This window comes from Acinetobacter sp. YH01004, assembly GCF_013420455.1.
In the GTDB taxonomy this organism is placed as follows: domain Bacteria; phylum Pseudomonadota; class Gammaproteobacteria; order Pseudomonadales; family Moraxellaceae; genus Acinetobacter; species Acinetobacter towneri.
The window spans coordinates 1-57,671 of record NZ_VOXZ01000016.1; the positions used below are offsets into that span (position 1 = coordinate 1).

Sequence of the window (57,671 nt, forward strand, 5' to 3'; positions counted from 1 at the left end):
TCAGTTAAAATCATTTTGAAGCTTTAATCTAAACTTCCAAATCTGGCTCATCAATTTTCTGACTTAAATTTCGCTCAAATAAACTTCGAGTAATTTAAACCAATCAATCAATGAAATATGTTCGATCGATCAATCAGTAAAAATCCACACAAGTTGTTCTTCATAATCTCTTAATGATCTTCTCGATGCTTCGTCAGCATCAAGCTAGGTCGGCTATATTACGCTTTATTTCCATAAAGTCAACATGCAATGTTGATTTTATTTTCAAACCCATCTACTCAAAACAAACTCAATTAATCTTAAATCAATCAACCAAGCTATTGTTTTTCAACAAGTTTTTATCAACATCGCCGCCGATGGATGTGCATTATAGGCCAAATATTTTGCCATGCAAGGCTTTTTGTAAAAGAAATATATCGAGTGTTTATTTTATAAACCCCAAAACAGATAAGCCACTGTTTTGTCTCATAAATTTATTTTAATAAAAATCTGTGCAATTCTTCAAAATACAATCACAAGATTTAATCTATTGTTTTATATGAAATTATTCTAATAAAAAAGTAAAAAGCAGAGCCTAAGCCCTGCTTTTGGTTTAAATAAAGTTCAAATTAGAACTTCATACTGATACGCGCCCAATAGTTACGGCCAATATTGTTAAATTGCTCATTCGCAGCAAAACCCAAACCCGCATTACCCATTTTGTTTAGATGCTCGGTATAAGTTTTATCCAGTACGTTATCAATACCCACAGACACATCAACACTTTTATTGAGGTTATAGCTGCCGTTTAAAGACAATACGCCAAAGCCACTGCTTTCTTTCACATCATAGCCCACGATATTACCTTCACGTTCGCTAATACGACTTTGACCATCAACAACACGTAATAATGCACCTAAAGTATATTTATCCTGAACATAGCGCAGGTTTAAACGCCCTTCCAAAGGTGAAATTTGTGGCAACGGCGTATTGTCCGTAGTGTTTTCACCCCACGCATACATGGCACTCACATCAGCCTGTAAAGCATCGGTAAATTGATAAGCAATACCAACTTCTGCACCTGCAATCGTTGCATCCACATTGCGAGTATGCGCCTCTAAAGGATTTTCTTTACTCTGAGGCTTGTTTTCATCTCTCAGTTTGTAATTCGTCAAAATATAATCATTAATTAAACCTGCATAAGCCGATGCCCAAGAGCTGAATGCACCATGTTCATGTTGATAGCCAAAGTCCAATTGAAGGGTTTTTTCAGTATCAATGTGATTAAACGTATTTTTATTTCCGTTACCCGACAGAGGACTAAACAATTCCCAATAATCAGGCATACGCTCTACATAGCCCAAACCGACATAAGTTTTAGCATCATGGTGCGGATGTTGATTTTCCAAACGAATAAAGCCACTTGGCAAAGTTTCTTTACGTTGTTGAGCTGTTTGCACTGCGTCTACTTCAATTTGATCAATACGCACACCTGTGACTAACTTGTTTTGATCGTTGAATTGATAACCAAGCTCACCAAAACCTCCTATAGATTGAAACTCCATATCCACAGTACGAGGCAAATTTTTATAGCTGTTCATTCTGCCTTTACGACCACTATGCTCATTATTTTGAGTATCAACACCTGTCACAAAGTCAACTTTATCCCACTCATGTGTCACCGCCATACGTGCATTCAACATTTTACGTGCCACATTATTTGCCATAGGATGCATCATCCCCCCTGCAGGATTGAACGCACGCAGACTAAAGTTATCCATCACGTGATCGTTAAAACTATAATTCACCTGTGCTTCAATTTTCTTAATCACATCGGTAATATTTTTCTTTTCTACACGTAAACCTAAACTTTCACGGTCAAATTCAGCACCATCCATTGTACGGCCCGCATAAACCACTTCAGCATCACCACGACCACCTGTCAGTTCTAGCCAAGTGTTTTCATCGGGTGTCCAACCTAAAGCGACATCAGCATTCCAACGCTCCCAATCCGAAGGAACAGTTGTACCATTGCCATCTTTATAGCTGTCTGCTACAGAACGGTTGGCGTTTAAACGGATGTATTTCTGCTCATCACCCGCAGCCGCTTCAACATTATGATCTAAACGGCCAAATGACCCCATCAAGACACTGGCTTGGCCACGATAGTTTTGACCTTCACCAAATTGCTCAGGCTTACGCTCAAACAATACCGTTGCTGCCGAACCTGTGTTGGCATATTGCACCGTTTGCGGGCCTTTAATGACGGTAATTTCATCAAAACTTTCTGGTGAAATATAAGAGGTTGGTGAATCCATACGACTCGGGCATGCACCTAAGTTTTCAGAACCATCGGTTAAAATTTTAATACGTGAACCAAACATGCCGCGGAAGGTCACATCGCCATTGGTACCCGCACCACTGTTGACAGCACTAAAGCCAACTATGCTTTGCAAATAGTCTGCACCATCTGTGGCTGGAATCGGCTGAATGGGTTGTTTTGGATTAGCACGAACCACCAAACCATTGGCATCATTGCCCTGTTGTGCGGTTGCAACAATAGGCGCAAGACTATGCGTATTCGCAGACAGCATACTTTGATCGGCAAACGCACTTGCTGAATAGCAGGCAACACAAACTGCAGCCGCAATGGGCTGTAATAAAAATTTAGGCTGAGCCATTTTATTTCTCACTTCAAAACATAAATACAGTTAGGGTCAAAGCAGACCCGAAAAACATTGAATTTATGCAAAGTGAGGTGGAGCACGCCCCTGCGGAAGTAAAAAGAGTTGCTGAAGTGCAAACCAAACGTGTTGAAAACGTTTTTGGAAAGCCAAAAGACGTACCTGAATGCGATCAAGCACCTCTTTAAGCTCTAATTCAGGTGGCAAGACCAAGTTGCCATAGACCGTACAATACTGACATTGATGTGAAGCATCGTGATGATGATGTTCATGCTGTACGGTCAGTTGCTGATCATCGGTCTGTGATGTAGATGAATGTGCAGTATGCGAAGAATTTGTATGCACTGCGTGGGCTTGTGGCAACAAAAGTGCTCGCGTGATGGTTTCACAGACTGGCGCAACTTGATATTGCTCAGGCAGCAAAGGCTGTAAAAATACAGCAATCTGTAAAAAAACTGCGATAAATGAAAGCAGTAAGCCACTACGCAACAACAAAAACATCTATCCTGAATTTGTGTGGCGCAAGTATAACAAAGCCCAATCGAAATTGGGCTGATTTTTATGCTTTGGTCTAAACATGGACAACTAGATTGTGGTTTGTTTTAACGCTTCACAGCAACTTTTTCTTTCTGACGCTGGCGCACTACTTTTTCCACTTTTTCACGGGCACGCTGTCTTTTGAGTGGTGATAAATAATCGACAAATAATTTACCATTTAAGTGATCCATTTCATGTTGGATACAAACAGCGAGAAGTTGATCTGCTTCTAGCTCAAAGGTTTGACCCTCAAGGTTAATCGCTTCAATTTTTACACGTGACGGACGCTCAACTTTGTCGTATATTTGAGGCACTGACAAACACCCTTCTTCATACGGTTGGGTCTCTTCAGTCAATGGGGTAACTTTGGGGTTAATGAAGACCATGGGTTGATCTTTATTTTCAGATAAATCCATGACAATCAGCTGAATATGATGATCTACCTGTGTCGCTGCTAGACCAATTCCTGGTGCGGCATACATAGTTTCAAACATATCTGCAGCAAGCTGACGAATTTCGTCGGTCACTTCTTCAACTGGTTTGGCAATGGTACGCAAACGGGGATCCGGGAAACTTAAAATAGGTAATAAGGCCATGGGACGTCCTCACTTATATGCCATTGATCAAAAAACCGAATGAAGGAATGCTTCATCAAAAAAATGTGTGTAAGATCGTTATTATAACGCAACTACATACATAATTTTAGGAATTATGATAATGAAAAAGGTTTTGACAGACACATCCTCTTTTCGTGTCTTGGGGTTTAAAAAGCAAGTTTTAGCGCTCGCTGTATGTCTCACTGTGGGACTTGGGGCAATGAGTGTGGCTGAAGCAGCACCTGCACGAAATATTAATCCGCCTGCTTTAAAAGCCAATGCACCGAATGTGTATGTGGTGAAAAAAGGCGATACTTTGTGGGATATTTCTAAAAAATTCCTGAATAATCCACTACGCTGGCCTGAAATTTGGGCAAGTAACCGTCACGTAAAAAATCCACACTGGATTTTCCCAGGTGACCGTTTGTTGATGTGTACCTACGAAGGTCGCCCTATTATTGGTAAAGATGAAGGCGATGGCTGTGAAGGCATTATTCGTCGTTATGCAGGCAAGAGCACCAATTTACAGCCGCAAATTCGCGTGGAGTCTTTAAATAATACCATTCCTGTGATTCCACTTGACTACATCAAACACTGGTTAGAGCGCAGCAGCATTATTGCCGCAGATGCGTTACAAGGCACACCATATATTTTAGGTACTTCTGATCAACGTGTTTTAGCTGCTAAAGGTCAAAGTGTGTATGCACGTGGTGCAGGTCTGGAAGTAGGTCAACGCTACGGTGTATATCGTGAAGGCGAACCGTACATGCTGACCGATGCCAATGGTCAAAAATTCAATGCAGGCATTGAACTCACTCAAGTTGCTGCAGGTATTGCAGTACGTGGTGAAAATGACATCACCACACTTGAATTGACCGATACCTACAATGCCGAAGTGCGTCGTGGTGATCGCGTCTTACCAATTTATGACCCAATGCTGCCAACCTTGTTCTACCCAACGCATGCTGAAAATGTCAGCACAGGTGGTCAGGTGCTACGTGTGATGGGTTCGATTGGTACTGCAGCAAAACACAGTGTTGTGGCAATTGATCGCGGTACATTACATGGCGTGCAATCTGGTCATGTGTTTAGCGTAGCGCAAAAAGGCGAAGTGGTCACCGACCCGAAAACCAAAGAACGTGTTCAGCTTCCAGGCGAACGTATTGGCAATATCATGGTCTTCAAGAGCTTTGACCACATTAGCTATGCCTATGTTTTAGACAGTGAATTACCAATTAAAGTCGGTGCGAGCTTACAAGCACCACGAATGGACGACTAAAACGGTTTAAGATGGTGATGTTGAATTCATTCAGCCCACAGCAAATCAACTACATTTTGTTGTGGTATTTGGTTCAACATTCACTGTCTAGTTTTTCCAAACTCGTACAACATTATGGTTCCGTGGCTGCCGCAGTGCAGCCCGAACACCTCCTCACATGGTCAGATGTGCGCATTCATGCCAACCATCTACAACGCGCCAAAGAATATCTCAGCCCAACAGGGCAACTCGCCTTTGAACAATGTCTGAATCAACTGCAACAGCAGTGCGATTTTATTCTAACTTTGGACGATGCGGACTATCCCAATCAGTTACGACCCTATTCCAACAAGCCACCCATTTTATTTGGGCAAGGCAATGCACAGGCTTTGTTGCAAGCGCAAATTGCGATTGTCGGCAGTCGCAAAGCCAGCCCGCATGGTCGGCAAGTGGCTTATGATTTTGCTTATTATTTAAGTGAACAAGGGTTCTTTATCAATAGTGGTTTGGCACAAGGTATTGATGAAGCCGCACATCAAGGTGCTTTGCAACATCAACGTACCATTGCAGTCATGGGCACAGGTTTGGACAACACTTATCCAAGTGCACATCACAGCCTGCGCCAAAAAATTGTAGAATCTGGTGGTGCTGTGATTACGGAGTTTTTACCACAGACTAAGCCCTTACAGCAACATTTTCCACGACGTAACCGTATTGTCAGTGGACTAAGTTTAGGCGTGATTGTTGCTGAAGCCAGTTTAAATAGTGGCTCGCTGATTACCGCGAAACTGGCAGCAGAGCAAGGCAAATTAATTTTTGCCATTCCAGGACATATTTACAGTGAATTTCATCAAGGTTGCCACCAATTGATTCGTGAAGGTGCAATTTTAGTGGATCATCCTGAACAAGTGATTGAAGATTTAGCCCTACCCACCCAATGGCAATATCAACAAAACCAAATAGCATCAAGCCAAAATCAGACTACAGCAGCTTCAACAAAAGCAAAATTATCTACACCACCGACTGAAGCAATACTTCAAACCACCACAACAAAAACAGCAGATACAAGTACACCGCATATTCCCGAGCATTTATTGGCACTGTATCAACAACTGGATTGGGTCGGACAAAGCATCGATCACTTGGCACAGCAACTGAATTTAGATATTGCCACACTCACCAGCGCATTAATGGAACTGGAACTCATGGGCTTCTGTTTACAACAATCAGGTTTATATCTGCGTTGTCGTCCACTCAAATAAGGTTCACAATAAGCGCCTATTTCACGTTTCTGTTTAGGTAAAACTCCCATGATTACAACTTCTGTCACCGAAGCCGCTGCATGTCTACAACAAGGACAGGTACTGGCCTATCCTACAGAGGCGGTTTGGGGATTGGGATGTGATCCATATAATCAACAGGCATTTTTGGAAATTTTGCGTCTGAAACAGCGTCCGATTGAAAAAGGTGTGATTTTACTGGCAGGACATCTGTCACAAGTAGAGCATTTGCTGCAGGATTTAAACCCCGAAATGCGAGATCGCGTAATTGCGTCATGGACGAATACTTATCCCACAGATCGAGCAACCACCTGGCTATTACCCAGCACAGCCGCAATTCCAGAGTGGATTACAGGTCAACACCCCAAAGTAGCGGTGCGCGTAACCAATCATCCTTTATGTATGGCGTTATGCCATGCCTTTGATGGCTTTATTGTATCGACCAGTGCCAATCCTGCGGGACTTGCCCCTGCACGCTCTTTGCAAGAGACAACGCAATATTTCCATCAACAATTGCACTACTTAAATGGTGATTTGGGTTTAAGCCAGCAACCTAGCCGTATTTTAGATGCAGAGAGTGGGGCAGTGATTCGCGCCTAGCTTTAGACAAATTTTAGTTGACATCCTCCCCGACCTAAAGGACGGAGATTCCTACTGCTAGACGCTCATGTCCGAGCGCAAGAATATTCAGTGCGGAATTTACATCCCGATCATGGAGCGTACCGCACTCCACACACTGCCACTCTCTTATTCCAAGTCCTGCTCTACCTTCCGGACTACTGGAGCGTGAGCCACAGCACGAACAAATTTGGGTGGTATAGGCTTCATTGACTTCTTCATAACATACCCCTGCGTTCTCGCATTTATACTTGAGCATGGTTCTTAGTGTTGTCCAACTGGCATCTAGCACTGATTTAGCCAATCTGGTTTGTGCTAATGCTTTGGCATTCACATTGCCAACGAAGATGGCTGCATGTTCATTCACCAGTTTTCGGCTGAATTGATGCAGCATGTTTTGTCTTACATTTTTAATCTTGGCATGGATGGCTTTGACACGTTTCTTATTTTTTGCACGTTGAGCAATACCAAGTTTTTGTTCATATTGCCGATAGATTTGAGGTGCTTTAAGTTTTACGCCATCTGAACAAGTCGCTAAATCTTTTAAACCTAAATCTATGCCAATTGAGGTTTTAGCGTTGTTTTTTTCTATTTTGACTGCATCAACTACAAGACAAACATACCAACGTCCACGACTATCTTCTACGAATGTGCCTGTTTTGATATTGTATTGACTTAATCCGTAACTATCCCATAGTTTAAATTGATGCTTGCCATATTCAACATAGCCATCAGCATATTTGATTGCAACCTTTTTAAACGGTATCCAACCCAGTGAACGTCTAGCTGATTGTTTATTACTGACACGCCATTTTAGTTTTGCTTTTTTGAACTGCTTGTGTCTTGTGACCAATTCTTCTGTCACTGCCTGAATAGTTTGACTGTGCAAGTTGCATTCTTTCGATGTGCCTTTCGTGTATTTTGCAAGGTCGTATGCTGAAAAGAATTGTTGTTTACGTTGTAGATGCTTAAAACACAAATCATTGACATAATTCCAGACAAAATTTACTTCGGATGCTAACTGATTTAGCACCTTGCAATGTTTGTCTTTTATGCGTAATTTGAGTGTCTTCATCCAATTATTTTAACAGTATTTTTCTTAATAGTGACTATAGTACAAGTATTTAAAACGACATTTCGTGTCGTTCATATGGTTTACTCCAGTCGCTTATATCCTCGTGCTGAACCACGAGGTTTTACGCTCCAGTGGATAAAAAAAAGCTCAACCATATAGGGATGGTTGAGCATAAAAAGGATGTGTATAAAAGCACATCCAGAGGGTTTGAAAATCTTGCTGCAAATGATATTTCACTGATTATTGAATACAGTGGATCGTTTTCAGTACGTGAATTATGGAGTAATTTAGTCGACTATACAAATAGATTTTTCCTATTAATCCAAGACAAATATTCAATGAAAGATTCATCTTTTTTTCTTAACAATTTAAATTATCTTACTATTTTTACAATTATTTTAGAAAAATTAAAAAAACTGTCATAATTCATAACACTCAATACTGTATAAATTTTGAATAAAAGGCATTTTAAATACACCTTTATGTGATCAAAAAAAACACCAATTAAACTCAACTTTTTGCTTGAATGTGTACGCGTGCTTTCATTTGTGCCAACACAATACCCGTTAAAATAATCAATCCACCGATACTGTGATAACTCCCCCACACTTCTGCCAACCAAAAATATGCAATGATAGCCGTGAAAACAGGCATCAAATTCATAAAAATACTGGTGCGATTTGGCCCTAAATATTGAACGGCCAACATCCATACCAAAGGTGCAATAATTGAAGGAAATATACCTGCATACAGCACACTTAAACCATTTTGGCTATTTAAATGATCCAAGCCGAACCACAAAATAAATGGCAGATGGTAAAGTAAGGCGAATATAATTTGCACATAAAGACTCAGCATGAGCGGCAATTTTAAATTCCATTTCTTTAAAAACACCCCATAAAAGGCGTAAAAAAATACCGCCAAAACCATGAGCATATCGCCCGCATGTCCTGTCAGCTGACTGAGTTGACGCAAATCTCCTTGTGCAATCACATACAACAAACCCGAAAATGAAATAATGCAGCCCAAAACCGCAAATCGTGTCGGAATGTCTTTTAAGATCAGCAATGAAACCAAAACCGTAAACATGGGAATAAACGCATTAATAATGCCCATATTGGTTGCAGTGGTGTAATTGGCTGCGGTATAGCTTAGACCTTGATACAGCACCAAACCAAAAGCACTAAGCACTGCCAACTGTTTCAAATGTGGACGAATCAACTCACGCTGCTGCCAAACTTTGGGCAATATCCACGGGGTTAAAATCAGAAAAGCAATCAACCAGCGATAAAAACTGATACTGACGGGTGAAATATACTCCGCCACATACCTCGTTACTGCAATATTTAAAGACCAAATCAATACCGCAATCAATGGCAATAAAATTGCCCAAAATACGCCTTTATCTGACCGTATCATGTATTCATCATCCTTGTTGTACCAAACAGCATACCTGCTGTGAAACCCTTTTCTATAACTGACTTGTGATGCAAAGTGCTAAAAACCCAGTGTCTATTTATGGCACTTTTCGCTCGATTTATCCATCAATAAAATAAAATGCAGATACGAATTACATTTTTCTGCGCAATATCACGGCTATGCGGGATTCCATCAGTGTCGTAAATTTCTTTGCTATAAAACTTGCTGTACCCAAAAATTACAGTTACAACAGTAGCGGTAAAATACAGATTCTAGGAAGCAACTATGCGCACTTCAGTTTATGACATTGCAGTAAAAACCAATCAGGGTACGGAAACCACATTAAATCAATATGCAGGAAAAGTGTTGTTGATCGTGAACGTGGCATCAAAATGTGGCTTAACCCCGCAATACGAAGGCTTACAGCAACTCTACGCAGCAAAACAGGCACAAGGCTTAGAAATTTTAGCCTTTCCATCGAATGATTTCTTGGCACAAGAACCGGGCAGCGATACAGAAATTCAGGAATTTTGCTCACTGAATTATCAGGTGAGTTTTCCATTGTTTGCTAAAATTCCAGTCGTGGGTGCAGAAAAACATCCTCTCTACACGGCTTTAACGCAAGCAATTCCTGAACGTATTGGTGAAGGCCCATGGTGGAAAGATTTGGTTGATTACGGCTTAACCCCAAATGAACCACCTGAAGTATTGTGGAACTTTGAAAAGTTTTTGGTGAATAAACAAGGTGAAGTGGTGGCGCGTTTTGCCCCAGATTTAACCGCAGATGACCCGCGCATTGTAGAAGCGATTGAGGCTGAATTGGCTAAATAATTTTTTATTCAGCAAGTTAAAGAGTTCTTTCATAAATTCTCTTTAAATCAATAATTCAGCTCCCTCATCCTCTTGCGGAATATATTCCTCATCCTGAGCCATATATGGCGCAAGAGAAGGGACTATCAATATCAATTCGACGCATTACTTATGATCATTTTTCTTTTATGAAAGAAGTGTAATTCATAGGAGTTTCTTTAAAACTCCTATTTTTTTTGATTTAGACAAAAAAATTAAGATTTGTTATTGCTTTGCAACAATCTGTTTTTTATTCATATTTTCGTTTTATATTCATTCTCAATGAGTACCAAAAATCACATGAATATGAAAAATGTATCTTCGAAGACACTACTTCCGTTTGCACTATTGAGTTCTGCCTTGCTACTCAGCGCCTGTGATCAAATGAACACGCCGCAAACGCAAACAACTAATCAAGATGATTCCAACGCATCATCCAACAGCAATACAAACCCAACCAACGCTCCATTAAGCAGTGGCAATATGTTCTATATTGTGCGCGATGTGGCTGATCTACAGCTCAAAGCAGGTCAATATGTCGAACAACTAAATCAAACCAAGTCTGAATTGCAAACCGCTGTAGATGCGCAAGATCCACAACAATTACAAATTGCAGCGACTCAATTACAACAGCAGTTACAAGGCTTCAATCAAACACTAAGCAGCCTAGACTTAAAAACACAGGAAATTGATACCATCCGTCAAAACTTATTGGCTGCCAATCAGCAAGTTTTGGCTTCACCATTTTTAAATGGACAAGTCGATTTAAGCAAAGTGGACTTTAAGAAACTGGAACAGCAAATGGGGAGTATTCAAGCTGAAATGCTAAAACTGGCGGGGATGATTTTACAAGGTGAGTCAAATCAGCCTACTGAAACTACCAATACAGCATCTTAAGCAAAGATAAGGCTTCAATTCCAAACAGCATAAAAAAAGCCACTCTTTCGAGTGGCTTTTTTCAATCTTAAACCGACAATTAAAGTGCGCGGTTTTTGATTTTGCGGATGGTTTCCAACTGTGCAGCAGTTTCTGCCAAAGCAGCCAAAGCAGCAGCAGAGTCCAAATCGCTCTTTTGATTTGCCAACAATTGTTCAGCGTGTTTACGCGCTTCAATAATTGCCGCTTCATCTAAGTTTTCTGCACGAACTGCAGTATCTGCAAGAATCGTAACAACATGCGGTTGAACTTCTAGAACGCCACCAGATACATAGATTAATTCTTCTGTACCATTTTCCAGCAGAACGCGGATTGCACCCGGCTGAAGCAAAGTTACCAGTGGTGCGTGACCCGGCATAATACCGAGTTCACCGCCAGCACCTTTTGCAATTAGCATAGTCACAGTGCCCGAGTACAAAGACTCTTTTACACTTACAACATCACATTGCATAGTCGCCATGAGAATCTCCTAAATTAGAGCTGCTAATTAAAGTTTCTCGGCTTTAGCAATCACTTCGTCAATACCACCAACCATATAGAACGCTTGTTCTGGGATATGATCGTATTCACCAGCTAGAAGACCTTTAAAGCCACGAATTGTATCTTTAAGCGGTACAAGTTTACCAGGCGCGCCAGTAAATACTTCAGCTACGTGGAACGGTTGAGAGAAGAAACGTTGGATCTTACGTGCACGGTATACAGTAAGTTTGTCTTCTTCTGACAATTCGTCCATACCAAGAATTGCGATAATGTCTTTCAATTCTTTATAACGTTGAAGAACGTTTTGAACTGAACGAGCAATTTCGTAATGCTCAGTACCAACAACTAATGGATCTAACTGACGTGAAGTTGAGTCTAGTGGATCGATCGCAGGGTAAATACCTTGAGATGCAATATCACGGCTCAATACTACAGTTGCGTCTAAGTGCGCGAACGTTGTAGCAGGTGATGGGTCAGTCAAGTCATCGGCAGGTACGTATACAGCTTGAATAGATGTAATCGAACCAGACTTAGTTGAAGTAATACGTTCTTGAAGAACACCCATCTCTTCTGCAAGTGTAGGCTGATAACCTACTGCAGATGGCATACGACCTAGAAGTGCTGATACTTCAGTACCTGCTAGTGTATAACGGTAGATGTTGTCTACGAACAATAATACGTCACGACCTTTACCGTTCTCATCTTTTTGATCACGGAAGTACTCAGCCATAGTCAAACCAGTTAACGCTACGCGTAAACGGTTACCAGGTGGCTCGTTCATCTGACCGTAGACCATTGCTACTTTGTCAAGAACGTTAGAGTCTTTCATTTCGTGATAGAAGTCGTTACCTTCACGAGTACGCTCACCAACACCAGCGAATACAGATAAACCTGAGTGCGCTTTAGCGATGTTGTTGATCAACTCCATCATATTTACGGTTTTACCAACACCCGCACCACCGAACAGACCAACTTTACCACCTTTCGCGAACGGGCAAAGTAAGTCAATGACTTTAATACCAGTTTCTAAAAGGTCAGTAGAAGCCGCTTGTTCTGCATAAGAAGGCGCTTGACGGTGAATTGGTAAACGCTCTTCAGTTGCAACTGGACCAGCTTCGTCGATAGGGCGACCAAGAACGTCCATGATACGACCAAGTGTCGCTGTACCTACTGGTACAGAGATTGGCGCGTTAGTGTTAGTTACGTTCAAACCACGCTTAAGGCCTTCAGTAGAACCCATTGCAATAGTACGAACTACGCCATCACCAAGTTGTTGCTGAACTTCTAATGTAGTTTCAGTACCGTCAACTTGGAGAGCGTCATAGATCTTAGGAACGCTGTTGCGTTCAAACTCGACGTCGATAACCGCGCCGATGATCTGAATGATACGACCGCCACTCATTGCTGTCTCCTCAATTCAAACTAATAATGTTAAACGGCAGCGGCACCACCAACGATTTCAGAAATTTCCTGAGTAATCGCGGCTTGACGCAGCTTGTTATAAATAAGTTGTAGGCTCTTGATCAGTTCACCTGCGTTATCTGTTGCAGCTTTCATTGCAACCATACGCGCAGACTGTTCACATGCGATGTTTTCAATCACACCTTGATAAACCATAGACTCGATGTAACGAACCAATAAACCATTTAACAGCTCTTCAGCTTCTGGTTCATAGATATAATCCCAACCGTATTGACGGTTAAGAGTCTTGTTTTCTTCAGCAGATGCTAAAGGAACAAGTTGTTCGATTTTCTGATCTTGAGTCATGGCATTGACAAAGCCGTTTGACACGAGGTAAATGCGATCTAACTCGCCTTTATCGTACGCATCTAACATCACTTGCACAGAGCCAGATAACTGTTCAAGACTTGGCGCGTCACCTACGTTTGTAGTTGCACCAAGCACTTTACCGCCGTAGTTTTTAAAAAACGAAACCGCTTTTTGACCAATTAAAGCAAACTGAACTTCAATTGACTGCTCTTGTTGTTGCTGTACATGCTTTACAACTTTCTTGAACAAGTTAATGTTCAAGCCACCTGCCAAACCACGATCTGAAGACACGATGATATAACCAACGCGTTTTACAGGGCGTTCAATCATATAACGGTGTTTGTATTCAGGGTTCGCCTGTACCAAATGAGCAATTACACGGTGCATATTTTCGGCATACGGACGGCCTTGAGCCATGCGCTCTTGCGCACGACGCATCTTAGAAGCAGCAACCATTTGCATCGCGCGAGTAATCTTTTGCGTGCTCTTGATACTAGCAACTTTGGCGCGAATTTCTTTTAAATTTGCCATACGCTTAACCTAGTATTCGAAAGCCCTTTCAGGCTTCCGAAGGTTGATTCCGTGAACCAAACCCCTAACTAGCCAATGCTAAATTAGTAAGTTTGAGTCGCTTTAAAGCTTTCAATACCTGCTTTGATTGCAGCTTCGATGTCTTTGTTGAAATCACCAGTTTCATCGATTTGTTGCATTAACGCAGCATGTTCTGAACGGAAGTAAGAAATTAACGCAGCATCAAAGTCTACGATTTTCTTCACTTCTACGTCAGCCATGTAGCCTTCGTTAGATGCATAAACTGAAACAGCTTGGTCAGCAATTGAGTATGGCGCATATTGTTTCTGCTTCATTAACTCAGTTACACGTTGACCATGTTCAAGTTGCTTACGAGTTGCTTCGTCAAGGTCAGAAGCGAACTGAGCAAACGCTGCCAATTCACGGTATTGCGCCAAAGCGGTACGGATACCACCAGACAATTTTTTGATGATCTTAGTTTGAGCAGAACCACCAACACGCGATACAGAAATACCCGCGTTCACAGCAGGACGGATACCCGCGTTGAATAATGATGTTTCTAAGAAGATCTGACCATCTGTAATCGAAATTACGTTGGTTGGTACGAATGCAGATACGTCACCTGCTTGAGTTTCAATAATCGGCAATGCAGTTAAAGAACCAGTTTGACCTTTAACTTCACCGTTAGTGAATTTCTCAACGTAGTCAGCAGATACACGAGAAGCACGCTCAAGTAGACGCGAGTGTAGATAGAACACGTCACCTGGATACGCTTCACGACCTGGTGGACGACGTAAAAGCAATGAAATTTGACGATACGCAACAGCTTGCTTAGACAAGTCATCATAAATGATTAACGCGTCTTCACCACGGTCACGGTAGTATTCACCCATTGTACAACCAGAGTACGGAGCTAAATACAGCATTGCTGCTGGATCAGATGCACCTGCTGCGACAACAGTGGTATACGCCATAGCGCCAGTTTCTTCTAGCTTACGTACTACGTTTGCGATAGTCGATTGTTTTTGACCAATTGCTACGTATACACACTTAATGCCAGAGTTTTTCTGAGCGATGATCGCATCGATCGCCATTGCTGTTTTACCAGTTTGACGGTCACCAATGATCAACTCACGTTGACCACGGCCTACAGGGATCATGGTATCAACTGATTTATAACCAGTTTGAACAGGTTGATCCACTGATTGACGCCAAATTACGCCTGGTGCTACTTTTTCTACAGCATCAGTTAATTTTGCATCAATAGGGCCTTTACCATCAATTGGGTTACCCAAAGCATCTACCACACGGCCTAAAAGTTCTGGACCAACCGGAACTTCTAATACACGACCTGTGCAACGTGCTTTTTGACCTTCTTGAAGGCTTAAGTAGTTACCTAAAACAACGACGCCCACTGAATCCTGTTCTAGGTTCAGTGCCATACCAAATAAGCCGCCGTCGAATTCGATCATTTCACCGTACATTGCATCAGCAAGGCCGTGAATGCGCACAATACCGTCGGATACCATAACAATGGTACCTTCGTTTTTAGCGGTCGCGCTGGTGTCCAGATCGCCGATACGCTGTTTAATGAGCGCACTGATCTCGGATGGATTCAGTTGTTGCATTGCGCTATACCTCAATCTTTTATTAGTTCAGTCTTCGCAATTAAGCTAAAAGACGTGTCCGCATTTTTTCAAGCTTGTTAAGCGCAGAATCATCTATCACTTGGTCGCCTGCACGAATAACCACACCCGCAATTAACGCTGGGTTCACTTCTACAGAAACATTTACTGCCGCAGCGAAACGTTTTTCTAACGCTTGAGCAAGAATTTGTTCTTGTACAGAAGTCAATGGGAATGCTGATTCAATCACAACATCCACAGTATTGTTATTCTGTGATTTGAGCTGTTCGTATTCTGCTTGAATTTCAGGAAGCAAAGCCAAACGGTTGTTTTCAGCAAGCAATGTCAAAAAGTTTGACACTGCTGCAGTTTGGTCTTCACCTAAAACTTTGGCAAAAATACTCACCTGCTCAGCAGGCGTAAGCTCAGGGCGATTTAAGTAAGCTGAAAATGCTTCGTCTTGCACCGCAGCACTGAGCAAGTTAAGTGCTGTTGACCAATTGTCAGTTGCACCTTGCTCAGAAGCGTAAGCAAATGCTGCTTTAGCGTATGGGCGTGCCAACGTCAAGAGTTCAGCCATAATCTGCCTCTCTCTTAAAGTTTAGCAGCCAGCTGAGTCAGCATGGCATTGTGAGCTTCTGCGTCAACTTGCTGGCTAAGAATTTTCTCTGCACCAGTTACTGCAAGCGCAGCTACTTGTTGACGTAATTCTTCGCGAGCAGAATTGATTTCTGTATCAACAGCTTCTTTCGCTTGTTGACGAATACGCTCACCTTCAGCAGATGCTTGGGTACGCGCTTCTTCTACCAATTGTGCTGCACGACGATTCGCTTGTTCGATCAATTGAGCCGCTTGTGCTTTAGCTGCATCTAATTCAGCTTTCACTTGAGCTTGCGCATCGGCAAGATCAGCTTTGGCTTTCTCAGCTGCATTTAAGCCGTCAGCAATACGACGCTGACGCTCACTAATCGCATTGATTAGTGGTGGCCATACAAACTTCATGCAGAATGCGACGAAAATCGCAAATGCAATCGCTTGGCCAAACAATGTGAGGTTGATATTCATTGCAAATTCCTCAAATAGTGAATTTCGGAATTAAGCTGATTAACCTACAAATGGATTAGCGAAGATGAAGAACAAGCCAATACCAACACCGATCATAGGCACAGCATCAAGAAGACCTGCGATTAAGAACATACGAGTTTGAAGTTGTGGAGCCAATTCTGGTTGACGAGCAACAGCTTCAAGGAAGCGACCGCCTAAAAGACCAAAACCAATCGCAGTACCTAAAGCACCGAAAGCGATCAAGATAGCAGATGCAATTGCAACTAGACCTAAAGTGAGTTCCATGATAATTCCTCAGAGGTTAGGTTTTATACCAAATTAAGTTAAAAAATTGTGTGCCCAACCGCCCGATGACAGTTAGGCCATACCATTAATGCTTTTCGCTTGCCATGCTCATGTACACGATAGTCAACATCATGAAAATGAATGCTTGTAGCGTAATAATCAAAATGTGGAAAATCGCCCAAGGCACAGACAATGCCCACTGGATCCAGAACGGTAATAACGCGATAAGAATGAAGATTAACTCACCCGCATACATGTTACCGAACAGTCGTAGAGCCAATGAAACTGGTCGCGCCAAGAAAGTAGTTAATTCCAACAATAAGTTGAATGGAATTAAAAGCACTTTAGCAACTGGATTACTTGGGTTGAATGGGTTAAGTGCCAACTCACCAACGAAGCCGCCAACACCTTTCTCACGAATACTATAGAAAATAATTAAGAAGAATACAGAAATAGACATACCTAAGGTAATGTTTGGATCTGTAGTCGGAACAATTTTAAAGTAAACCTGATGAGGGTCCACACCCAGCATAGATGCAATCGCCTGTTGAGCTACATAAGGAATAAAGTCAACAGGGATTAAATCCATCAAGTTCATGAGGAAAATCCACACGAAAATGGTTAATGCTAAGGGTGCAATTAATCGAGACTTCCCATGGAAGGTATCACGTACACTTGAATCCACAAACTCGATAATCACTTCAATTACTGACTGGAATTTACCAGGCACGCCTGAATTTGCAGCTTTCGCAACAATCCAGAACAATAAACAGAAGATCAGACCAAGTCCGATAGACCAACCCATTGAATCCAAGTGAATAGCAGTGAACCCCATCTGTTGAGCTTCTTCAGCAGACTCAGCCAACTTCCATGAACCGTCTGGCATTTTGCCATAGGTCATATTGGTCAAGTGATGCTTGATATACTCGGTCGAAGTAAGGGCATGTTCTTCAGCAGCCATAAATCACACCTGGTCAATGTAAAAAAACTAATAGAACAAACGAACATCGCGTGCTGCTTGATATCTCGCCTATTCCTGAAAAACTTTTCAATTTTTGCTGCGTTTAGACTCGTTTTTGTAATCGTGACACCCAAAATGGCGCAACCCACGACATGCTTTGAACGAGCATAAAACCACAAAACAATGCCACCGGGGATAACGGCTGTACATTGCTTAAAATTAAAATGAATCCTACGATCACGATTGCAAACTTACCGAGCATTCCTCTATACATGTTCGAAAGAACCTGTCTGGACGCTCGTGCACCTGCTGCTCGAAACGACTGCCATGAAAAATAACAACTTGCCAACCAACAAACACTAGCACCAAGTGCAGCGCTTAAGGCAGCCGTTGAGTCTTTCAAGACCCACGCTATCAGGGCTGAAACTGGAATCATGAATGCTTGTAAGAAGACCAAAGCTTTAGCTAATCGTCGGTCAATCAAGCGACTAGTTCGGCTCATTTTTTTATCCACTCACAGCATTAATGCTTGACAAGTTCAACTGATGATCGTTTTTTATCGCAGGCATTATAGAGTTAGCCCCCTGAACATGCAATCGTTTCCCGACCTTAGTCGTGTTTTTTTGCATGTTTGTCTCGGAATTGTCATATTTCAATTTTGCTTAAAAAACGCATCATTTTCGTGCATTTAATACACAAGCCTTGGTTTGCTTGGCTAATTGCTGCCACGCTTGCACAAAATCATCTGCACCGCGCATGCTTTCATCGACCTTTTGAAACACAATTGGATTCAATTTCATATACTGATTTTTACTGGCATGTCCTTCTGCAAGTAGGCACATTTTTGGATTTGGTCGGTGATCGTTCAAATATTTAATTTGTGCGACTGTTGGCGCAATATGCGGATCATTGGTCATCGACCCAGAAAATTCTAAATTTAAGGCACGTTCTAAATATTGATAGGCATCGTGATAAGCCCAATATGGCTGTACTGCAGTTTGAGTCTGAAACCGACTTGCACTTTTGAATAAACTCTGTGCGAAGGCACGTGCGTTGTTCCAATAAGCATCGCGATGTTCAGGCATTTGCTGAGAACGTAACGCGGCAATAAAGAAGCCGATACGCACCGCATTGTTTGGGTCTAGCCAGACATGGCTGTCTACTGTATTTTTTAATGCTGCACCACGTTCTGAACGCTGCGGCAAAGTTTTCATAATGCCCGTATCTAATAAAGCAATCGCTTTAGGATTTTGATGTAATACACGTTCTAGCGGTGCTTCATGCGCCTTACCTAGCCAAATAATTAAATCCGCATCTTGGATGATTTTTCGATGTGCAGGCGTGAGCGATACATCATGCCCTGTTTGATCTGCCAGTAATAACGTGGGTGTTTCGATATTTTGCGTGACTTTTTGGGCAATCAAATAGATAGGATGGGTAGACACCACCAAAGCCTGCGCCATGCTGACAGTACTGCATAACGCTAAAAGACAGAAACTAAATAAACGAAACATTGCGGCATATCACGAAAAATCGACAAATGTTATAATATAACAAATTTATAAAAATACCTACGTATAATCGAAACTAATAACGCTTCATGCTAAGATTTACTGTCGTTTTTCTTTTAAAGTTCAACTGGGGTGGCTATGAGCTTATGTTCGCACGAGCATCACAATGCATTACATGGCGTTCACGACCATCACAATGTCGATCAACGTCTTGCCGAAGCTGAAAGTTTATGTGCGGCAACAGGTGCTCGTTTAACACCGCTACGTAAAGAAGTGTTGGAACTCATTCTCAAGGCATCTGCACCAATGGGTGCTTATGATTTATTGGCGAAAATTAAAAGTGAGTCTGATCGTCCTGCAGCACCGCCAACGGTGTACCGTACTTTGGATTTTTTACTGGAAAAAGGACTAATTCACCGTTTGACTTCAATCAATGCCTATATTCCTTGCTGTCATCCACGTGAAGGACACCAAGCGGCTTTTTTGATCTGTACTGAATGTAAAGTCGTTAAAGAAGCTTCAGCGCAAGGTTTATTAGAGCAATTAGATCAGTTGGCAGCCTCTGACCGCTTTAGCCCGCATCACAGCATTATTGAGATTTCTGGAAAATGTCAGCAGTGCAACAGCAAATAACCACTGCACCGCTCATCGCCTTGCACAATATTCAGGTGCGAATAGATGAGCGCGATATTTTAAAAAATGTCGATTTTGAATTGCATGCACATGAAATTGTCACGCTAATTGGCCCCAATGGCGCAGGAAAATCGACTCTAATTAAAGTCTTGCTTGGCATTGTCAAACCAAATGCAGGCAAGCTCGTAAATGCTCGCAAATTGACCTTTTCTTATGTGCCGCAAAAGTTTAATCCTTCACACAGCTTGCCTTTAAGAGTGAAAGATTTACTGGCTTTAGAAAAATGCCCAGACGCAATTAAAGCAGAAATTATCCGCGATACTGGCATTGCCAAACTGCAAGATTCAAAAGTACAACAACTGTCTGGTGGTGAGCGGCAACGGGTGCTATTGGCACGCGCCTTATTACGTCAACCTGATGTTTTAGTACTGGATGAGCCGATGCAAGGACTAGATATTCAGTCCGAAGCTGAACTGTATGACTATGTGCGCAACTTACCCAGCAAATATGGCTGTGCGGTATTGATGGTGTCGCATGATTTGCAATGGGTCATGCAAGGCACGCATCGTGTGGTATGTTTAAATAAACACATTTGCTGTAGCGGCTTGCCCGAAAATGTACAGCAACATCCTGAATACCAAGCTATTTTTGGAACCAATCGGGTGTTTTATCAACATCACCATGAACACTGCGCACATGGTGATCATGCCGAGCCTTGTCAGCATGATTCACGTCCTCATATTCACCCTGAACCGGAAGCTTAACCCATGATGGATTGGCTACAATTGCTGTTACCTGCATGGATCATGGGCAGTTTATTGGTATTTTTGACCGCCCCACTTGGCTGTTTAATGCTGTGGCGACGTATGTCCTTTTTTGCCGATACGATGGCGCATGGCACCTTATTAGGTGTGGCGATTGCAGGCGCGTTGAGTTTACCTCTGTGGATGGGTGTGACCTTCTTGGCATTATTATTGGTGGGTGTTTTATGGATTTTACATGATCCACGGTTGCCGAATGATGCATTATTGGCGCTCTGCTCTGCAACATTGCTCTGTTCAGGTTTGCTTTTTATTCAGCATATTCCAAGTTTGCGTCCTGAATTGCTGAGCTATTTATTTGGCGATTTACTCACGATTTCATGGGCAGATTTACCTGTATTTGCCCTAGTGATTATTGTTGCTTTAGCGGTGCTGTATAAATTTTGGCAGGCACAAATTCAAATTGCAATTGACCCTGATATTGCGGTCAGTGAAGGCGTGAATGCCCAATGGCAACGCCTGATTTTTATGTTGTTGTTGGCATTATTTACCGTATTGGCTTTACGTGCAGTCGGTTCTTTATTGATGGGCGCATTGTTGGTGATTCCCGCTTTAACCGCACGTTTATTGGCTCACTCGCCTAAACAAATGGTGATTTGGGCATTTATTGTGGCGCAAATTGCAGTCAGCGTAGGTTTATGGTCAAGTGCGGGCTTAAATATTTCGACAGGTTTAAGTATTGTGATGACTATGGCGATCATTTTTGCGGTGATTTTTAGCGTTCAAAAAGTCAGAAAGATAGCTTAGTTTTTCGTTAATGAATATCTATATTTTTGTATTGCAGCAATGAGCATTACGACCAAAAATGGCAGTATATACGCTATCCACAGTGCTATATCACTATGAATCACTTGCTGTAAAAGACTCAATTGCTGCTGACTTTCTGAAACAGCATTCCAATCTATCTTTTGTAGATAAAACATTGCATGAATGGCAATCAACAACACAGCCGTAATATTAATCAACACCACACTTTGCCACACCGTATGTTTAAAATAAGTTTGCAAGGCGGCAAATACAAAAGAAAAAATCAAATTGATACTCAAATGTGCCATCAAAGCAATTGGCCAAAACACGCTATCTACTGAAAACTGAATTGCTAATCCAATTGCAATTAAAGTTGAAAAACTTAAAAGCAACATGCTGATCCACCAATGTTGCCAATAAAGTGCTCGCGGAATACATTTTATTTTCAACGTATGTCTCAATCTATTTTTATAATTACAGCGTACACTTTTGTGTAATTGAAGACATTACTGATGCACCAAACTCAACAAAAACGCAGCACCTGCAAACAATGCAGCAAAAGTACGATTCATAAATTTTTGCTGCTTCGGTGATCTTAACAAACGCAAAACTTTTGCAGCCAAGCCCGTATAGCCCGCCATCACAATCAAATCAATACTAATCATGGTCAGTGCCATAATTGCATATTGCGTCCATTGCGGTTTAGATAAATCTAAAAATTGCGGTAAAACTGCCAATAAAAACACAATTGCTTTGGGATTGCTCATATTAACCAGAAAGCCGTACATCACCAATTTTCCAGCAGATTTGCGCGTCAACTCATGCTGAATTTCAATCGACTGTGCAGGCGCTACCCATTGCAAATACGCCAGATATAACAAATATGCCACACCAAACCATTTCACAATTAGAAATGCCCAAGGTGTTGTCGCAAATAATACCCCTGCCCCTGCGGCTACAATCGCGATTTGCAATAATAAAGCGAGTTGTAGACCAATCGCATTCCAATACCCATGTCGAAAACCATAATTCAAACCACTCGACATCGAGGCAATCGCACCCGCGCCAGGTGAAACACTAATCACCCAACAGGCCAACATAAACGCAATCCAAACTTGATAAGACATATATCGCCGCTTTTCACAAGACAGTGCATTATATGATATTTCACTTAATCTCATGACTAAAAACGTTGAATAAAATCGGGTTCAGGCTATTAAGCCTGCATGCAATCAGGCACAATAAAGTCAACTTTATAGAAAACAACAAATTTTCAGGAGCTATACATGACTGCCCAATCTGTAATTTTGCCACTACCTTCAGATCATGCTCGCTTTCTTGTACTTCGTTTAAAAGACTTAAGCATTACTGAGTTAAAAGAAAAATTGGCTGACTTGTTTAGCACACGGGATCGTTTGATTACCCAACATCCACATGCCCAAATTAAAACTGGCGTTGCTTTTGGCCCTGAACTTTGGGCACAGCTCTATCAGCAATCTCCAGAGGGTTTTAAACAATTACAACCAATTCAAGGTGCGTACCCAATGCCTGTCGTGCCTGCCGATGTGATCATTCACCTCGCCAGTACACGTGCGGATATTTGCTTTGCACTCAGTCAGGCATTCTTTGAGGGGATTCAAGACAAAATTGAGGTCTTGGATGAACGGGTCTGTTTCCGTTATTTTGATGGACGCGACATGACGGGCTTTATTGATGGTACCGAAAATCCACAATTTCCAGATGATCGTGCCGAAGTTGCACTTTTAGGCGAAGATGCAGGCGTGTTTGCCGATGGTTCATTTATTTTTGCACAGCGCTATTGCCACGATTTAGAAAAATGGAAAAAGCTCAAAGTCGATGCCCAAGAACACGTGATTGGACGTACCAAGCTAGAATCGATTGAATTAGATGAAGATGTACAACCTGAAAATTCGCACGTTTCACGTACTGTCGTTGAAGATGATGCAGGCGATGAGATGGAAATTTTGCGTCACTCGCTGCCTTATGGCGATGGTCAGGGCGATCAGGGTTTATTCTTTATTGCTTATACCAAAGATTTGAGCATTATTGATGCCATGTTAGAACGTATGTTTGGTACTTCAGGTGATGGCATCCATGACCGTTTATTGCACTTTGTGACTGCCATGGATGGCGCATATTACTTTGCCCCAAGTGAGGAGCTGCTAGAAGAAGTTTTGGAAGGTTGATCAAAGCTATCATGAAGTTGCTACAAAGCGACTTCATGAGGATTATCCTATACATCAAATAACATCGGACAGCATAATATATGCCTTTACCACTCCATTTTTTTTACTAATATAATCAATACTTAGGAAAAAATTATCTTTGTTTTTTGCAATATGGTTTATTTTGACTCGATCCCCTTGGATGAGATAAGACTTTTTCCGAATAAAATAACGATCAAACAAGAATGCTTTAGGAGAAGTTATCATCAGATTTTGAATCTCTCTTCCTAAGTCATCTTTAAGCACATAAACTTTATAACCATTTAAAAAATAAGTACTTATATTTATGTTTGGAGCCAAAGATTTCCATTCCTCTTGTCTTGAATAGCTTCCAGACTTTAATGTATAGATTCTTTTGTAGCTGATTGCTCCATCTTTGAACCTTTCAATAATCTGATTATTTATAAATTCAGGATCATACAAAGGACTTAAATAAAATTCTTTTGCCTTCAGGGAAGAAATTTCAAATATTCGATACTGCCCACTTGGATTACAGTCTTCAGTATAATTGACCACTACATATTTTTTTAAAGGAATACCAAAATACTCTACTGAAAAAGCATCTTTATCAAAACAATAGTCTTTTTTATTAAATAATAAGAAATTTTCTCCGTTTTCATTATAATAAATACTATTTTTTTCTTTAATCAATATTTCTTCTGCCGATACATAACAAGTAAAAAGCAATAAAAAAAATAGATAAAATTTATTTAAACCCATCTCTTTTCTCAACCTCTTTTAATATTTTTATAAATAATTTTTTTCTTTCAGCCATACCATTATTTCCACCGTTTATTCTCCTACTAACAGATTCAACAACTTTTAAATGATAGTTATCACTATAAGTGCCATTTAAATCTTTATATCCTTTGTGAATTAAACTATCAGCATTTTTAAATACATTAAAAGCCCAGACTGAGCTATCTACAGCATGAAATAAATCATCACAGAGTAATTCCGGATTATTAACCACGTCAATTCCAGAATAGCTTTTATATTTTTTATACGCACTTTTCCAAGTTAGCTGAATTAAGCCTCGCCCTTTGTATTTAGGGCCATCTCCTAAAGATGTGTTTCCTTCAGCCAAAATTTGTTTTCTTCTTCTACATGCTCGGCTTTTTTTTATATCACAAACAGATGGTGGAAAATTTGAAATATCATAATCCTTACCGCTCGCATACTCAATCAATGTATTAAAATGATCACACTCATGATAAATTTGTGCTAAAAAATGACATAACATTAATTTGTCTTTAAGATTATGCTTAATTAGGCTTTTGTTTAACTCTATAACAAATTTTTCAGGTGGAGTATTATGTGTCGATCGCCCTTTCATTACACGATGAGAAAATAGTTTATTAGAGCCATAAACAGCTTTAAAAAAACTTAATGAAACTATCTCCTCTAAATTATACTTGATACTTTTCTCAATACTCGGCCTACCCTCTGCCGTGATACCTTTAACAACCTCCACATCCAAACGCAATTCAACCGCATCTGCACGCATTCTTTTTGCACTATAAGTCACAGGGCTTAAAGCATCCCCATTCGGCTTTAATACTCTAAATTGCAAACGCTGCCCCACCATACTGAACAATGGAGTACTGCCATTTAAAATGGTAATTATCTGTTTTTTACCCGTATCCAACATCAACATTTCAATATCAGTTGGAGTTTCAATTAACTGCTCACCTGTTCTATCTTTTAGTTTTAATTCAGATCGGCTTTTGAAATTACTATATGGTTCATCGAGTTGTATTAAAATCGGCTGCTGTGAGCCATTTTTAGAATTTACCTCACATTTCACGACAAATTGATCATTTGAAGTTAACACCAAAATTTCAATATCACGCTGTGGTGATGACAATACCTCCACGATCCCATTTTCATTGGTATATCGTTCATAAGCATTTTTCCGCCCTCTAGGTCTTGATTGAATAGGAAAATTTGAAACCACTTTCCCAGCACAATCTACCACTTTAAAAGTAGTTGTAACAATTCTAGCTTTGGTTTCACCTAATTCTTTTTGTTTATATTCTTCAATTGTTTTAGGTAACTGAATTTTTATTGGATCTTGTGATGATGAACCAATAGATGTATGAATGACCTTAAAAACAGTAAAATCTTTTTGATTGGGTGGTTTTGCCAGTATTTCTACTGTTCTTTGTGGAGATGCCTGAAATACAAACTGCCCATGAAGATCAGTTTTCTGAAGATTTTCACGTTTTGAACCTTGGTATCTAGACATAACATTTAAGTTGATCACCCGACGCCCTGAACGATCATAAAATTTTGATGTAATTGTGACTAAATTACTCATTAGCCTAAATCCTCTTCTGCATAAACTTCATCTTCTTCTAATTCTGTTTCTTCTTCTATTTCAGCCCATAATTCATCAATATTATTATCTTGTACAGCCGACTGAGTTAAATAGACATAGGATGAATTAAACCCTAACGCAACGAATTCAGTTTTTTCTGACGTATAAAATCTTAATGAACTGACACTCTGATTTGCATCTTGTATATTTTTATTCGTGTTAATGAGCCTTCCATCTTGCTTTCCGACAACAAAAATCTCTTTCTCATCTTCAGTTGCAACATCCCACTGATAATCAATTTGATGACTATATTCAGTCTCAGCTTGAGGCAAACTGTATTGGACGCTTGCCACCCGTTCCCCACCCTCAAAACAATGCTGTCCTGCTTTCGCCTCAAATTTAGCTGAAGTACTCACAAAAACACCTTTTGAATTAATTTTGATTTGTGAACCACCTGCCGTTAGCACAATTTCTTTTGGACTGGTAATTTCCACCCGATCTTCCGTAGAAATCAGCTTGATTTTCTGGCGTGCAATTGCATCTATAGCACCATCTTGTGCCTGAATTTCGACTTTACCCTTGGCTGCAAAAGCACGTATACCTTGCTCCGCTGCAAATAAACTGATTTTATCGCGTGCATGTGTAATCACAGATTTTTGGGTAGAAACATTAATACTGCCTGCGGCACTTTGATGAATATGTTGATCTGCAGAAAGGTGTAAATCTTGCTGAGTTGAAACTGCAATTGAGTTGGGCGCACAAAGAATCATAACCGCCTGCTTAAAACTTGCCGCTTTAGTTTGATCTTCTAGTTCAATTTGATTTAAAAATTCTTTGAGATGCTCCAGTGTTTCCAAAGGATCTGTTTGCTGATTTTGTGCCAACTCACTTAAGCCTTTGCTTGCCGCTAAACTGGACTCCAATTGCCTTTTGGCAGGACTCGCATCTAAATGATACGCTTGTGCCTGTGCTTGTGGATGAGTTGAAAGCAGTAAGCCTGCACCTGCACGCACAGCTCCCCACCGATCAGTTCTTAATTCAAAGCCTTCGCCGCGCCCAATTGAATCCTCCTGCCGCATTGGATGGCTCAAATATCCTAAATTCAACTGACTCGCAGCATGACTACTCTGCAATTGCGCACTGAATTGTTTGGTGGTGTCATTGAAGCGAAGTTGGTTAAACCCTGCACCACGTATTTCTTGTGAACGAATCCCGCTCAAGTATTTGGTATCGGGTAGAGTTCCAACTGTATCGAATTGTGTCTGTTGTCGTTCTGCCTCATGTAAACGTCCAACCACAAAAGGACGATCAATATTGCCATCAAAGAAATCCACCACCACAATTTCACCAATACGTGGGTGAAATCTTGCACCATAACCCTCACCTGCCCACGGTGTGAGTACATCCACCCACGCCGAATCGCTCTCATTGTCGTTGGCACCCGCACCACCATCATGCAAGTGGTCATCACTTCGGGTAAATAAAAACCGAACTTTAATACGCCCCCACGCATCTACATGCACGGTTTCATCCTCAGGTCCAACCACTTTAGCGCGCTGTGGATAAGCCACGGGACGATGCAGTAATGGATTAAACTCTGGAACGAGCGCAATATGTCGTCGAATCAAATTCAATTGACAAAATTGTTGAGGATCACCCTCCAACGGTAACTGAAATGTCCACTGACTTTGTTGCAGCAGACTCAAAAAATGCTGTTGTAATTCAGGTGCTAAATTGTTTTGGTTATAAAACTGTTTGGACAGTATTAAAAACTCTCGTTCAGTTTGGGGATGTTGATCAATTTCAGCATGCCCGTGTAATTCAAACCAATACCCCACTTGCGCATCACGTAAATTACTTTGCGCGGAAAAATATTTTGCCTGCAAATCATAATACTGAGCCAATTGTTGTCCCAATTGTTCTAATTGTTCGGTACTTGCAGCTGTCACCTGATCTTGCCCAGTTAAGTCTTGCATCCACGCAGGACTCACGCACCACGCCTGTTCTAAACTTAAAGCTTCACTATTTTGTGTGCTACTTTGTAAGGGCGATGTGAACTGTACTGAATTTTGGTCCTGTGCCAAAAGATCGGGTTGCCAGCGTTGTAACTGTACTTCAGTGGGTTGCAGGTTACGCTGTGCCATCCAAGTGTAAATGCTATCCCGCTGCTCGATTGCACTTGTACGCTGAAATGCCACTCGTCTACGTTTTAAGGGCTGATAATGACTATTCTGCTCAATCAGTCTTAATTTTTGTGTATCCATAGGCGTTAAAAAATGCTCAACCCAAGGTTGTTTTTCATCCACCAACCAATTGATGCCTTCGCTACGCCACAAACGGGTTAAAAACTCATAATCGCTTTCGTTGGATTGTATGATGAGAGGTCGAACTGCATAACGCTGACTGAGACCACTTAAATCTAAACTTAAACTTGCAGCAAATAATGCACTGCGGTCTTGCCATTCTTTAAACAGAATTTCACTCACCTCCACCACAGTTTTATTCATAAATACCCGACTGTTGCGGCGTTTATGCCACAAAGCCGTTGCATCCTGAATCTGCAATTTATAGAGACTGAGCGTGCCATCACTTTGCCCTTGCGCTGCTGCAGTAATAATGCCGCTATGTCGAAATAATTCGCCTTGATCGGTGAGTTGATCTACAGCCACCCGACTGCCAATAAATTGTTTCAACGGCAAATTTGCATGCGGTGAGAGGCATAAGACATCCATCTGCAAACCTTGGTTGATGGCATGCTGACCATAAACGCACTGCAAAAAGACCTGATGATTTAAGGCTGAATTAGAAAACTGGATATGAATTGTGCGGTGTTGAGGGCTTAAGCCAAATTTTTCTAATACAGCAAAGAGTGAACTTTGCATTGTTATTATCGTTGCTATTTTTATAGTGGCGCTATTCTAATCAGCAACTTGGCAATTATCTAGAGCGTAAAATGGATAAAGCGATAAACGGAATTTGCAGTTAAGACCATCTCCATCGCCAATTTTGATAATCCTCAATCCCTCTATTGATGAAAAATCAACAAACATGACACATTGCGTTACTCTGCAGTCAAGACAATCTTCAATCGCTATGCTACAACTGAGTTATGCCGTCAAAAAAGGAGAGGTGAAGAAATTTATTGTTTTTTATCAAAACCTTTTTTTATTTTTATTTCGTCATCTCAGCTTTCTACATAAAAGGGTCATCATTAAGCTTTAGCATAATAAAAGCATGCAAATGCCTTACATATATAACTGCTATTCGGGAGCGAACATGAATAACAGCCAAAATTATGTCAAACAAATTAAAAATGCTAAACGTGGAGGATATACGCCTACCATCGCCAAAGACATCAACAAACATAAGATTCAAAAAGCCATTCGCCTAATTGAACAATGGAGAACGCTCGCAAATGAACTCAAACCACAAATGCAACTTGATATGGCCTTTACCTTAGAAGAATGTGCACAGGATTTAGATCGTATCTTAAGAAATAAATAATCGCTTTTTCACACCTCATTTCAGGTTGTTTTCTTCAATGAGCCCACCCGCTGGGCTCATTTCCTACAAAATCTTCTGTGTGATTTCCTCGTTTGTAACGCGCCAAAACCCTGCATACAAAATCTGCAAAAAATCTATGCCATGCATTAAACGGTTACTTTTTGGCTTGCGCACACGTAAAAATTCTGTAAAATTCTCTACACAACGCCGGCATAGCTCAGTTGGTAGAGCAACTGACTTGTAATCAGTAGGTCCACAGTTCGAATCCGTGTGCCGGCACCATATTAAACCTCATAAATTAAAAATTTATGAGGTTTTTTGTTTTTATAAACGTATATTTTTATCTTCCTCATGCTGCTCGAATCTCCAATTTATTTAGGGCTTCGATGTATCTGCAAAACTTCAATTGCAATACAAGATTGTGACTTTTCACTTGTTAAATGTATTTTATGATTTAGAATGCTGTACACATATTTCAGATCGTATTTTTATATTGATGGTCTATTTTGTTGATGTTTCATCCTTATAAACTGACATTTAAAAATATTTTTGTGAATTAAAATAAAAATTTAAAATTATAAGTCTTAGAAAATTTAGTATAAAAAACAATGCTTCTCTAAAGTTTTCTAGTTTAAGGAATACCTCATGGCTCAAAGCTTTGCAACGCATCATTCCATGACCAATCATGGTGGAATCATCCTTGCCAATCAAATGCGTGTTTCTCAAATGGGAAATTTATTTTTAGTGGCGGGTGATGGACATTTCTGCCCTAAGTGCCAGCGTTGGTCCACAATTATAAAAAGTCACGATCATATTCTTTTTGATGACAAAGCCGTGGGTTATGTCGGGGATCAATTGACGTGTGGCGCAAAAATTTTACCGAAACAGTTTCATGTGGTGGGTGGGATTTAAAGCCAATTATGAACATCCAAACACCGAAAAACTTCATTATCTAGCAGCTGATTACGATAGATTAAGCTTTTTCCGCACTCACCTGCACATATTTAATCCAGCCATCCGCATAGAGCTTGGCACATAAACGTGCGGTCATGGCAATTTTAAACCAGTCTGTATCTCGCGTTTGTACTCGATGCTTGAGATGCTGATTCACATAGTCAGCAAAACCCGCCAAAACTTGTGCCGACAAATCTTCCACCTGAATCTGTTTAAATTCAAACTGTTCTAAAACCGCTCGAAGCTGACTTTCAGACATCAGATCTTTAAAATTGACAGCGGCAGATTTTAATAAGGCACGATATTGCAGCTGTTTGAACGCATGCGTTGGCGCTTGTTCTGCCCAAATTAAATAATGAAAGCCCAAACGTCCATTTGAATTCAAAACCGCACTGACCTGACTTAAAAATGAATTCAAATGACTGTGATATGCTGCATCGATACAGAACACCACATCAAAACGTGGTTGTGGAAAAAGTGCTTTTAAATTTAAAAATGAAGCAGCGTGAATTTTAATATTTGAATTTAAATGTTGTCGAATCGACTGCACATGATGATCTTGTAGCTCAACAGCTTCAAGTCGTTGTATTTGATAGTGTTCCAACCAATATTTAAGACTGGCACCTTGCCCACAGCCTAAATCCAGTACAACATCTTTTGAATTTAAATGCACTGCTGCGGCCAAATGCGCTGCTAAATTTTGACATGCAGCGGGATAATCAGATCCCACTGCATCTGACCAATAACCTAAATTGCTCCACGGCAGTGCGGAAGTATCTCCCAAATATGCCGCTTGAATGGCATATTTATGTTTTGGAAAATGCTGTCGTATCGCCTGTTGCCATTTCATACTGACTCAGTCTAATTCAAAAAAGAGGGGCTGTTGATAATTCATCTATGTTTGCGACAACGCATATTTTTTAGCTGATATAAGGCATGAGGCAGGAAATTTAGTCATTCTAAATGACTGACTCATAACGCAATAGCAGCAAAAAATATGCTTGTCCTGAAAGGCTGTGGCTAAAACTTTCTCAGATTGCGTTATGAAACTTGGCAATAGTCTCGCTATTCCCTGCGTTTCATGCCTGATCTGCTCAGTTTTAGCCTACAGCACAAACCATTTATGAAATATCAACAGACCCTAAACTTAATAACCTAATTGCGGCGCAACCTCAACTTGTGGTTTTAAATCAATAAACGGTAATGGTGCACCAAAAATTTCTGCAATATGCATAGCGGAAGTCACTGCAGATTCTAAAATTGGTAAACCATCGCACGACCATGAACCGCAGAAGAACACTTTACGATTGTCTTGGTGATGGCGCTGCTGCAACTCTTTGTTTAATGCCACTGTCTTTGAATCCACCACAGCGCGGGTTAAAGTTACCGTTGAAATGATCTTTTTCGGATCAATTGGTGTAACTGGACGCCATGTTTGGAACACTGGCGATTTACCGACCAAAGTTGGTTCGATCGAGTTAAGCCATACCGTAAATTGCTGACGAGTAAATTTACGATCCATCATATAACTTAAAACAGACCAATCTTTACGTTTTGGCGGCATCACCGTTTGATCAGTGTGAATCACCAAATCACCCTGCTCGAATTTGAACTGTTTAAGCAATTCAATATCTTCTGCAAATTGTTGATTGTCCAAGAAGTCTTGGACTTTAGTGGTTGGCGTTGCAATCACCACACGGTCAAATGTTTGCGACTGACCCTCAGAATTTTCAACAATTACACCATCTTCTTGTTGATGAACACGAGTAATCGCTGCACCACTTTGAATATTAATACCTTCAATCAACTTATCAACCAATGCAGGCGTGCCACCTTGTAAACGCAATAATGCATCACCATCAGTCAATTGGCGTAAAAATACCAACAATGGTTTTGCTGGCCATTCACCAATGGTTTTAGGGTCACAAGTACAAATGGTGTAAAGCACTGGCATCACTGCACCATGCCAAAACACTTCTTCAATTTCGTTACGGTTGATAAATTCCGCAAGGGTAATGTCTTGGTTTTTAGATTTGAAAAATTTAGCGATGGCTGTTTTTAACTGCAACATGCCTTTTACCAAACGCCAGCCGTATTGTTGTATGCCTTTACGGTTGTTAATGATTGGGAAATTACCAATACGGGTACGGCTTGTGGTCAGCCAAGTTTCGGTACGATCTTCAAATAACCAACTGCACGCCATATAAGTACGCACAGGATAAGTTTTAATGCCTAAATGTGTGGCCAAGCTGAGGGTGTTTTTCCACAAATGTGGGTTCATGACCCGTAACGGCGCATCAATTAAACCATCCTCAAATTCGATGCTATGACTGTCCATTCCACGACCAGGCAGCGCCTCAAAAATTGTAATGTTATGCCCTGCATCTTTAAGAATTCTTGCGGTAGCCAGTCCAGCCATACCACTACCGATCACTGCGATATCCAAACCGATCATCCATCTTTTTACATACTTTATGAAATTATGAACCATGCCTAAGGAAAATGAGCTATTAAAAACTACCAGATTGTGTACTTTTCACAGAGAAACAACACAAAGTACATTGGCAATATGATTACATTTTTTAACAATCAGAAAGTGCTTAAATAAGCCTTAGAATTTATTTATATTATTTCTTTAATACTATAAATAGTGTTCTAAACCATGTAGATAAATTCACCAATTTTATAATTTTCGTTTTACAAATAAATCTCTAAACGCTATGATACCAAGCACAAAAATAATAACTACATCACATATAATTATCATAAGGAATATGATCAATCCGCTAAAACTAGAAATTTGACAGCGCCAGAACAACAAAAGCCTCGGTCGGGACATCGACATGAGGCTTTTTTCTTGGCTAAGATTTTTTAAAGCTTAACCCGCTTGATGTTGAATCGGAATTTCACCAAACTTGCCTTGATTAAAATCTTCAAAAGCTTGAATGATTTCCTGCTTGGTATTCATGACAAATGGACCATAGCCTTGAATAGGTTCATTTAATGGCTTGCCTGTCAGCACTAAAAATTGCGTATCTTGCAGTGCTTCAAGCTGAATTAACGCTTCGCCATCTTGAGCAAATAACACCACTGAGTGATCTTGCACAAGTTGACTGCCATTGACCCGCACTTCACCTGCCAACACCACCAATAAAGTATTGTGATCTACCGGCACATGCAGCGCTTGGGTCTGTGCAGCTTTCAATTGTCCATCCCAAACATTGACAGGGCTAAAGGTGCTGGCAGGCCCAGATTGCTCTGCGTACTGACCTGCAATAATGCGTAAATGCCCCGCCTGATTTTCAAACTCAATTTTCGGAATATTTTGAGATTCAATGGCTTGATAACGTGGCGATGTCATTTTGTCTGCGGCAGGCAAATTCACCCAAAGCTGCACCATTTCAAACAATCCGCCTTGTGCTGCATAGTCTTTGGAGTGAAATTCCTCATGCACCACACCCGCACCTGCTGTCATCCACTGCACATCGCCTGTTTTGATGGTGCCACCACCACCTGCCGAATCTTTATGCGTCACTTCGCCCCGATAGGCAAGCGTCACCGTTTCAAAACCGCGATGTGGATGCGAACCAACACCATGTTGTGCGGTAGTCGCATCAAAATGATACGGCGCTGCATAATCCAAGAGTAAAAATGGACTGATCGCCTGCCCTAAACGGTCATAAGAAAATAGATTTTTGACTGGAAAACCATCGCCCACCCAATGCATGTTTTGGTTGCGATATAAACCGATTATTTTTTTCATGTGTTACACCTATTGCTAGGAGAATAGATGTTTTGATCTTAATCGCTCATCGCACCACAACCTAGTGCAAATTTGGCATACAGCATTGCAAGAATGGAATAATCTTGCTGAAACTTATACATGGTTAAACAAATCATGAGCATAAAAAATCCAGAAGCGAGGTTCTGGATTTTTAAAATTGAGTGCGATGATTCGATTAGATTTTACCCACCAAATCAATAGATGGTGCTAGGGTTGCATCGCCTTCTTTCCACTTGGCAGGGCAAACTTCGCTAGGGTGTGCATGCACATATTGCGCTGCTTTTACTTTACGCAACAACTCTTGCGCGTCACGACCAATACCGCCTGCATTGATTTCTACAATTTGGATTTTACCTTCAGGGTCAATCACGAAAGTACCACGATCTGCCAAACCTTCTGCTTCAATCAGCACCTCAAAGTTTTTAGACAATGTCCAAGTTGGGTCGCCAATCATTGGATATTGAATCTTTTTAATTTCTTCTGAGGTGTCGTGCCATGCTTTATGGGTAAAGTGTGTGTCTGTAGATACTGAGTAAATTTCCACACCCATTTTTTGGAATTCAGCATATTGATCGGCTAAATCGGCAAGTTCAGTTGGGCAAACAAAGGTGAAATCTGCAGGGTAGAAAAACACCACTGACCATTTACCAATAAAGTCTTGCTCAGATACGTCAATAAATTGACCATTGTGGTAAGCGGTTGCGTTAAATGCTTTGACTTGGGTATTGATTAAACTCATGGATGACTCCTCAATTCGTTTCGGGGATTGCTTATCTTGTGTAGCTAGAATACGAAAATCGAAAGAATCGGTAAAACAGTGTTTTTTTATAAAAATAATCGGATTTATGAATTATAAATCCTATCATAGTTTGAAATTTAATCGAGAAAATAGATATTTGCTAAATATCTGCATAAAAAACCCTTTGTCGAAACAAAGGGTTTGGATGATGATTTTCCATTTTGAATCAAATGGCTATCTCTAGTATGTCTCAAAACGGCAAATCATCATCTAAATCTGCAGGTGCGGTTGCAGGCGCAGCTTGTGGCTTCGGTGCAAAACCACTTGGGTTATTGTTGGCATAGCCACCACCCTGATTTTGGTTAAAACCGCCTTGATTTTGATTCGCATAACCTGTGGCTGGAGCTTGGTTCTGATTGCCATAACCGCCTTGGTTATTGTTAAAACGTGGTTGAGCAAAGCCACCATCTTGCTGGTCAGATTGTCCACGGTTAGCAGAGTCGAGCATTTGCATTTGATCGCCACGAATTTCAGTGGTGTAACGCTCTTGACCATTTTGGTCTGTCCACTGACGCGTACGCAATGAACCTTCAATATATACTTTAGAACCTTTGCGTAAATATTGCTGTGCAATCTCGCCTAAACGGTTATGTAAAACAATGCGATGCCACTCTGTTTGCTCTTTACGCTCACCTGTGTTTTTGTCTGTCCAGACATCACTGGTTGCGATAGAAAATTGAGTGAGAGAACCACCATTTGGGAAAGTTTTTGTTTCAGGATCACGACCTAAAGTACCCACTAAAATGACTTTATTTACACCACGCATTAGACGTTTTCTTCCTATTTGTTTCTATTATTTACTTTATAAGAGTTATGCTTAAATGGCTACCTCTTTCCCAAACAAGTGCGTTAATTGTTGTCGCGCAGCATCATCAATTTGCTGTTTATCCACTTTCACATAAGCCACTTGCTGGTCAGACATCACCACGACCTCTTCAATACCACGAATTGCCAAAAGTTGAGAAGTCCATTCATCTGTTTCTCGGTTCTCAGGCAAACGCAACACCAAAGACGAAAGATAGCGCGGCTGCGCCAATCCAAAACTAACGAATAGCCAAATTATAGCAATCGCGGTCAAAATACTCCAACCGATTGCGGTGTGGTTGAGCATCAATAATTGTCCGCCAATCATCCCACCAAAGAATGCACCCAAAAACTGACTGCTGGCATTTACACCCATCGCGGTGGCTTTAGATTGAATTGGTGCAGCCTTTGACAACCACGAAGGTAATAAGGCTTCCATAACGTTAAAGGCAATAAAGAATAAACCCAAACCCAATAAAAGGATGTATTTCGATTCAAACCCGAAAATCAGCACCAACAGCCCTAAAATAATACCTGCAATCGCGGTCAGGAAAATGCCACGCATTTTGCGATATTTTTCTGCCAAAACAATGCTTGGAAATGCCACGAACAGACTGACCAACAACAATGGCAAATACACCCAACCATGATGCTGCAAAGGAATATCGGCAAATTGGATTAATTGCGAAGGCACATAAATAAACATGGCAGTCAGCAATAAATGTAGGGTAAATACCGATACATGCAGACGGTTTAAATCGCCCATTTTCAGGACTTGCTTTAACTGAGTGATATAGCCTTGCTGAAAATTACGATGATGACGCGTGACTTTAGGCACCAATAACAACATGAGAATCGCTGCTAGTCCCATCACTGTGGTGACCCAAAATAACCCTGAAATACCAACCCAGCCCGTAAGCCATGGCCCTAAACTAAAGGCCACCACAAAGGACATACCGATACTCATCCCCATCACCGCCATGGCTTTCATGCGGTTTTCTTCGCGGGTCACATCGGCCAGTAATGCCATCACCACGGCAGATACTGCGCCACCACCTGCAATGGCACGACCAATAATCACGCCATAAATGGTGTCAGACATGGCTGCAATTGCACCACCCAAAGCAAACAGTAATAAGCCAAAAACCACCAATGGCTTACGGCTATAACGGTCTGCAATTAAGCTAAACGGAATTTGTAAAATGGCTTGGGTGAGTCCATAAACACCAACGGCAAGACCAATCAGTGCAGGAGTTGAGTATTGATATGACTGCCCTGCTACTGAAAATACAGGAATAATCATGAACAGACCCAACATGCGCAATGCAAAAATACTGCTTAAAGCAAAGGTCGAGCGGCGTTCTAAGGCATTCATCATATCAATCGACTAAAACTAAATAATTTTGAATTTGCAGATATCCTACAACATTCAGCTTAAGGATGCTGATTTTTCCCGATGTTTATTCAACAGACCCTACTTTTTCAATAAAAAAGGGCGCAACGTTGTGCACCCAAATTTATATTTTATACAGTCTTCATCACCGTATTGCTCTGTGATTTCGCGGCAATACAGCAACGGGCATCACCATAGCATTAACCCGCTTTTGCCTGACGTTTTTTAAATTGAATAGATGCAATCACCGCCCAAACAATAAAGGCAACACCAATTAAACCTGTCACCACTTCTGGCACATGCAAGCCTGTACCGCTGGCAATCATAATAAAGGCCAACGCACCAATCGCATAGTGCGCACCGTGTTCAAGGTAAATATAGGCATCCAACGTGCCTTTTTCGACTAAATAAATCGTCATCGAACGCACGAAAATTGCACCAATCGCCAAGCCTAACATGATGATCACCACATCAGAGGTGATTGCAAATGCACCAATGACACCATCAAAACTGAACGAGGCATCTAGCACTTCCAGATATAAAAAGCCCCCAATACCCGCTTTCACCACGCCTGTCGGTACGCCATTTTCGTCATGACGCACAGCATTGCCCTGTTCATCGACCTCTGGTTCACCGCCCAACATGTGACTCAGCACTTGTACGCCAATATAAATCACGATGCCCCAAATACCCGCCATCGTCACCACAAGGCGCTTATCTTCCACCACATTGGCCGCCATGATTAACAAAGTCACTAAGGCCAAAAATACCGACATGGCAGGCACGCTTGCCAGATTGCTCAAACGACGCTCAAACCATCTAAACCAGTGCGTGTCTTTTTCATCATCCAAGAAAAAGTTTAGGAAAACCATCAACAAGAATGCGCCACCAAAAGCAGCAATTTCAGGGTGATGTGCCATCAGTTTAGCCGAATATTGCTTCGGATCATTCAATGCCAGTTGCACCACTTCCATCATGCCCATATCGGCAGTGACCGCCACAATGACCACAGGGAAAATTAAACGCATACCAAAAACTGCAATGATAATCCCCACGGTTAAAAACAGCATTTTCCAGAAATGATCCCAACCGCGCAGCACTGACGCATTCACCACCGCGTTATCAAACGACAACGACACTTCCATAATCGCCAAAATTGCGGTAATGGTTAGTGCGGTAAGCATGGTTTGCACACCTGCTTCTGGGCCATGGGTATAGCCCCAGTATGCAGATAGCGCAAGACACACAATCGAAAATACGATTGAGAAACCAAAATGTTTCATCATGAGAAACGACCTATCACTATATTTTGATCTGAACTTTTCATCTGCCGAATCTGTACCATCAACGCAAAGTACAGTTTTGATTAAGCTTTAACAGATACAAAAATTCTGAAAATTGAATTGCCCGAATTTTAAATCGGACAAAAACTGAGAATGTAAAATTTTATGCTGCAATTATGACGCTTTTTCCTCAACTTCGGCAAAATTCTTCGTATGATTTTTGGTTTCCCGATCAGATACCGTGAAAACCGTGTTTTTCATTCCCAAACTGCTATAGTGAAATGCAACGACATATTAGGAATTTAGGATGCGCTTTTCTCAAGACGCTTGGCAACGTAACCTTGCCCTTTATCACAAGACGCTCGCTTTACCATTTAATCAGGAGTTGGCACAAGGCACCTTAAGTAAAGCTGCTTTTGCACATTATGTGATTCAAGATTCACATTACTTAATTGCCTACGGGCGTGCACTGGCAGTCTGTGCGGCTAAAGCTTTTGATGCAGATGATATTATTCAGTTCGCAGATGCCGCCAAAATCGCAATTGTGGTGGAACGTACCTTACATGACAGCTTTATGCAGGAGTTTGATATTTCCAAACAGGAATTTGAAAGTACTCCGCTGACCCTTGCCTGTCATCACTACACTTCTTATTTAGTCGCAACCGCATGGTCAGAAAGCTATCCTGTGGTATTGGCATCACTACTGCCATGTTTCTGGATTTATGCCGAAGTTGGTAAAGATATCGTCAATAATTCTGCACCGAATAATCCGTATCAGGCATGGGTCGATACCTATTCGGGCGAGGAATTCCACACCGCAGTCAATAATGTGATTCAAACCATAGACCGTGTTGCTGCGCGCTGTGATGCCGATACCCTTGAAAAAATGCACCACGCCTACACCAAAGCTGCAGAACTGGAATGGTTATTCTGGGATAGCGCCTATCATCAACGTCAGTGGCCGGGTTTAGATCAAGCTTAACGGCCGCCCTCACGCACCGTATGGCAATCGCTCCATACATACAGTGCGACAGCTCATGACCGATAAAGCATGAAAAATAACACTTGAACAATTTTCATGCGCTATCATATATAGGTTTTTCATTTGCAAAATATCGAGAAGTTTTTATGAGCCAAAGTCATATCCGTATTCGAGGTGCACGTACCCATAACCTAAAAAACGTGAACCTTGATATTCCACGCGATAAATTTGTGGTAATTACGGGTTTATCTGGTTCAGGAAAATCTTCACTGGCGTTTGATACCCTTTATGCCGAAGGACAGCGTCGTTATGTCGAATCGCTTTCTGCATACGCACGCCAGTTTTTATCGCAAATGGAAAAACCTGAAGTCGACTCGATTGAAGGTCTAAGTCCCGCAATTGCCATTGAACAGAAATCGACCAGCCATAACCCGCGTTCAACCGTGGGTACCATTACCGAAATTTACGACTATTTGCGTTTACTGTATGCACGTGTCGGCACACCTTACTGTCCTGAACATGATTTACCAATGGTGGCGCAAACTGTTTCAGAAATGGTCGATGCTGTAAAAGCACTGGAAGAAGGCACTGCCTTAATGCTACTCGCGCCTGTGATTCGTGAGCGTAAAGGCGAATATGTGCATCTGTTTGAACAGCTACAAAGTCAGGGTTTTGTACGCGCCCGAGTTGATGGCGAAGTCATGGACATTGACCCACCACCAGAACTCGATAAAAAGAAAAAACATACCATTGAAGTGGTGGTAGACCGTTTTAAAGTCCGAGATGATTTGGGCAACCGTATTGCCGAAAGCTTTGAAACTGCACTGCGTTTAGGTGGCGATTTAGCCATTTTATCGTGGATGAATGCGGAACAACCTGATCGTATTTTTTCGGCCAAGCACTCTTGCCCGCAATGTGACCGTGCCGTGGCAGAACTTGAACCGCGCCTGTTCTCATTTAACAACCCTTTTGGCGCTTGTCCAACTTGTGATGGTTTGGGGACACGTAGCCATTTCAGTGCGGAAAAATTGATTCCAAACCCTGAACTGTCGATTAGTCAGGGCGCAATTCGCGGCTGGGACAGACAGCGTCCGTATTATTACAGCATGCTGGAAAAAGTCGCGGCACATTATGAACTCTCACTCGATACGGCATGGAATCAGCTGGACAGCGTGACACAAAAGAAATTCCTGTATGGCACAGGTAAAGACAAAATTGACCTGAGCTATACTGATGAACGTGGACGCCACCATAAACGTGTGATTGCGTTTGAAGGCGTGTTACCGCATTTAGAACGTCGTTACCGTGAAACCGAAAGTAATTATGTACGTGATGATTTGGCGCAGTATTTATCTAATGCTGCCTGTGATGCCTGCGGTGGTTCACGTTTAAATGAAATCTCTCGTAATGTCCGCGTGAAAGACAAAACCATTGCTCAAATTACCCAAATGTCGATTGGCGATGCCGAAGACTACTATCAAGGCTTAAATCTTGAAGGGGCCAAAGGTGAAGTCGCAGATAAAATCTTTAAAGAAATTCGTGAACGTCTGCACTTTTTAGTGTCGGTGGGTTTGAATTATTTAAGTCTGTCACGCTCCGCCGAAACTCTTTCAGGCGGTGAAGCACAACGTATCCGCTTGGCATCTCAAATTGGTGCGGGGCTTATGGGCGTGATGTATGTGCTAGATGAACCTTCAATTGGCTTGCACCAGCGTGACAATGATCGCCTGTTGGAAACCCTGATTCGTTTACGTGACTTGGGTAACACGGTGTTAGTGGTAGAACACGATGAAGATGCGATTCGCGCTGCCGACCATATTATTGATATTGGCCCAGGTGCAGGTGTGCATGGTGGACATATTATTGCCGAAGGCACCTATGCAGAACTGGCCGAACATGCAGACTCCCTAACAGGGCAGTATTTATCGGGCAAATTAAAAATTGAAGTGCCGAAAACGCGCACCCAACCGCCACATCCCGAACAACAAATTAAGCTGATGGGCGCAGCAGGACATAACCTAAAAAAAGTGGATCTCACTTTGCCTTTAGGGGTAATGACTTGTGTCACAGGCGTGTCGGGTTCAGGAAAATCTACCTTAATTAACCGTACTTTGTTGCCTTTGGCTGCAACACAATTAAATGGCGCAACTACATTAACCGCAGAAAAATTCGACTCGATTGATGGTTTGCAATATTTAGATAAAGTGGTGGATATTGACCAAAGCCCGATTGGGCGAACGCCACGCTCGAACCCCGCGACCTATACAGGCTTGTTCACTCCAATTCGTGAGCTGTTTGCGCAAACCCCTGAAGCCAAAGCACGTGGTTATGCAGCAGGACGCTTCTCCTTTAACGTTAAAGGTGGACGCTGCGAGGCCTGTGAGGGGGATGGCATGATTAAAGTTGCCATGCACTTCTTGCCAGATATGTACGTGCCTTGCGATGCCTGTCATGGTAAACGCTATAACCGCGAAACTTTGGAAGTCAGTTATAAAGGTCGCAATATTTCTGATGTTTTGGAAATGACCGTTGAAGATGCCATGCATTTCTTTGATGCCATTCCTGTGATTCATCGTCGTTTGGAAACCTTAAATCAGGTGGGCTTAGGTTATATTCGTCTTGGACAATCAGCTACAACTTTGTCAGGCGGTGAAGCACAGCGCGTAAAACTGGCGCGTGAACTGGCCAAGCGAGATACAGGCAAAACCCTGTATGTACTGGATGAACCGACCACTGGTTTGCACTTCCATGACATTGCCAAATTGCTCGACATCCTGCATGAGCTACGCAACAAGGGTAATACCATTGTGGTGATTGAACACAACCTAGATGTGATTAAAACTGCAGACTGGATTGTCGATTTAGGCCCTGAAGGTGGTGCAGGCGGTGGACAAATCATTGCCGAAGGCACACCTGAAACTGTCGCAAAATCTAAAATTTCACATACCGCAAAATTCTTAAAACCGATGTTAAAAGGCTAAATAGATTATTTCAGTTTTTAGCCCATCCAACTTTAAATACAGATTCAGCACAAAACCTGTGCTGAATCTTTCACTCTAGGCTTTTTATCATTTCGGAATGGGATCACTTACTGCAACTTACCCACCAGCAACGGCATTGCGCCCACGTGCTTTGGCTCTAAATAAGTGTTTATCGGCTTTTTCCAACAATCTGCTCCATGACGCAGCACCCACCGCCACGCCAGCACTGACCGACACTTGAATATAATCATTCAGTTCTGGAATAAAAATTTCTTGATTCACAATATGGCAGCGCAATTTATCTGCCAAATACAGCGCCTCAGTAAATTCTATTTGCTCAATCAAAACCAAAAACTCATCGCCACCATAACGCACCACCAAGTCTGAGGCACGGACATGCGCTTTGAGAGTATCGGCAATACATTTTAAAGCTTGGTCACCTACCACATGCCCGAAGGTATCGTTAATGTGTTTGAATTTATCCACATCCATAATAATCAGACCAGTTTTGCTCAATTTTTCAGGTCGATGTTCTAAATATTTGATGTATTCCTCAAGCGCCAAACGGTTGGAAACACCAGTTAAGGCATCGGTATTGGCAATATTACGCAGCTGAAATTCTAAAATATCACGCTGCTCTAGGCGTTGTTTTAATTTTTGAATGGCCTCTAAGAGCGTTACCTTGTCTGGATTTTGCGTCCCTTGAGCTTCATCATCATAAGCTGCCAAGCGTAAAATTTGGCTGCGTGCCTGAATTAAAGGAATAAAGACCTTTGAGCGCGCATAGACCATGGTGAAAATAGCAGCCAATAACGAAATAATTGACGCTACTAGGGTTAAAATGAAAATACGCTGAGCTTGATGATAATCTTTGTGCGCAACCTGCAAACTGTGCGCTAATATAAATGACTGCAAACTGACCACAGTGTTGAATTTATCCACCATTTTTTGGGTGAGTTCAGTGCCTGTCAATGAATAGGGTTGCCCATCAATACTTTGCTGAATCAATTGATTGACGATAGGAATTCCCTCATCCAGAAACTCCTTTTTTAATTGATCATGCAAAATATTATATTCAGGAATTTTATGTGCTTCAGGCAAAATGGTATGGATTAAATCCCACAAATAATAAGCTTGGCGTTGGGTTTGCAAAGAGCTCGCCAAATTGGTTTCAGGAATTTTTTCAGCAAACGTTACCGCGGCAATAATATTGGATGCCACCCTTCCCGCTTGATCACGCAAATCTGAAAGAACAAAAATCACACTATAATAGGTCGATACCGATGAGTCTTTTGCCACTGAATCGAGCATGACGTGTTTCAGCACATGCTGAGAACTATCCCATGCTACAAACATTTTTTGAATCGCATGATCCATCTGCTGAGAGCTACGCAAATGTTGCGGAGTTGCTGCATATTCATCGACCGCCTGACGCCCTTGTTCTAAAGCGGTCTTTAATTGATGCGATAAATGATGCGCATGGATAATAAAACTTTCTTTTCTTAAAATATTGATGGTCTGTTCAACTTGCTGATCCACGCCAGCACGGTACGCTTTCAGTTCTTGTAAATTTTGCTGAAATTCAGCTGCTGAACTCGACATGACTTTGTTCGCAGGCGCTCGTTCACGCGAAATACTATTGGTCAGTTCAGCCACTTTGCCTAATACAGAAATTTCAATTAAAGCACGTTTTGTTTTTTGATAACTCTGATAACTATTCACCATCAGAGGAACGCAAATAAAAAGCAATGACACGATAATAATGATCATCGAGATCAACAGTCGCTGACTGATATGCTCTGTGCGCAATTTCATCATCATGCTAAGTTTCACCTACGTCATTATAACTGTGCAAAATCGTGGACTTGATCACTTAATCGGCGACTATATTACATGAGCAATCTTTAAATTACTTACAAAAAAGATAATTAATTCACTTATATTTTAAAGCCGTCTAACTAAGTCATCTCATTCAAGAGAATTTCTAAAAGCATGCCCTGCGCCGACTTACCTAAAACAACAAATACAAAAAATAATGTTTCAGCATGCAGAAAATATTTTACAGATGCAACATTTGGGTGCATAATGCACCTCATTAGGGCGAGTTTAGTTTTTCCTCAGCAGTAAACTAAATTTACCCGCAAATTTTGGCGAAAAATCCCAGTTTTTGAAAGAAAACTGGGATTTTTTTATGGGTTTTGATCATATCACACTCTCATACTGCACCATATCGGTGCAATTTTCGCAAAACCATTTGCGTTTTCACATGCAAAAAAAAACCCAACCTTGGGGAAAGTTGGGCAGATAAAAAGCAAACAATTATGGAGAATCAGATCGCACTACTGGATGAACCAAGCTTAGGATTTGATGGTTAAATTATGAGATAAGTCACATAATTTACAAACCCGACTTAAGTAGTAGGACTTCATGGTGGAATTATGAAATAAATCACAGTTTATGTAAAGCCTAGTCAACCAGTCTGATTTATTTTTATACAAATATTAAAATTTAATGTGACTAAACTCACATTAATTCAAATATTCCACTCAAATTCAGTCTAAACAAGCCTTCTTTATTGCTTGTTTTTTACCCAAATATCATGATTTCACCCTAAAACAGGTGAATTTTTCCGTTATTCTTCACTCTCCAAGAATTATTATTACAGATAATTTCAATTAAATTTATCGATTAATCCAATTAATGCTTTGCTTATTATTTCTACTTTTGTTGCAAAAACGAACATATCGACTTGTTATCCATACAGTTTTTAGGTTGACAGCAAAAATTTTATTTGAATATTTTTTAAACACCAAAGTCAATTGGACTTAATTCTTAAATAAAGTCCTTTTAGTTCATTGACTTAATAATTTGTTACACTAAAATGATCAATGTTTCATCCATTTTTAACAAAACTGGTAACTATCATGAAAAAACTCGGTTTAGCCACTGCATTATTATTAGCCATGACCGGTGCTCAAGCGTACCAATTCGAAGTTCAAGGTCAATCAGAATTTCTAGACACTACTGAAAACAACCAAAACTTCACTGGTGCTGTTCAAGGTACTTACTACTTCAAAAATGTTGATGCGACTAAAGGTCCATTGGCTGAAGCTGCATTCTTAAACCAAGCATCTAACGTTGCTTTAGCTTACCAATATGCTCAATACGATGCTCCGCGTGATGAAGGTCGTTCTGATGTAGAATCTCACGTTTATGGTGCTAAAGCTGAAGCGTATGTACCAACACAATTGGTTCCAGCATATGCAAGCGTTGCTTACAGCCACACACACAACGATGGCAAAAATGCTGCGACTGCTGATGACAATGGCGATCGTTACGCTTTAGAACTTGGTGCACTAGTAGCGCCTAACTTCTTAGTTGCAGTAGGTTATACAAGCATTGCAGACACTATGGCTGTTGATTCATTTGGTATTATTGCAAATGGTGCAGTTAAAGCAGTTGGTGAAGCTTTAACAATCAATGAAGATCAAGATGCAATCACTGCACGTACTAAGTACGTAGGTGCAATTGATGGTACAAACATGGCTGTTGGTTTTGAAGCTGGTTTAGTTTATGGTGAAAGCACAGCTTATAACTTAAAAACTGATCTTTACTTAACACCTGCTCTTAGCGTTGGTGCTTCTTATGCAGAAACTAGTGCTGACGTTGCTATCGACTCTGCTTGGGGCGCGAACGTAAACTACTTCATCACTCCTGCAGTTGCTGTAGGTGCTAGCTATGTAAATGCGAATGCTGTAGGCGAAGCTGTTGACACTCAAACTGTTGGTGTAAACGCTAAATTCCGTTTCTAATTTCACATTAGATACTGAAGTTAAAAAAGACGCTCATCTGAGCGTCTTTTTTATGCCTGAAATATGTCATGAAAAATTTGAACTGCCGTTTTACTCAGATGAATCATCATGGTGATGATGCGGTAGGTGGCGAATGTACTGCAATGCGATTAAACGTGACACGATCAATGCCAAATACATTACTCCACAGAACATTTGCAACATGGCAATCACCCGTGCTTCGGGACTGATCGGTATAAGGTCGGATAAGCCTGTCGCGGACTGCAAACTAAAACTTAAAAACAGTAAATCAAGCCAGCTTTGCAAACCTGCAGCATTTGGGTTCTGAAAACTTTGCGGAATCAAAATTTGACAGATGCTATATAAAAAGGCAAAACCCCAAGCGATTAAGGTAAACACCGCTGCAGCAGCAAACAGCTCATCTTTAGTTAAATAACGATCATGGAACATATAACGCAATAAGCCATAGGCTGCACTAAAATAGGCTGCAGCTTCACAAGCATGACTCATCACCAAAATAAGAGGATGCCGCACACCTAGTAAAATAAAGAATGAAAAGAACAAAGCCGCATAAACAAAACTGAGCCCCAAAACACTCAACATTGGCGCTTGTCGAATCACTTTAGCAATGAGCAGCAACACCAATACCCCCACCATCCACGTGATGACTTTATAGGGCATGTTGTGATGTGCAAAAAGTGAGAGCAGCAAAATCACAAATTGTAAGAACAACAGCCATGCCGAAGGTAATATCCGAAAACCTTTCCATACATTTTGTAGTGCTTGCATACGCCTCGGCTGCCTTTTTATTGTTTTGATTTCTAACATAACATGCTGCCAGATCACCGCATGCATGGACTCTGTATCAAAATTGCATATATAAAACCTCTCTATGCTTTAGATGAAATAGCCCTCCTAGATGCTAGATAGATCATCCACGAAATTTTAGCCATAAAAAAAGTCCCATTGCTGGGACTTTTTTGAGGTGTTTCAGACCTTAGTGGTCAGATGCACCAGAGATACCAATACCAGTTTGTGAGCGTACGAACTGTGCATCGAATGCTTTACGTTCAGCTTGTGCTTGCGCAGAGTTGTCAGTGATAGAGAACAACCAGCAGCAGAAGAATGAAAGTGGCATTGCAAAGATCGCAGGACCGTTAAATGGGTTGATTGGTGTGTCAGAAATTTGAAGCGTATCTACCCAAACTGCTTTAGACAATACAATCAAGGTTACTGCTGAAGCTAAGCCTGCTACACCACCAATCACCGCACCGCGAGTCGTTAAGCCTCTCCAGAACATAGACAATACAAGTACTGGGAAGTTTGCACATGCCGCTACAGAGAACGCCAAACCAACCATGAACGCAACGTTTTGTTTCTCGAAAAGAATACCCAAGATCATTGCGAAGATTGCTAAACCTAAAGTCGCAATTTTAGACATGCGAAGTTCTGATTCAGGTGTCGTTTGACCTTTCTTGAATACGTTAGCATACAAGTCGTGTGAGATTGCTGAAGCACCAGACAATGTCAAACCAGCAACTACCGCAAGAATTGTTGCGAATGCTACTGCTGAAATGAAGCCCATGAACAAGTCACCGCCAACCGCATCAGACAAGTGCACCGCAGCCATGTTGTTACCACCAACAAGTTCTAACTTGCCAGTTACTGCCATTTTCGCAACATCAAGGAATTGTGGGTTGTTTGATACGTAAAGGATCGCACCAAAACCAATGATGAAGGTTAATAGGTAGAAGTAACCAATGAAACCTGTTGCAACCACTACTGATTTACGTGCTTCTTTCGCGTCTTTTACTGTGAAGAAACGCATCAAGATGTGTGGTAAACCTGCAGTACCGAACATTAACGCAAGACCAAGTGAAATCGCATCAATTGGGTTAGACGCTAATTTACCAGGACCCATAATGTTTGCAGCATCTGCCAAGCTCAAGTCATGTACTTTAGCGAAGACTTGGATCGATTGCTCAAACATGTTAGTGAAGCTGAAGCCCACACCTTTCATTACCATGAAGGCCATGAAAGTTGCACCTGAAAGTAACATCACCGCTTTGATGATCTGTACCCAAGTTGTTGCCAACATACCACCAAACATTACGTAAGCCATCATGAGTAGACCCACGATTACTACTGCAAGGTTGTAGTTCAAACCAAAGAGAAGTTTGATTAACTGACCCGCACCTACCATTTGTGCAATCAGGTAGAATGCAACTACGACAAGCGAACTGAATGCTGCAAGGGTACGTACTGGCTTTTCAGCTAAACGGAACGATACAACGTCAGATAGGTTATATTTACCTAAGTTACGTAAACGCTCAGCAATCAAGAACAATACGATTGGCCAACCGACCATGAAGCCAAGTGAATACAGCAAGCCGTCAAAGCCTGACATAAACACCATTGCGGAAATACCCAGGAACGACGCTGCTGACATATAGTCACCTGCAATCGCGAGACCATTTTGGAAACCTGAAATACCACCACCTGCGGTATAGAAGTCCTTAGTGCTTGTGGTTTGCTTCGCTGCCCATTTAGTAATGAACAAAGTTGCGCCCACGAAAATCAAGAACATAATAATTGCAGGCCAGTTGGTTGGCTGCTGTTCTGCTGCACCTAAATCTGGTCCTGCAAATGCCATACCTGACATTAATACAGTAGACGCAGCCAGTGCTTTCAATGAATTCCATTTCATCTTAGTGCGTTCCTTTCTCATGTGTAATTGCTTCAACTTCACGCATCGCTTCTTCGTTCAATTGGTCAAGTTTGCCATTCGCAATTGATGAATAAACAGCACACAAAATGAAAGATAAAACGATAATGCTCAGACCTAATGGAATACCCCAAGTCGTCACACCGCCAGAAATTGAACTCAATAAGAATTCTTTGTTATAGCCCACTAAAAGCATGAAACCTACGTACACAAACAACATGATTGCTGTTAATGTCCAACTTAGGTTACTTTTTCTGCGAACCATTTCTTTGAATTTTGGGTTTTGTAGAATGCGTTCTACTTGTACCTCATCCATAACCTGCTCCTTCAAGCGCCCTGCCTTAGGCGCAAATTTTTAATTCGAATTATTTCGAACTTAAAATTAACAATGTTGGAGCCGATTTGCAATTTAGACTTTGGTCGCTAAAAAAATGATCAACCTCAGCGCAAAGGCAATGGAATAGGCTATCATAGCCCTATTGTCGATACTTTTAAGGCATCATGAACAGCTGGCTCATTATGGGGGTTTTAGCCCTCTATATCGCATTACTTTTTATCTGTGCTTTCTATGGGGAAAAACACGCCAGTCGTTTAAGCACGCGTGGGCGCATGCTCATGTTCAGCTTAACTTTAGGGGTGTACTGTTCATCATGGACTTTTTATGGTGCAACGGGCGCAGCCGTTCGTGAAGGGATCATTTTTTTACCCATTTATTTAGGGCCATTGCTGTTTGTCGCTGTTGGTTATGATATTTGGCGACGTTTGGGTCGAGTGCGACAACACCACGCCATTTCATCGATTGCTGACTTTGTTGCTGCACGTTACGGTAAAAGCGGGCCATTGGCATCACTGGTCACAATTTTGGCGGTGATTGCAATTATCCCGTATTTGGCTTTGCAATTACGCGCAATTGCGCTGAGTGCCGCAGTGATTTTGGATCAAAGCACCAATGTTGAAAGTACCACCAATGCGGTGTTATTCCTGACAGGTTTATTGGCTATTTTGGCGATGCTGTTTGGTACTCGACAAATTGCCAATACCGAACAACACGGCGGCTTAATGCTTGCGGTTGCCTTTGAGTCCTTTGTCAAACTATTTGCCTTGCTGGCTGTGGCCTTCTTCTTTGTATTTGAAGCGCCTGACAATATTCATCAAATTGCCAATGATGTTTCAATTACCTTCCATGAAGTACAGCTGTTTGGTGTGCCTGAAACCTTTTGGGTGCAAACCTTATTGGCGGCATTAGCGATTATTTGTTTGCCGCGTCAGTTTCACGTTGCTGTGGTCGAACTGCGCGATGAAAAACATATTCGGGGTGCGCGTCGCTGGTTTGCCGTTTATCTGATTTTAACCACCATCGCGATTGTTCCAATTGCCAGTTGGGCCTTGCACGCAGCTCCGCAATATTTAGCCATCCCAGATGTAGCGGTTTTGTCTTTGCCACTCAGTTATAACCAAGACTGGTTGACGCTGTTGGCGTTCTTGGGAGGATTCTCCGCCTCAACAGGCATGCTATTGGTATCTTCAGTAGCACTGTCGATCATGCTGAGTAATGACCTGATCATGCCTGCCTTGTGGCGCATGGGCATTTTCTCACGCCATGACAAGCGCTTGCCTTTGGTACTGAAATTCACCCGACGCATTTGTATTTTAGCGGTGATGCTGCTCGGCTTCCTGTTCTTCAACTTCTTTAACGATATTGATCAACTTTCTGTGTTTGGCTTGTTGGCCTTTAGTGCAGTGGCACAGTTCTCCCCTGCCCTGATTGGGGGGTTATATTGGCGTGGTGGCAGTAAACAGGGCGTTTATGCAGGCTTAATTGTTGGATTTGCGATGTGGGCCTATACCCTGCTACTTCCGACTATTTTACGCAGCCTGCCAAGTCAGTTCAGCGAGTTTACCCGTGAATTTTTATTGCTGGGACCTTTAGGCATCAACTGGTTACGCCCTGAAGCCTTGCTTGGCTTTGAATCTTTTGCCCCGCTCACACATGGGGTGGTTTGGGCGCTCGGTTTAAATATTTTGTTATATGTTTGGGTGTCACGTATTTTCCGCCCAAGTGTGGCAGAACAGATTCAGGCCGAAAGTTTCTTTTATTATGAAACCAAGCCTTTGCCAACTCAGAACATGAGCAACGAGGTCAGCTATTCACATCAGGATGTAGCGCGTTTAAAAGTAGGCGATTTAATCACACTGGCAAAACGCATTACAGGCGAATCTCCAACCCGACAAGCCTTTGAGCAGTTTAGTCAGCAAAATAATGTGGTGCTGAATGAAAATGCCAATGCCAACGGCATGTGGTGGCGTTTTACCGAACAATATTTGGCAGGCACCATTGGTGCAGCATCTGCGCGTACTTTGCTCACCACTGCCATGGTCAATAACGGACTCGCTTTAGGGCAAGTTGCGAATATTCTTGACCAAGCCTCACAATGGCAACGCTTTAACCAAAACCTAATCATGACCATGATTGACCACATGACCCAAGGCGTGAGTGTGGTAGATGAAAATATGTGTTTGGTAGCATGGAATAATCAATATCTCAAACTATTTGATTATCCTAAAGATATTGTCTATGTCGGGTGCCCAATTGCCGATTTGATTCGCTATAACGCAGAACGTGGTGAATGTGGTCCGGGCTCAATTGAAGAACACGTGCGTAAACGTATTCACTGGATGAAAATGGGCAGTGCACACGAGTTTGAACGCATCCGTAAAGATGGTCGTGTAATTCAAATGCGTGGTAATCCAATTGAAGGCGGTGGTTTCGTGACCACCTTTGCCGATATTACCGCTTTCCGTGAAAACGAAGCCGTACTTGAAGCACGGGTACAAGATCGCACACAACAATTGGCCGATGCTTTGGCAGAACAGCAATTGGCACGTGAACAAGCCGACAAAGCCAATATGTCCAAAAGCCGCTTTATTGCCGCTGCCAGTCATGACTTATTACAGCCAATGCATGCAGCGCGCTTATTCAGTACGGCTTTAGAGCAAAGTATTCAGTCCGATGAAGACCGTAAAACCCTGCAACAACTGGATCGTGCCCTGCATGGTGCAGAAAGTATGCTCTCGGCCTTGTTGGATATTGCCCGTTTGGAAGGCGGTACGATTCAGCCGAAACGTCAGGCTTATCCACTGCATGACTTACTCAGCGATTTAAGCCTGCAATTTAAATCCATTGCGGCACAACGTGGCATTGAATTCCGTGTGCATGACGTACAGTTCTGGATTGATACCGACCCACAATGGATTCGTCGTATTATTCAAAACTTTGTCAGCAATGCGCTGCGCTATACCGCCAAAGGGCGTGTGGTCGTGGGCGTGTTACGTTCTGCAGAACATCCACAACATATTAGAATTGGGGTGTGGGATACAGGTCCGGGTATTGCCGAAGAACAACGTATTAAACTGTTTCAGGAATTTGAGCGTTGCGGACATACGTCGCCTTGGGGTGAGCAAGGTCTAGGTCTTGGGTTAGCGATTGTGCAGCGTATGACCAGTTTGCTGAACTACCCTGTGCATGTCTATTCGGAATTGGGCAAAGGCTCGTGCTTTATGATTGAAGTGCCGATTGTCGAAGCTCCAAAAGTAGTGGCTGCACCTGTGCAAGTGGTGCCGTTGAAAACCAAAGCCTATAAAATTTTGTGTTTAGACAATGATGAAACCATTTTGGAAGGCATGGCGACCCTGCTGAGTAAATGGGGCTATCACGTATTTAAAGCCACCGAACCTGAACAAGCAATTGAGTTGATTCAACGTGAGCACATTCAAGTTTGGTTGGTCGATCAGCACTTAAATGACGATAAAATCGGTTTAGATTTTATTCTGGAACATCGTCAAGCCGATGTACCTGTGGCGTTAATTACTGCTGACTCTGATCCAGAACTACCGCAACGCTTAAAAGAACTCAACATCGTCTTGCTGAAAAAACCATTAAAACCAGCATCGCTACGTTCTTGGTTATCGGGTCTGAAAATTTCGGAGACTTGATTCACATACCTAACTTTGGCTAATTTGGGGCGCTCATCCCACAGAGATAAAGCTGAGATGAACGCACCGACCTTGTTACATTTTCTGGTTTGGTTACATTTGTTAGTCTGATGACCAAGCTTCACTTTACATAGCGAAATATGGCCACAATGAAAATCCAACACATTTGCTGTCAATATTGACAGCGATTGACCTGATGCAGCACACCAATTGACCAAACTTTTCAAAAACACTGCCTTTTGATGCGCTACAATTCACATTAAATATCATGGTCAGATTCGCTATGGCAAAGTCTGACAAGATCGTAAGCAAATACACCCAAACTTGCTTACAATTTCTTTAATTGCCGAGTTTGTAAAGGCTTTTCTGAGCACATTGCAATACATTAGACTTTAGTCTTATACATCTATTGACTATCTGCGCGCATAACTAAGTACAAGAAATGATCAGCGCATTCATCTTCAAGCCACATCCAAACAAATTTCCTGCCCTATTAAGCGTTGATCGACCTGTTTCCACGTTTTAGGAAGAATCTCATGAATACCGTGAACCATGAACAGCAGCTCGCAGAACAAACACAGCAGCTACAGCGTCAATATGGCGTAAATGCGCTATTGCCCGAAATTCACTGGGATCGTCTGTTTCAAAACAGCAAACTCAAAGCTCCTCATCTACAAGCGCTGAATACCCTGTATCAAACCGCAGTACCCTTAGCCCTACAAGTCTTTGAAGAACTCAATTTTGATGTGTTTCGCCCTGCGGCGTATCAACCACAAGGTTTAGGTCTGTTCAACAAACTTTCAGCACAGGAGGAGCAATTACTGGATGTTTTGGAACAAGAAGCGCAAGGCTTAGATCAAAGCACCCGCCAGCATATTTGGAGTATGTTATTACGTGGTGGTGCGGTACTGGTCTTTAAAGCATGGTTAGGCAAAGTCAAAACAGATGAGGCACAACTCGATACAGCTCAATTTGATGAATTGTCCGATTTGCTGTTCATTAAAACCTCACCTTTTGAGCTGGCAGAACGCTTAAAAGTCGATGCGCATGCACCCACTGAACATATTTTTCTACTGTATGGCAATGACGTGTATTTAGACCGTTTTAACAGTCTTGAAACGGCAGCCTTATTTGTCGATTTAGGCGTGTACGATGCTGCGTTTATAAGCCTGAGAGATGACCACGTTGCAAAATACCTGATTGGACAAGGCTATGTCAGTGAGCAGCAAATTGATGAATTGCAATGTGCCTTAAATCCTTTGAATTGTGCCGATTTAAATCCAAAACAGAACTATATTGCTTAGTGTGAGTTGAAGACTTAAATTCCAAGTAATCACATCGCAAACCCCATCCTATTCCAAATAAAAACAAGGCGTGCAATAGCACGCCTTGTGGCTTATTTCATTAACAATACACGAATGAATTTTGCTTAAAACGTCACACGTTTATAATCACGATATTCAGGCTTCCAGAAATTAGCCTCAATTGCCTCTCGTAATGCCTCATCACTCATGACAGCTGCAACGCCTGCATCCATTGCTGCTTTTGCGACTCTAAATGCAATAAATTTAGACACCTGCTGAATTTCATTTAAATCAGGCAATAAATCTGCATTTGGATCCTGCAACAATGGTGAGCAGTCCGCCAGCGCATTACTGGATGCAATTAACATACTGTCTGTCACACGTGTTGCCCCTGCAGCGATTACCCCTAAGCCAATACCTGGGAAAATATACGAGTTATTGCATTGGGAAATATTATAAAGTTTGCCCTGATAGTTCACTGGCTCAAATGGGCTACCTGTTGCAATTAAGGCCTTGCCTTCAGTCCACTCCAAAATATCGGCAGGAAATGCTTCAACTTGTGAGGTTGGGTTTGACAATGGCAACACAATTGGACGCTCGCAATTGGCAGCCAAGGTTTTAATCACCTCTTCAGTAAATAAACCCGGTTGCCCCGAAACCCCAATCAATACCGTTGGCTTGGCGTTTTGAATGACGTCCAACAGAGAAATCACACCTTCAGGATTGCCCCAATGTGCAACACGGTCAGGACTTTGTGCCAATTTACGTTGGAAATCGAGCAAGTTTGGCTGATTGCTGGTGAATAAGCCAAAACGATCCACCATATACACACGAGCACGTGCTTCAGCATCGCTTAAGCCTTCCACCACCATTTGCGCCACAATTTGCTCGGCAATACCACAACCTGCCGAACCTGCGCCCAAGAAGGCAATGGTTTGATCTTTCAGTTGTTTGCCTGCAGCCCGTGATGCTGCAATTAAGCTGCCCACAGAAACGGCTGCCGTGCCTTGAATATCATCATTAAAACAGCAAATCTGATCACGATATTTATTCAGCAAGGGCATGGCATTTTTCTGAGCAAAATCTTCAAACTGAATCAATGCCTTTGGCCAACGGCGTTTCACCGCATCAATCACCTGATCGACAAATTGATAGTATTCCTCACCACTAATACGTGGCTGATTCCAGCCCATATAGATCGGATCATTCAGTAATTGTGGGTTATTGGTGCCTACATCTAAGGTAATGGGTAAGGTATAGGCAGGACTAATACCGCCACATGCTGTATATAAAGACAGTTTTCCAATTGGAATACCCATGCCGCCAATGCCCTGATCACCCAAGCCTAAAATACGCTCACCATCGGTAATCACAATGACTTTGACATTCTTTTTATTGATGTTTTGTACAATATCATCAATATGGGCACGGTCTGGATAGGAAATAAAAATACCCCGATGACGGCGGTAAATATCGGAAAAACGCTGACATGCCTCGCCTACAGTTGGGGTGTAAATAATAGGCATCATTTCACTCAAATGCTGTTCAATCAGGTGATAAAACAGGGTTTCATTGGTGTCCTGAATGTTGCGCAAATAAATATGCTTGTTGATGGCATCGCTAAAAGCAGAATATTGCTGATACGAACGCTGGCTTTGTTCTTCAATATTTTCAATTGCATGTGGAATTAAGCCATGCAAGTTAAAACGGGTGCGTTCTTCTTCTGAAAATGCAGAACCTTTATTTAATAAAGGCAATTCTAAAAGGCCGTTGCCCGCATAGGGAATATATAAAGGACGTTTCTGCTGCAAATTTGCGGTTGTCATTGTTCATCTCATTCTAATCGGTTGCTGATGGCGCATGGATTGAGATGCACCATCTGACATCTGACTAGCTTAGCCCCTTTTGCAGCAAAGGGGGCATTTAGAAGTTTGATAGCCAAATCTGAATGATTTTTATTTCTGATAACCGTATATTTTTGAGTGCTACGCTCTTTGAATCAACCTAAACAGAGAACAATACAATCACGATTATTTCGGTGGCTGTAAAGCTGACATATCTACAATCAGGCTGGTGAACTTACGCACCATCGGCAAAACAAACAGCACCACTGGAAAAGCAAAGGCCCAAGAAATCATCCAGTTATTGAACCAGAGTGCAAAAAAACCATCAATCCAGCCTAAATTACGAATCATATTGATAAAGGAAATAATGCCACTCATCAAACATGATAAAAAGAAAGGCATTACCACCGTGGCCCATTTCATGGGTAATTTGGGTACATTGCCAAAAATCATTGCACGTTGTTTCATGCTCTAGCCTTTTCGCCTCACTGAATGCCGCATACTATGCCATGAATTGCTTGCTTAAAGGATGATTTTTCAGGCAATTTGTTCATGCTTAGCTACAATCTCTGAAATTCGATAAAGCATACAATTGCACTCCCCTAAAGCCCCTGAAATTTGCTATATTTAGCGTTTTTCTGCACATCTATTTTTCGACTAAATATGAATACGGCAATACAAGCAGCGCTCGATCATGCAGTGCAATCCCTTCAAGCTGAAGGTGTACTCCCATCTGACTGGAACAATACGAGTAATTTAACCCGTACCAAAGACCGCAGCCACGGTGATTTCGCATCAAATATTGCCATGATTGCCTCTAAAGCCGCAGGCATGAAGCCACGCGATTTAGCCGAAAAAATTCTTGCTGCTCTGCCTGAAGTTGCAGACATCAGCAAAGCAGAGATTGCAGGCCCTGGTTTTATTAACTTCTTTTTAAATGCCGACCAGCGTTTTAGTGTTTTAGATCAAATTCAAGCACAAAAACAACAATTTGGACGCAGCCAAATCAATGCAGAAAAACGCATTCAGGTCGAGTTCGTTTCTGCTAACCCAACCTCAAGCCTACACGTGGGTCATGGTCGTGGTGCTGCTTATGGTATGACAGTTGCCAATTTACTTGAAGCCACAGGTGCTAAAGTTGACCGTGAATACTATGTCAATGATGCTGGCCGTCAAATGGATATTTTGGCGACTTCAACTTACTTGCGTTATTTGGAACTGGCAGGTCAAACGCTGGTGTTCCCCAAAAATGCGTATCAGGGTGACTACGTTAAAGACATCGC

Annotated in this window: 50 protein-coding genes, 1 tRNA gene and 1 pseudogene (1 of these 52 running past the window's edge); 19 read left to right on the forward strand and 33 right to left on the reverse strand. The window is 41.7% G+C overall.

Features of this window, described 5'->3' with window-relative positions:
* Window positions 1-608: 608 nt before the first annotated feature.
* The 3 genes from FTT71_RS10795 to def form a co-directional block, all read right to left on the reverse strand.
* Window positions 609-2,660 carry a TonB-dependent copper receptor gene (locus FTT71_RS10795; protein WP_180160945.1) on the reverse strand — a complete coding sequence of 684 codons (2,052 nt, stop codon included), beginning with the start codon at window positions 2,658-2,660 and terminating at the stop codon, window positions 609-611.
* 63 nt (window positions 2,661-2,723) lie between these two features.
* Window positions 2,724-3,158 carry a DUF2946 family protein gene (locus tag FTT71_RS10800; protein ID WP_154321168.1) on the reverse strand — a complete coding sequence of 145 codons (435 nt, stop codon included), beginning with the start codon at window positions 3,156-3,158 and terminating at the stop codon, window positions 2,724-2,726.
* A 107-nt stretch (window positions 3,159-3,265) separates the two neighbouring features.
* Window positions 3,266-3,796 carry a peptide deformylase gene (gene def / locus FTT71_RS10805; RefSeq protein ID WP_154321169.1) on the reverse strand — a complete coding sequence of 177 codons (531 nt, stop codon included), beginning with the start codon at window positions 3,794-3,796 and terminating at the stop codon, window positions 3,266-3,268.
* A gap of 121 nt (window positions 3,797-3,917) precedes the next feature.
* Between def and FTT71_RS10810 the strand changes: the two genes are divergently transcribed.
* From FTT71_RS10810 to FTT71_RS10820, 3 genes are read left to right on the forward strand one after another with little or no spacing between them, the layout of a single operon-like run.
* Window positions 3,918-5,075: a LysM peptidoglycan-binding domain-containing protein gene (locus FTT71_RS10810; protein WP_180160946.1), complete on the forward strand. Its 1,158-nt coding sequence runs from the start codon at window positions 3,918-3,920 to the stop codon at window positions 5,073-5,075.
* 17 nt (window positions 5,076-5,092) lie between these two features.
* On the forward strand, window positions 5,093-6,316 hold the full coding sequence (gene dprA, locus FTT71_RS10815) for a DNA-processing protein DprA (protein ID WP_180160947.1): 1,224 nt from the start codon (window positions 5,093-5,095) through the stop codon (window positions 6,314-6,316).
* 48 nt (window positions 6,317-6,364) lie between these two features.
* Entirely contained in the window at window positions 6,365-6,934 is a 570-nt protein-coding gene (locus tag FTT71_RS10820) for an L-threonylcarbamoyladenylate synthase (RefSeq protein WP_004970120.1), read from the forward strand.
* A 34-nt stretch (window positions 6,935-6,968) separates the two neighbouring features.
* Here FTT71_RS10820 and FTT71_RS10825 read toward each other — a convergent pair whose 3' ends face one another.
* Window positions 6,969-8,027: an RNA-guided endonuclease TnpB family protein gene (locus FTT71_RS10825; RefSeq protein ID WP_180160948.1), complete on the reverse strand. Its 1,059-nt coding sequence runs from the start codon at window positions 8,025-8,027 to the stop codon at window positions 6,969-6,971.
* Between the two features lie 131 nt (window positions 8,028-8,158).
* Here FTT71_RS10825 and FTT71_RS10830 point away from each other — a divergent pair, with 131 nt between their 5' ends.
* Window positions 8,159-8,452, forward strand: a complete 294-nt coding sequence (locus tag FTT71_RS10830; protein WP_004970123.1) for a hypothetical protein — start codon at window positions 8,159-8,161, stop codon at window positions 8,450-8,452.
* Window positions 8,453-8,537: 85 nt separating this feature from the next.
* Here the strand turns inward: FTT71_RS10830 and FTT71_RS10835 are convergent, their stop codons facing one another.
* Entirely contained in the window at window positions 8,538-9,446 is a 909-nt protein-coding gene (locus tag FTT71_RS10835) for a DMT family transporter (protein WP_096902732.1), read from the reverse strand.
* A gap of 285 nt (window positions 9,447-9,731) precedes the next feature.
* On the opposite strand from FTT71_RS10835, the gene FTT71_RS10840 reads away from it, so the two are divergent.
* Window positions 9,732-10,277: a glutathione peroxidase gene (locus tag FTT71_RS10840; protein WP_004970127.1), complete on the forward strand. Its 546-nt coding sequence runs from the start codon at window positions 9,732-9,734 to the stop codon at window positions 10,275-10,277.
* Window positions 10,278-10,601: 324 nt separating this feature from the next.
* Window positions 10,602-11,192, forward strand: coding sequence for a hypothetical protein (locus FTT71_RS10845; RefSeq protein WP_154321292.1), 591 nt, complete (start codon window positions 10,602-10,604; stop codon window positions 11,190-11,192).
* A gap of 79 nt (window positions 11,193-11,271) precedes the next feature.
* Here the strand turns inward: FTT71_RS10845 and FTT71_RS10850 are convergent, their stop codons facing one another.
* The 10 genes from FTT71_RS10850 to FTT71_RS10895 all read right to left on the reverse strand — a co-directional run bounded on the left by FTT71_RS10850 (window position 11,272) and on the right by FTT71_RS10895 (window position 19,462).
* Complete coding sequence (locus tag FTT71_RS10850) at window positions 11,272-11,691, reverse strand: F0F1 ATP synthase subunit epsilon (protein ID WP_004970132.1); 420 nt, start codon at window positions 11,689-11,691, stop codon at window positions 11,272-11,274.
* 27 nt (window positions 11,692-11,718) lie between these two features.
* On the reverse strand, window positions 11,719-13,113 hold the full coding sequence (atpD, locus tag FTT71_RS10855; RefSeq protein ID WP_004970134.1) for a F0F1 ATP synthase subunit beta: 1,395 nt from the start codon (window positions 13,111-13,113) through the stop codon (window positions 11,719-11,721).
* Window positions 13,114-13,142: 29 nt separating this feature from the next.
* Complete coding sequence (atpG, locus tag FTT71_RS10860; RefSeq protein WP_004970136.1) at window positions 13,143-14,012, reverse strand: F0F1 ATP synthase subunit gamma; 870 nt, start codon at window positions 14,010-14,012, stop codon at window positions 13,143-13,145.
* Window positions 14,013-14,095: 83 nt separating this feature from the next.
* Window positions 14,096-15,640, reverse strand: coding sequence for a F0F1 ATP synthase subunit alpha (gene atpA, locus FTT71_RS10865; RefSeq protein ID WP_004970138.1), 1,545 nt, complete (start codon window positions 15,638-15,640; stop codon window positions 14,096-14,098).
* A 40-nt stretch (window positions 15,641-15,680) separates the two neighbouring features.
* Window positions 15,681-16,217, reverse strand: coding sequence for a F0F1 ATP synthase subunit delta (locus FTT71_RS10870; protein ID WP_004970141.1), 537 nt, complete (start codon window positions 16,215-16,217; stop codon window positions 15,681-15,683).
* A gap of 14 nt (window positions 16,218-16,231) precedes the next feature.
* Complete coding sequence (locus FTT71_RS10875) at window positions 16,232-16,702, reverse strand: F0F1 ATP synthase subunit B (RefSeq protein WP_004970142.1); 471 nt, start codon at window positions 16,700-16,702, stop codon at window positions 16,232-16,234.
* A 39-nt stretch (window positions 16,703-16,741) separates the two neighbouring features.
* Window positions 16,742-16,987: a F0F1 ATP synthase subunit C gene (atpE, locus tag FTT71_RS10880; protein WP_000424060.1), complete on the reverse strand. Its 246-nt coding sequence runs from the start codon at window positions 16,985-16,987 to the stop codon at window positions 16,742-16,744.
* 85 nt (window positions 16,988-17,072) lie between these two features.
* The gene (gene atpB, locus FTT71_RS10885; RefSeq protein ID WP_004970145.1) at window positions 17,073-17,948 is read right to left on the reverse strand and encodes a F0F1 ATP synthase subunit A; all 876 of its coding nucleotides are present in this window, start codon (window positions 17,946-17,948) and stop codon (window positions 17,073-17,075) included.
* A gap of 103 nt (window positions 17,949-18,051) precedes the next feature.
* Window positions 18,052-18,450, reverse strand: a complete 399-nt coding sequence (locus tag FTT71_RS10890) for an ATP synthase subunit I (RefSeq protein ID WP_004970147.1) — start codon at window positions 18,448-18,450, stop codon at window positions 18,052-18,054.
* Between the two features lie 172 nt (window positions 18,451-18,622).
* On the reverse strand, window positions 18,623-19,462 hold the full coding sequence (locus FTT71_RS10895; RefSeq protein ID WP_180160949.1) for a metal ABC transporter solute-binding protein, Zn/Mn family: 840 nt from the start codon (window positions 19,460-19,462) through the stop codon (window positions 18,623-18,625).
* A gap of 135 nt (window positions 19,463-19,597) precedes the next feature.
* Between FTT71_RS10895 and FTT71_RS10900 the strand changes: the two genes are divergently transcribed.
* Genes FTT71_RS10900 through znuB form a run of 3 tightly spaced genes read left to right on the forward strand, consistent with a single transcriptional unit; the run spans window position 19,598 to window position 21,660 of the window.
* Entirely contained in the window at window positions 19,598-20,092 is a 495-nt protein-coding gene (locus FTT71_RS10900; RefSeq protein WP_004970151.1) for a transcriptional repressor, read from the forward strand.
* Window positions 20,068-20,856 (forward strand): zinc ABC transporter ATP-binding protein ZnuC, encoded by a 789-nt coding sequence (znuC, locus tag FTT71_RS10905; RefSeq protein WP_004970152.1) that lies wholly within the window; start codon window positions 20,068-20,070, stop codon window positions 20,854-20,856. Before FTT71_RS10900 ends, znuC begins: the two co-directional genes overlap by 25 nt.
* 3 nt (window positions 20,857-20,859) lie before the next feature.
* Complete coding sequence (gene znuB / locus FTT71_RS10910) at window positions 20,860-21,660, forward strand: zinc ABC transporter permease subunit ZnuB (protein WP_004970154.1); 801 nt, start codon at window positions 20,860-20,862, stop codon at window positions 21,658-21,660.
* Here znuB and FTT71_RS10915 read toward each other — a convergent pair.
* Together FTT71_RS10915 and FTT71_RS10920 are read right to left on the reverse strand one after the other, a co-directional pair.
* The gene (locus FTT71_RS10915) at window positions 21,657-22,055 is read right to left on the reverse strand and encodes a hypothetical protein (protein ID WP_136144785.1); all 399 of its coding nucleotides are present in this window, start codon (window positions 22,053-22,055) and stop codon (window positions 21,657-21,659) included. The genes znuB and FTT71_RS10915 overlap by 4 nt on opposite strands.
* Before the next feature lie 111 nt (window positions 22,056-22,166).
* On the reverse strand, window positions 22,167-22,787 hold the full coding sequence (locus FTT71_RS10920) for a LysE family transporter (RefSeq protein WP_154321171.1): 621 nt from the start codon (window positions 22,785-22,787) through the stop codon (window positions 22,167-22,169).
* 159 nt (window positions 22,788-22,946) lie between these two features.
* Between FTT71_RS10920 and FTT71_RS10925 the strand changes: the two genes are divergently transcribed.
* Complete coding sequence (locus FTT71_RS10925; protein WP_180160950.1) at window positions 22,947-23,867, forward strand: Dyp-type peroxidase; 921 nt, start codon at window positions 22,947-22,949, stop codon at window positions 23,865-23,867.
* 54 nt (window positions 23,868-23,921) lie between these two features.
* Here the strand turns inward: FTT71_RS10925 and FTT71_RS10930 are convergent, their stop codons facing one another.
* Genes FTT71_RS10930 through FTT71_RS10940 form a run of 3 tightly spaced genes read right to left on the reverse strand, consistent with a single transcriptional unit; the run spans window position 23,922 to window position 29,108 of the window.
* Window positions 23,922-24,626 carry a hypothetical protein gene (locus FTT71_RS10930; protein ID WP_004970164.1) on the reverse strand — a complete coding sequence of 235 codons (705 nt, stop codon included), beginning with the start codon at window positions 24,624-24,626 and terminating at the stop codon, window positions 23,922-23,924.
* Window positions 24,613-26,226 (reverse strand): glycoside hydrolase family 19 protein, encoded by a 1,614-nt coding sequence (locus tag FTT71_RS10935; protein ID WP_131261260.1) that lies wholly within the window; start codon window positions 26,224-26,226, stop codon window positions 24,613-24,615. The genes FTT71_RS10930 and FTT71_RS10935 overlap by 14 nt, the downstream gene beginning before the upstream one ends.
* Window positions 26,226-29,108: a type VI secretion system Vgr family protein gene (locus FTT71_RS10940; RefSeq protein WP_180079809.1), complete on the reverse strand. Its 2,883-nt coding sequence runs from the start codon at window positions 29,106-29,108 to the stop codon at window positions 26,226-26,228. The genes FTT71_RS10935 and FTT71_RS10940 overlap by 1 nt, the downstream gene beginning before the upstream one ends.
* A 394-nt stretch (window positions 29,109-29,502) precedes the next feature.
* Here FTT71_RS10940 and FTT71_RS10945 point away from each other — a divergent pair, with 394 nt between their 5' ends.
* From FTT71_RS10945 to FTT71_RS10955, 3 genes and pseudogenes are all read left to right on the forward strand, one after another.
* Window positions 29,503-29,730 (forward strand): hypothetical protein, encoded by a 228-nt coding sequence (locus FTT71_RS10945; protein ID WP_004970172.1) that lies wholly within the window; start codon window positions 29,503-29,505, stop codon window positions 29,728-29,730.
* A 206-nt stretch (window positions 29,731-29,936) separates the two neighbouring features.
* Window positions 29,937-30,012, forward strand: a tRNA-Thr gene (locus FTT71_RS10950).
* 363 nt (window positions 30,013-30,375) lie between these two features.
* Window positions 30,376-30,633, forward strand: a pseudogene (locus FTT71_RS10955) (PAAR domain-containing protein); the annotation flags it as partial.
* A 70-nt stretch (window positions 30,634-30,703) separates the two neighbouring features.
* Here FTT71_RS10955 and FTT71_RS10960 read toward each other — a convergent pair.
* The 7 genes from FTT71_RS10960 to FTT71_RS10990 all read right to left on the reverse strand — a co-directional run bounded on the left by FTT71_RS10960 (window position 30,704) and on the right by FTT71_RS10990 (window position 38,750).
* Window positions 30,704-31,534, reverse strand: coding sequence for a cyclopropane-fatty-acyl-phospholipid synthase family protein (locus tag FTT71_RS10960; RefSeq protein WP_154321174.1), 831 nt, complete (start codon window positions 31,532-31,534; stop codon window positions 30,704-30,706).
* A 297-nt stretch (window positions 31,535-31,831) separates the two neighbouring features.
* Entirely contained in the window at window positions 31,832-33,139 is a 1,308-nt protein-coding gene (locus FTT71_RS10965) for an FAD-dependent oxidoreductase (protein ID WP_004970183.1), read from the reverse strand.
* Between the two features lie 423 nt (window positions 33,140-33,562).
* A complete protein-coding gene (locus tag FTT71_RS10970) occupies window positions 33,563-34,447 on the reverse strand; it encodes a pirin family protein (protein WP_154321175.1) in 885 nt (294 codons plus the stop codon).
* A gap of 196 nt (window positions 34,448-34,643) precedes the next feature.
* The gene (ahpC, locus tag FTT71_RS10975; RefSeq protein ID WP_004970191.1) at window positions 34,644-35,207 is read right to left on the reverse strand and encodes an alkyl hydroperoxide reductase subunit C; all 564 of its coding nucleotides are present in this window, start codon (window positions 35,205-35,207) and stop codon (window positions 34,644-34,646) included.
* 250 nt (window positions 35,208-35,457) lie between these two features.
* Window positions 35,458-36,033, reverse strand: coding sequence for a single-stranded DNA-binding protein (ssb, locus tag FTT71_RS10980; protein ID WP_096902231.1), 576 nt, complete (start codon window positions 36,031-36,033; stop codon window positions 35,458-35,460).
* Window positions 36,034-36,084: 51 nt separating this feature from the next.
* The gene (locus FTT71_RS10985) at window positions 36,085-37,449 is read right to left on the reverse strand and encodes an MFS transporter (protein WP_136144259.1); all 1,365 of its coding nucleotides are present in this window, start codon (window positions 37,447-37,449) and stop codon (window positions 36,085-36,087) included.
* Between the two features lie 215 nt (window positions 37,450-37,664).
* Window positions 37,665-38,750, reverse strand: coding sequence for a DUF475 domain-containing protein (locus tag FTT71_RS10990; protein ID WP_004970195.1), 1,086 nt, complete (start codon window positions 38,748-38,750; stop codon window positions 37,665-37,667).
* A 304-nt stretch (window positions 38,751-39,054) separates the two neighbouring features.
* Here FTT71_RS10990 and tenA point away from each other — a divergent pair, with 304 nt between their 5' ends.
* Together tenA and uvrA are read left to right on the forward strand one after the other, a co-directional pair.
* Window positions 39,055-39,729 carry a thiaminase II gene (gene tenA, locus FTT71_RS10995; protein ID WP_004970198.1) on the forward strand — a complete coding sequence of 225 codons (675 nt, stop codon included), beginning with the start codon at window positions 39,055-39,057 and terminating at the stop codon, window positions 39,727-39,729.
* Window positions 39,730-39,875: 146 nt separating this feature from the next.
* The gene (uvrA, locus tag FTT71_RS11000) at window positions 39,876-42,710 is read left to right on the forward strand and encodes an excinuclease ABC subunit UvrA (RefSeq protein ID WP_004970200.1); all 2,835 of its coding nucleotides are present in this window, start codon (window positions 39,876-39,878) and stop codon (window positions 42,708-42,710) included.
* 117 nt (window positions 42,711-42,827) lie between these two features.
* Here uvrA and FTT71_RS11005 read toward each other — a convergent pair whose 3' ends face one another.
* Window positions 42,828-44,528, reverse strand: coding sequence for a GGDEF domain-containing protein (locus tag FTT71_RS11005; protein ID WP_180160951.1), 1,701 nt, complete (start codon window positions 44,526-44,528; stop codon window positions 42,828-42,830).
* A gap of 1,070 nt (window positions 44,529-45,598) precedes the next feature.
* On the opposite strand from FTT71_RS11005, the gene omp33-36 reads away from it, so the two are divergent.
* Window positions 45,599-46,522 carry a porin Omp33-36 gene (gene omp33-36, locus FTT71_RS11010; protein ID WP_257229384.1) on the forward strand — a complete coding sequence of 308 codons (924 nt, stop codon included), beginning with the start codon at window positions 45,599-45,601 and terminating at the stop codon, window positions 46,520-46,522.
* Window positions 46,523-46,612: 90 nt separating this feature from the next.
* On the opposite strand, the gene FTT71_RS11015 is transcribed toward omp33-36, so the two are convergent.
* The 3 genes from FTT71_RS11015 to FTT71_RS11025 all read right to left on the reverse strand — a co-directional run bounded on the left by FTT71_RS11015 (window position 46,613) and on the right by FTT71_RS11025 (window position 49,563).
* Window positions 46,613-47,311: an ion channel gene (locus FTT71_RS11015; protein WP_167845677.1), complete on the reverse strand. Its 699-nt coding sequence runs from the start codon at window positions 47,309-47,311 to the stop codon at window positions 46,613-46,615.
* Window positions 47,312-47,519: 208 nt separating this feature from the next.
* Window positions 47,520-49,229: a cation acetate symporter gene (locus FTT71_RS11020; RefSeq protein WP_167845676.1), complete on the reverse strand. Its 1,710-nt coding sequence runs from the start codon at window positions 49,227-49,229 to the stop codon at window positions 47,520-47,522.
* Window position 49,230: 1 nt separating this feature from the next.
* The gene (locus FTT71_RS11025) at window positions 49,231-49,563 is read right to left on the reverse strand and encodes a DUF485 domain-containing protein (RefSeq protein WP_167845675.1); all 333 of its coding nucleotides are present in this window, start codon (window positions 49,561-49,563) and stop codon (window positions 49,231-49,233) included.
* A 185-nt stretch (window positions 49,564-49,748) separates the two neighbouring features.
* Here FTT71_RS11025 and FTT71_RS11030 point away from each other — a divergent pair, with 185 nt between their 5' ends.
* Window positions 49,749-53,240: a PAS domain-containing hybrid sensor histidine kinase/response regulator gene (locus tag FTT71_RS11030; protein WP_004970213.1), complete on the forward strand. Its 3,492-nt coding sequence runs from the start codon at window positions 49,749-49,751 to the stop codon at window positions 53,238-53,240.
* A 536-nt stretch (window positions 53,241-53,776) separates the two neighbouring features.
* On the forward strand, window positions 53,777-54,544 hold the full coding sequence (locus FTT71_RS11035; RefSeq protein WP_096902222.1) for a hypothetical protein: 768 nt from the start codon (window positions 53,777-53,779) through the stop codon (window positions 54,542-54,544).
* 125 nt (window positions 54,545-54,669) lie between these two features.
* Here FTT71_RS11035 and FTT71_RS11040 read toward each other — a convergent pair whose 3' ends face one another.
* Both FTT71_RS11040 and FTT71_RS11045 read right to left on the reverse strand, forming a co-directional pair.
* Entirely contained in the window at window positions 54,670-56,370 is a 1,701-nt protein-coding gene (locus tag FTT71_RS11040; protein WP_004970216.1) for an NAD-dependent malic enzyme, read from the reverse strand.
* Between the two features lie 204 nt (window positions 56,371-56,574).
* Window positions 56,575-56,856 (reverse strand): DUF2798 domain-containing protein, encoded by a 282-nt coding sequence (locus FTT71_RS11045; RefSeq protein WP_180044113.1) that lies wholly within the window; start codon window positions 56,854-56,856, stop codon window positions 56,575-56,577.
* 195 nt (window positions 56,857-57,051) lie between these two features.
* Between FTT71_RS11045 and argS the strand changes: the two genes are divergently transcribed.
* Window positions 57,052-57,671 carry the start of an arginine--tRNA ligase gene (gene argS, locus FTT71_RS11050; RefSeq protein WP_104852866.1) on the forward strand. 1,171 nt of this gene lie beyond the right edge of the window, so 620 of the gene's 1,791 nt are visible here — the first part of the coding sequence; its start codon is at window positions 57,052-57,054; its stop codon lies beyond the right edge, outside the window.

What these genes read in the sequence shown, in the direction of transcription:
- ssb (WP_096902231.1), bottom strand. Translation starts at nt 36,033, where the DNA reads ATGCGTGGTGTAAATAAAGTCATTTTAGTGGGTACTTTAGGTCGTGAT.
- FTT71_RS10825 (WP_180160948.1), bottom strand. Translation starts at nt 8,027, where the DNA reads ATGAAGACACTCAAATTACGCATAAAAGACAAACATTGCAAGGTGCTA.
- FTT71_RS10945 (WP_004970172.1), top strand. Translation starts at nt 29,503, where the DNA reads ATGAATAACAGCCAAAATTATGTCAAACAAATTAAAAATGCTAAACGT.
- FTT71_RS11035 (WP_096902222.1), top strand. Translation starts at nt 53,777, where the DNA reads ATGAATACCGTGAACCATGAACAGCAGCTCGCAGAACAAACACAGCAG.
- uvrA (WP_004970200.1), top strand. Translation starts at nt 39,876, where the DNA reads ATGAGCCAAAGTCATATCCGTATTCGAGGTGCACGTACCCATAACCTA.
- FTT71_RS10925 (WP_180160950.1), top strand. Translation starts at nt 22,947, where the DNA reads ATGACTGCCCAATCTGTAATTTTGCCACTACCTTCAGATCATGCTCGC.
- FTT71_RS10875 (WP_004970142.1), bottom strand. Translation starts at nt 16,702, where the DNA reads ATGAATATCAACCTCACATTGTTTGGCCAAGCGATTGCATTTGCGATT.
- FTT71_RS10990 (WP_004970195.1), bottom strand. Translation starts at nt 38,750, where the DNA reads ATGATGAAACATTTTGGTTTCTCAATCGTATTTTCGATTGTGTGTCTT.
- FTT71_RS10935 (WP_131261260.1), bottom strand. Translation starts at nt 26,226, where the DNA reads ATGAGTAATTTAGTCACAATTACATCAAAATTTTATGATCGTTCAGGG.
- FTT71_RS10890 (WP_004970147.1), bottom strand. Translation starts at nt 18,450, where the DNA reads ATGAGCCGAACTAGTCGCTTGATTGACCGACGATTAGCTAAAGCTTTG.
- FTT71_RS10810 (WP_180160946.1), top strand. Translation starts at nt 3,918, where the DNA reads ATGAAAAAGGTTTTGACAGACACATCCTCTTTTCGTGTCTTGGGGTTT.
- dprA (WP_180160947.1), top strand. Translation starts at nt 5,093, where the DNA reads ATGTTGAATTCATTCAGCCCACAGCAAATCAACTACATTTTGTTGTGG.
- FTT71_RS10965 (WP_004970183.1), bottom strand. Translation starts at nt 33,139, where the DNA reads ATGATCGGTTTGGATATCGCAGTGATCGGTAGTGGTATGGCTGGACTG.
- atpD (WP_004970134.1), bottom strand. Translation starts at nt 13,113, where the DNA reads ATGAGTGGCGGTCGTATCATTCAGATCATCGGCGCGGTTATCGACGTC.
- FTT71_RS10930 (WP_004970164.1), bottom strand. Translation starts at nt 24,626, where the DNA reads ATGGGTTTAAATAAATTTTATCTATTTTTTTTATTGCTTTTTACTTGT.
- atpB (WP_004970145.1), bottom strand. Translation starts at nt 17,948, where the DNA reads ATGGCTGCTGAAGAACATGCCCTTACTTCGACCGAGTATATCAAGCAT.
- FTT71_RS10795 (WP_180160945.1), bottom strand. Translation starts at nt 2,660, where the DNA reads ATGGCTCAGCCTAAATTTTTATTACAGCCCATTGCGGCTGCAGTTTGT.
- FTT71_RS10900 (WP_004970151.1), top strand. Translation starts at nt 19,598, where the DNA reads ATGAGCTTATGTTCGCACGAGCATCACAATGCATTACATGGCGTTCAC.
- tenA (WP_004970198.1), top strand. Translation starts at nt 39,055, where the DNA reads ATGCGCTTTTCTCAAGACGCTTGGCAACGTAACCTTGCCCTTTATCAC.
- FTT71_RS11045 (WP_180044113.1), bottom strand. Translation starts at nt 56,856, where the DNA reads ATGAAACAACGTGCAATGATTTTTGGCAATGTACCCAAATTACCCATG.
- atpA (WP_004970138.1), bottom strand. Translation starts at nt 15,640, where the DNA reads ATGCAACAACTGAATCCATCCGAGATCAGTGCGCTCATTAAACAGCGT.
- FTT71_RS10845 (WP_154321292.1), top strand. Translation starts at nt 10,602, where the DNA reads ATGAAAAATGTATCTTCGAAGACACTACTTCCGTTTGCACTATTGAGT.
- FTT71_RS11015 (WP_167845677.1), bottom strand. Translation starts at nt 47,311, where the DNA reads ATGCAAGCACTACAAAATGTATGGAAAGGTTTTCGGATATTACCTTCG.
- FTT71_RS10850 (WP_004970132.1), bottom strand. Translation starts at nt 11,691, where the DNA reads ATGGCGACTATGCAATGTGATGTTGTAAGTGTAAAAGAGTCTTTGTAC.
- atpG (WP_004970136.1), bottom strand. Translation starts at nt 14,012, where the DNA reads ATGGCAAATTTAAAAGAAATTCGCGCCAAAGTTGCTAGTATCAAGAGC.
- znuB (WP_004970154.1), top strand. Translation starts at nt 20,860, where the DNA reads ATGATGGATTGGCTACAATTGCTGTTACCTGCATGGATCATGGGCAGT.
- omp33-36 (WP_257229384.1), top strand. Translation starts at nt 45,599, where the DNA reads ATGTTTCATCCATTTTTAACAAAACTGGTAACTATCATGAAAAAACTC.
- FTT71_RS10970 (WP_154321175.1), bottom strand. Translation starts at nt 34,447, where the DNA reads ATGAAAAAAATAATCGGTTTATATCGCAACCAAAACATGCATTGGGTG.
- znuC (WP_004970152.1), top strand. Translation starts at nt 20,068, where the DNA reads ATGTCAGCAGTGCAACAGCAAATAACCACTGCACCGCTCATCGCCTTG.
- FTT71_RS10985 (WP_136144259.1), bottom strand. Translation starts at nt 37,449, where the DNA reads ATGATGAATGCCTTAGAACGCCGCTCGACCTTTGCTTTAAGCAGTATT.
- FTT71_RS11020 (WP_167845676.1), bottom strand. Translation starts at nt 49,229, where the DNA reads ATGAAATGGAATTCATTGAAAGCACTGGCTGCGTCTACTGTATTAATG.
- ahpC (WP_004970191.1), bottom strand. Translation starts at nt 35,207, where the DNA reads ATGAGTTTAATCAATACCCAAGTCAAAGCATTTAACGCAACCGCTTAC.
- FTT71_RS10920 (WP_154321171.1), bottom strand. Translation starts at nt 22,787, where the DNA reads ATGTCTTATCAAGTTTGGATTGCGTTTATGTTGGCCTGTTGGGTGATT.
- FTT71_RS10840 (WP_004970127.1), top strand. Translation starts at nt 9,732, where the DNA reads ATGCGCACTTCAGTTTATGACATTGCAGTAAAAACCAATCAGGGTACG.
- FTT71_RS10960 (WP_154321174.1), bottom strand. Translation starts at nt 31,534, where the DNA reads ATGAAATGGCAACAGGCGATACGACAGCATTTTCCAAAACATAAATAT.
- FTT71_RS10940 (WP_180079809.1), bottom strand. Translation starts at nt 29,108, where the DNA reads ATGCAAAGTTCACTCTTTGCTGTATTAGAAAAATTTGGCTTAAGCCCT.
- FTT71_RS11025 (WP_167845675.1), bottom strand. Translation starts at nt 49,563, where the DNA reads ATGGATGAGGTACAAGTAGAACGCATTCTACAAAACCCAAAATTCAAA.
- FTT71_RS10870 (WP_004970141.1), bottom strand. Translation starts at nt 16,217, where the DNA reads ATGGCTGAACTCTTGACGTTGGCACGCCCATACGCTAAAGCAGCATTT.
- FTT71_RS10895 (WP_180160949.1), bottom strand. Translation starts at nt 19,462, where the DNA reads ATGTTTCGTTTATTTAGTTTCTGTCTTTTAGCGTTATGCAGTACTGTC.
- atpE (WP_000424060.1), bottom strand. Translation starts at nt 16,987, where the DNA reads ATGGAACTCACTTTAGGTCTAGTTGCAATTGCATCTGCTATCTTGATC.
- FTT71_RS10915 (WP_136144785.1), bottom strand. Translation starts at nt 22,055, where the DNA reads ATGTTGCTTTTAAGTTTTTCAACTTTAATTGCAATTGGATTAGCAATT.
- FTT71_RS11030 (WP_004970213.1), top strand. Translation starts at nt 49,749, where the DNA reads ATGAACAGCTGGCTCATTATGGGGGTTTTAGCCCTCTATATCGCATTA.
- FTT71_RS11005 (WP_180160951.1), bottom strand. Translation starts at nt 44,528, where the DNA reads ATGATGAAATTGCGCACAGAGCATATCAGTCAGCGACTGTTGATCTCG.
- FTT71_RS11040 (WP_004970216.1), bottom strand. Translation starts at nt 56,370, where the DNA reads ATGACAACCGCAAATTTGCAGCAGAAACGTCCTTTATATATTCCCTAT.
- FTT71_RS10820 (WP_004970120.1), top strand. Translation starts at nt 6,365, where the DNA reads ATGATTACAACTTCTGTCACCGAAGCCGCTGCATGTCTACAACAAGGA.
- FTT71_RS10835 (WP_096902732.1), bottom strand. Translation starts at nt 9,446, where the DNA reads ATGATACGGTCAGATAAAGGCGTATTTTGGGCAATTTTATTGCCATTG.
- def (WP_154321169.1), bottom strand. Translation starts at nt 3,796, where the DNA reads ATGGCCTTATTACCTATTTTAAGTTTCCCGGATCCCCGTTTGCGTACC.